Genomic DNA, 57671 nt, shown 5'->3' with positions numbered 1-57671 from the left:
GAAAGTCCACCACTTTCGAAACTTAATCCACTTAGTAATACAGTTGACTCGACAACTTGTTCAACGGCAGGTGTAATTTTTTTTTGTTTAACATCTTCATAAGCAGCTTTCCCCCAAGTGATGAGATTCATATATGTATGATTTGCTAAGAGCAAGGTCATTTCTAATGGTGGAGTCCCAAATGAATTTAGACCATTCGCATTTTTACATTGATTAACTTCGAACATTTTACTTATTGCATCCCCAATTCCAGCTGCAAAAAATCGTGCGGGTGCATGTACAATCGTATCTAAGTCTACAATCACAATGTCTGGATTACGTTGGGTTTTTTCTACTGCTTGAACTTTATGGTTTTTATCATAAATAATAATGAGTCGACTGGTTGGCGCATCACTTGATGCTACTGTAGGACAAATAATAATAGGTAAATTTAACTGTTTTGAAATTCCTTTAGTGGTATCCATAGCCTTACCACCCCCGAGTGCAATTAAGGCATCTACATGATGTTCCAGCATATTTTGACTTAAGTATTCAATCGTTTCATATGTGCACTCACCCGAAAATTTAAAAGTAATATATTGAATTTTAGATTGATCTAATGCATCTGTTACCTTGGTTAAAATTTTCCCTTCAGTGATCGGATCATAAATAATACAAATGTGTTTAAAGCGATATTTTTGACTCACTTCACCAAGATGTAAAAGTGCATGCTGTCCTTGAATATATTCACCTGGAAATCCCATAATTTTTAACATATTTAATCCTTTATTGGTTTGATAAAAATAAAAATGCCAATCCTGAAATGAATTGGCATTTTTTGATTATATTGTCTGTGATTAGCGAATAATTTTTTCTAATTCACTGTCGGGTAACCCAAGGCTTTTATAGTGTGCTCGAGTTGCTTCTAATTTTGTAAATACATCTTCATATCCCACAGCATTTCCATATGGATCTACGTAGGTATAACCCCCATGTACGATAAATAAGGTGATCATTTCACTCACATCTTCAGGAACAAACAATGTATGTGTTTCACCTGGTGGCTCATAAGCAAAAGACTTCTCTTCTGCAATCCAATCATGTTCTAAATAATACCAACGACCTTTAAGAACAAAGGCATGCACAGCTCCAGTATGACGATGACGTGAAAGCACACCGCTTTTTCGCACACGTAATAAATTAATGTAATAACCAGTACTTGTGTTAAAAAGTAGGGGTTTAAAGCTGACCGCCTCGGACGTTGGAACCCATAAATGATCATCTTTCAAATATTCATCAAGTACGCCAGGAATGACAAGATCTGGAGACATATAGGGAACTTGAGGTAATTGAAATGGCATTAATTCTTTATTTGCTGAAAAATCGGGGTTTCTTTGCTCAAGCATAGCATTCTCCTTGAAATAACATCTTTGACTTGTGTGAGAAAGATCTTATCAAAAGCATTCGATATGAAGATTGCGCCTAATTCAAACTATATGTGAATGAGAGGCACGGCTAATCGAATAAAAAAATGTAATATGGAAAAGAACTCCAATGAGAATAGGCAAAATTTTATGGATAATTATCGACAATTAATGGCATTTATATGGGCATTTGAACATGGAAGTTTTTCAGCGGCGGCCCGTGCTAATGATCTCACCCCATCTGCAATGAGTAAATTAATTACTCGACTTGAAAATCGGTTAGGTGTCCGTTTGGTTATACGAGGAGCTAGAAAGGTGACTTTAACTGAAGAGGGTGCGGCATATTTAAAAAGTGCTAAAAATGTTGTTGCAGCAATGCAAGAAGCTGATTCTTTAGCGGAAGCTTTTCCAACCCGAATTAGTGGTGTTCTTAAAATCAGAACCATGCCAACATTTGCACAGCATCAGATATTACCTTGGCTGCCAGAGTTTTTAGCGTCTTATCCATCATTAAGTGTAGATTTTGAACTAAATGCGATATATCAAGATGATTTTGATAGAGGGGTTGATCTTGCAATATATGGCGGAATACTTCCGTCTTCTTCACGAATTGCAACCAGAATTGGAGACAGTGAGTGGATAACATGTGCATCACCTAAATATCTACAAAAATATGGAATACCAAGTAGTCCTCAAGACTTACTGAAACATCGCTGTTTTCATTTTAGTTTTTCAAGTAGTTGGAATAATTGGGATTTTGTTAAAAATGATGAAAGTTTAATCATTCCTGTAAAGCCGATAGCTTCTTTTTCTCAAGGTACTTTTCTTCGAGACTTAGCATTAAGAGGAGAAGGTATTGTAAGGCTAGCAGATTATCATATCGGTGAAGATATTAAACAAGGAAGGCTGATTCCTATTTTGAGAGATTTTAGTTCTGGAATTACTGAGCCACAGTATTTAATTTATGCAAATAGAAAATTACAGAGCCCTAGAATTAGATGCTTTATTCAGTTTATTCAACAAAAGGTTAAGGAAAACCCTTGGAAAATTCAGTATTAAATTAAAATAAATGGTCGCTATATGAGCTTCTTAAATTATGGTTAAGACTTTTAGAACATTATCCCATGAACTGAATAGCGCTCATTAATATATTTATCGTGAAACTTTTCGCTTAAAAATTAATGAGAAAATTTTAAAAATAAATTACTTTTTATGCTTATCAATGAAGCAATTAATAATGCTATCGATGCGACATATAAAGCACTATTAAACGAATGTGTAATAGCAAATAATGTATTTGTAACCAATGGTCCCATAATTTGTCCAATACTAAAAAAAATAGTCATGATGGCCAACAAATTACGTTTTGTTTGTTTTGCAATAGATTGCGCAACAGGCATGGTAATGGTCACTGTTCCCATGAATGTACCGCCAACTAAAAAGGCACTAAGCAGATATCCAAATGTTGAAGTTGAGACGTTAGGTAAAATCACCCCAAAAGCTTGAATGATCAAATTTGCAGAAAGCGCAATACGTGTACCGTAGTGTTGATGGAGTTTGTGCCAAATAAAACATGATGGAATTGCACTTAAACCAAATATTGCCCAAACATGGGCAGAATCTAGATTAGGTAAAGCATGTTTGACTAAAAGAGGTAAGTATGTGGCAGTGATAATATAGCCAAACCCAGCTAAGCCATAAATGATGATGATCGGTAAAGATTGAGTGATTGTAGATTTAAAAATGATTGGTTTTATAGTGATTTTTTCATGATCAATAGCTGTTTTTATAATTAAATGACGTACGGTGAATAACCCTATGAATACACTGAATAGGGCAAGTAATAGCCATAAGCCTTGACTGGATAGATTGAGGAAAGTCCCTACAACAATTAATTCGGCAGACAAGAAAATACCTAAACCGACACCTGAATATAAAAATGGAGTGAAGTGTATGAGTTTATGATGGCTGAGAAGCCATAATGATGCAGATACCATTGCCAATGCGCTGAAGACACCAGCAATACCACGTATGAGAATAATGGTAATAACAGAATGGGGAGTCGAAAGAATACCTAAACAAAAAATAGTTCCGATTATTGACCATAAGCAAAAATAATGAGCATGATATGCACGGATTTTAACTGAAATTAAAGCACCTAAAAGATAACCTGCATAATTAATAGATGCGGCAATACCACCAGCAGATAAGCTGAGTACTTTTTCTTCTACCATGTGTGGATAAATTGCGGTAAAAGCAAAGCGACCGAAACCCATTCCAATTGCCATAATGAAAGTGGCACTGATTGCAAGTTGTAAAGGAGAGGGTATTTGTTTCATATCTATCTACCATGCAGATATTAAAAATGATTGATTATTTAGATGCTAGGCTTCGATCTTACAAAACTACTCGCTATATTCAATGTGTTGAGTGGGGCTAGATTTACCAAAAACTTTAGTGTCAAAAAGGCTTGCACCATAAGTCATAAAACTGAACAGCATAAGTATGAATAGTAATTTAGAGATGTGTATAAAATGGCTCATCTGATTTCCCCTTGTTCATGTGTAATTGAATTTAAACAAGTCATCATAATCATGTAAAATGATTTGATTAGATACCAACTATCTCTAAAAGTGATTCAGATGCAAATTAAGTCGTTAGAAGTATTCCTCATGGTGGTGAAATTAGGAAGTTTTTCAGAGGCAGCAAAATATTTACATACCGTACAATCAAATGTCACCAGTCATATAAAAAAGTTAGAAACAGAGTTGGGTGTGGAAATCTTACATCGACAAACACCTATACTACCTACGCGTGCAGGTTTGCAACTTTATGATTATGCTGAAAAAATTGTGAGTCTTCAAAAAGAAGTTGTGGCGACGTTTAGTCATACTCAAATGAGCAAAAGTTTTCCGTTAAATGTGGGAAGCATGGAAACGACAGCGGCAGTGAGACTGCCAATATTATTCCAACATTTACAGCAGATGGAACCAATTTTCCCATTCTCATTAACTACAGGGACCAGTCGAGATTTAATTGATCAAGTCAGAACATCACAATTAGATTGTGCTTTTATTGCGAGCAGTGTGCCAATTGAGGGGTTATTTAACTATCACGTGTGGACTGAGCAATTAGTTTTAATCTCATCTCAGCATGTTCCACACCCCTTAACGAAAGAGTTTTTAAGTCAGAAAAAGTTTATTGCATTTAAACAAGGATGCAGTTATCGGAAAACTATAGATTTATTTTTATCTTTAAATGACTTACCAGCAACAAATATACTTGAAATGGGCAGTCTAGATGGCATTGTGAGTTGCGTGAGCTTAGATGTGGGGGTGGCAATTTTACCCATCAGTTATGTTCAACAATCGCATTTTTATGAACGTGTTATTGTTCATGAATTAGATCACCGCATTCCTGAAATCAAAACGTATTTAATTGCAGATGTTCCAGCAAACTGGGGAACCAATATGACGCATTTCCTTGAAAACCTAAAATTAATGATGCACGATCTTCATTCAGAACCAAGCCAGCAAAACCCCATTGAAGTTACTTAAAAATATAGTAACTTCAATGGGTGGAAGATATCGGGGGGCATGGTTAATTTTGACCATTATTTCCCCATCTTAAATAAGCCTCACGTTGACCTAATAACTCATAATAACGTTTGACATGTGAGTATTGTGGCTTCGCAAATGGTGTTAAATACCAACGCTGTACCGATAGTCCAATCCCAATATCAGCCAGACTAAAATGCTCACCAGTAATATAGGCACCAGTTTTAGCCAGTTGATGGTCTATAATACCCATGAGTTTATTCCACGATTGAATACTTTTTTCAACCAAGGCAGGATCCTGATGGTCAGGTGAATGACGAATAATATTCATCAAAGCATATGTCCAACTATTATTGAGCTCTATGCCTTGCCAATCAATCCATTGATCTATAATGGCGCGCTTTTTTGCATCGACTGGATAAAGTTCTTGACCGTGATATTGATTGGCTAAATATCGAATAATTGAGTTCGATTGCCATAAGACAAACTCATGGTCAATCAGTACTGGAATTGTGGCATTTGGATTTAACTGTATAAACTGAGCTGTTTGGGGAGATTGAAAGCCACGCCCCCAGTCTTCACGCGTATAGGAAAGATTGAGTTCATCGCAAACCCAAAGTACTTTTCTTACATTTATCGAATCTGCTCTTCCAAGAATTTGAAGCATTAGAGAATTCCTTAATTCAATGTGTAAACTGAGTTCAACTGGAATATACATAATATGAAAGATGAATATGTAAAGTAAGTATATAAATATATTTATTTGACTAAATTAAGTTTATAGCGATGCAGAGGATGTGAAAAACATGGTGATTTTTTAGAATTAAAACTGATCAATATTAAAGTAAATTCTTTTTATTGATGAATGGTCAAGAGGCCATCCCATGAGAAATAATCTTGCGATAGGTGAGTACTGTTTGTGATCCATGCTTCATGAGAAATTTTACATGAACCGAGTGCTATTTTTTGATCACCAAATTTATCTTTAATACGTTCAATTGCAATTTGTAAATTTTCATTTTTTGTCATTACATCAACATCTGTGAATAGGTCGGGAATGTAGCTTACTTTGTTTTCTATTCCCGTTAAAATGATGCCACATTTTTTGAACGCTACGCCCTCTTGATAAAGCTGATGTATATGCGCCATTACTGTCTTATTGATGACAGCCATAGAATCCGTTGGTTCAGATAAATCAATATGGATGACTTTTTGATAGAAAGGTCGCTGCGTATCAAAAGGACTTGAGGATGCAAAAATTATCATACAATTACATAAGCTTTGATCATCTCTTAAGCGCTTGACTGCAGATTGTAGATAATCACTCATGGCTTCAGATAAAGCGTCAATATGAGTAACACGTTGCCCGAAAGAGCGAGAGGAAATAATTTGTTTTTTAGCAGATGGGCTATGTTCAATTTCAATACAAGAGATTCCTTGTAATTCTGCAACTGTTTTGGCGAGTACAATTGAAAAAACTTTTTTTATGGCTTGAGCATTGGCTTGAGTCAGATCGAAGGCTGTATGAATTCCCATACGATGTAGTTTCTGACTGTGTTGTTTGCCAATGCCCCAAATTTCTTTTATATCAATTAAACTGGAAAAATAATCCCGATATTTAGGTTCCATTGTGGCTAAATTACATACCCCATTAAAGCGTTTGCCATTCTTTGCCATATGGTTTGCGAGTTTAGCTTCAGTTTTACTACGCCCAATTCCAATACAGACAGGTAAACCAATCCATTTGAAGATTTTATCGCGCATATTCTGTGCATATAGGGTTAAATCAAATTGATATTGATAGGCGGTTAAATCTAAGAAGCATTCATCAATAGAATAAATTTCTTGTTCATGCGGTGAAACATAGTCAGAAAGAATTGCATGAAATCGCTTCGACATTTCGGTATACAGCTTATAGTTACTCGACAATATTTCAACGGCATGTTGTTCTACAATATCTTTAATTTGAAATAGGGGAATCCCCATTTGGATTCCTAACGCTTTTGCCTCTTGAGATCGCGAAACAATACAACCATCATTATTAGACAAGACAATGACAGGTTTATGATTGAGCTTTGGATTAAATACACGCTCACAACTGACGTAGCAATTATTGACATCAATTAAGGCGTAAATTTTATTTTGATATGTCATCTTAAATTTTTAATCACTCGGGTAACGACTCCCCAAATGATAAACTCTTGTCCATCTTTAAGGTGAATATCTGAAAAATCAGAATTTTCTGCTTTGAGCCAAATTGTATTGGTATCTTTCATGAGTCGTTTAACCGTAAACTCATTATCAATTAAGGCAATAATGATATCGCGATGTTTTGCATCTAAACTGCGGTCAACAATCAGTTCATCATTAATATCTAATCCTGCATTTACCATAGAAAGCGAGTTTACTTTGACGATAAATGTCGCATTGGCATTACGAATAAGATGTTCGTTAAGATCTAGTTTTGCATCAATATAATCTTGGCTTGGTGCTGGAAAACCCGCTGCAACACGTTCAGTTGCTAAAGGAATTTGTAGATGAGTGACCGGATCAATTTGTCGAATATCCGTAATTTCAGTTGAAATTTTTGTTTGAAGTAAATATTTCTTTACGTCTATAATTCGAGATTCAGGAACACGTAATACCTTTGTTGGCTCGTTATATTTAAATTTTCTACCCGCACCCTCACGTTTACCACCATGCGTTGCCATTGCTAAAACTCGAAAAAATTACATAATCAAAATTCTATAATGAAACTGTTTAAAATTCAAACATCGTCTTTAATTTTAGATCGTGTTATTTCAATGAAACTGAACGTCATTATGTAAAATTATAAAGGCAAGGAGAAATTATAAAATGAAATGTAAATTTTAAAAGGCCTATAAGTTAAATACTTATAGGCCTTTTATTAATGGTTTTGTTTGATTTTTATCAATATTGTTATTATTATGTGATTCATTATACATATATGTTAATTTAAGTCAATATTATTATTTTTTTATATTTTTTTGTGATTATTTTATATAAAGTATTAAATTTAATTTTTACTGAGCATAAGCATCATTTTTCTGAAAAAGTATATTTAAATATGTAAAAAATAGAAAAATCATATAGTTATTTATCAGTTTAAAATTTTGTATTTCATTGGTTTAATATTTGAGAAAGATTATTTTGGTTCATGAAATAAAAATAAGTTTTAAACTATAATCTATAATATTTATAATAAGATAGCTTGAAATTGATAGTTGAAACACAACGTGTTAAATTTTGATTTCTAATGCCAATGAACTTAAACCCTAAAGGTTTATAATTGTATAAAATTAAATCAATTTTATGAATATAAACGTATTGCTGTGTCTTCGGACTGAAATATTCACGTCATAAAATGTAATGAAAAATTATGATGTTTAATGTTCGAAATAAACACAAATTTCGCATAGAATATTGCACGAAGAAAAGCGAATATGTATGAATTTCAAGCGAAATAGCAATATGGAAAGATATTTCGTTGACTGAGATGCATTGAGGGACGATACTCTCAATGTTTTATTTAAGCAAACTGGTTTGAAAGGGCTGAGTCATAAGCTTAGTCCTCAGAAAACTCTATCCAAAGCAAGGGGCTATATATGGCTGGTGGAAAGTCAACAATCATTTACACACTGACCGATGAGGCGCCACTTTTAGCGACTTACTCGTTGCTACCGATCATAGAAACCTTTACTAAGCCAGCTGACGTTGAGATTGTTAAAACTGACATCTCTGTCGCTGCACGAGTGCTCGCAGAATTCACAGAATATTTAAATGATGAGCAAAAGGTTCCTAATAACCTCGCAGAACTAGGTCGTCTTACACAAAATCCAGATACTAATATTATTAAACTCCCAAATATTAGTGCTTCTGTTGGGCAATTAGTAGCTTGTATTAAAGAGCTTCAATCGAAAGGCTATTCAATTCCAGATTATCCAGAAAATCCAACGACTGACGAAGAAAAAGCAATTAAAGTTCGTTATGGTAAGTGTTTAGGTTCTGCAGTAAACCCTGTATTACGTGAAGGTAACTCAGACCGCCGTGCACCTGCGGCAGTGAAAAACTATGCGAAGAAGCACCCTCATTCAATGAGTGAATGGAAACAGTGGTCACAAACGCATGTTTCACATATGGAAGAAGGTGATTTCTATCATGGTGAAAAATCACTGACACTTGATCGTGCACGTGACGTAAAAATGGAGCTGATTACCAATCGTGGTGAGACGATTGTACTGAAGTCAAAAGTTGCTCTTCAAGATGGTGAAATCATTGATTCAATGTTTATGAGTAAGAAAGCACTTTGTGATTTCTACGAAAAACAATTGGAAGATTGCCGTGAAGCAGGAATTTTATTTTCACTTCACGTGAAAGCAACAATGATGAAAGTTTCACATCCGATTGTATTCGGTCACTGTGTAAAAATTTATTATAAAGATGCATTTGAAAAACACGGTAAGTTATTCGATGAGCTTGGCATTAACGTAAACAACGGTATGTCAGTGCTTTATGAAAAAATTGAAACTTTACCTGAATCACAACGTGATGAAATCATCCGTGATTTACATGCATGTCAAGAACATCGTCCAGCGCTTGCGATGGTTGATTCAGCAAAAGGTATCACAAACTTCCATTCTCCAAATGATATTATTGTTGATGCATCTATGCCTGCAATGATCCGTGCAGGTGGTAAAATGTGGGGTGCAGACGGTAAACAGTATGATTGTAAAGCTGTGATGCCAGAATCTACATTTGCGCGTATTTACCAAGAAATGATCAATTTCTGTAAGTGGAATGGTAATTTTGATCCACGTACCATGGGTACCGTGCCTAACGTTGGCTTAATGGCGCAAAAAGCTGAAGAGTACGGCTCTCACGATAAAACTTTCGAAATTTCTGAAGCGGGTGTTGCGAACATCACAGATTTAGAAACTGGCGAAGTATTGATGTCCCAAAATGTGGAAGAAGGCGATATCTGGCGTATGTGTCAGGTGAAAGATGCACCTATCCGTGATTGGGTTAAGCTTGCAGTAACACGTGCACGTAATTCAGGTATGCCTGCAATTTTCTGGTTAGACCCATATCGTCCACATGAGAATGAGCTAATTAAGAAAGTTGAAAAATACTTAAAAGATTATGATACGACTGGTTTAGACATTCAAATCATGTCGCAAGTTCGCGCAATGCGTTATACGCTTGAGCGTGTAGCACGTGGTTTGGATACCATTTCTGTAACTGGTAATATCTTGCGTGATTATTTAACAGATTTATTCCCAATTATGGAATTGGGTACTTCTGCGAAAATGTTATCTATCGTGCCATTAATGGCGGGTGGAGGCATGTATGAAACAGGTGCAGGTGGTTCAGCACCGAAACATGTTCAGCAGCTAGTAGAAGAAAACCATTTGCGTTGGGATTCATTGGGTGAGTTCTTAGCATTGGCAGTTTCACTTGAAGAGTTGGGTATTAAAGAAGATAACGCACAGGCTAAATTGCTTGCTAAAACTTTAGACCAAGCAACAGGTAAACTGTTAGATAATGATAAATCACCATCACGTCGTACTGGTGAATTAGATAACCGCGGCAGCCATTTCTATCTTGCTAAATATTGGGCTGAAGCTTTAGCTGCTCAAAATGAAGATGCAGATTTGAAAGCGAAATTTGCTCCTCTTGCGAAATCATTAGATGATAATGAAGACAAAATTGTAGCTGAACTTGCAGCAGTTCAAGGTAAATCTGTAGATATTGGTGGTTACTACGCCATTAATGCTGAGAAAGTAAATGCCGTAATGCGTCCAAGTGCTACTTTGAATGAAGTTCTTGCTACGATTGATGCTTAAGCTTTCATTTTAATATTGAAATGTATCAAAAAAACCAGTGCATATTGCACTGGTTTTTTATTCTGATTTAGAATAAATAGATTGTGAACAAAATATTTAAATCAGTTTTGATCATCCATCGCATTAGAATAAAATTTCACACCAAGCTGAATGCGATCTCGACCATTGCTCATTCTCCAGCGATTGGTATCTCGAAGGGAGTAAACACAGCCACAATATTCTTGTTGATAAAACTCTTCTTTTTTACTGATCTCAAGCATACGTGTCGCACCGCCATGTTTACGCCAATTATAGTCCCAGTACTGAATGCCTGCGTAATGTGATGCAGAACGATGACCACAGTCATTAATCTGCTGCATATTTTTCCAGCGAGAGATGCCTAGCGAACTACTAATTAAACTAAAGTCATTTTCTGCGGCATATAAGGCTGTACGTTCAAAGCGCATATCAAAGCACATGGTGCAACGAATCCCTTTTTCAGGTTCATTTTCCATTCCTTTTGCACGAGCAAACCAATTGTCTGTATCATAGTCAGCATCGATAAAAGGGATATTATGCTTTTCTGCAAAACGAATGTTTTCATCTTTACGAATCAGATATTCTTTCACTGGATGAATATTGGGATTATAAAAAAAGATCGAAAAATTGATGTCAGATTCAATCAGCGTTTCCATGACTTCTCCTGAACATGGTGCACAGCATGAGTGAAGTAGAAGTTTATCATGACCCTGAGGTAAACTTAGCTTTATGCGCTCTAACTTTGACATACAACAGCTTAATCTGAAAATAAAAATATTATTGTAGTTTTTATTCGGGGGAAAATAAGATGAGTTTGATGAAAAATTTTCATTTAAAGTTGAAAATTTCTAATCTTGATGTGGTGATATTTTCATTTTTTGAACATAAAAATAGGCATCTAAGTGCCTATTTCAATAATAAGATATTTTTAAGATTTACTTGTTTTAGTCTGAATTGCTTGAATTTCTTGTAATAAAGACTGTTGTAGTTCAACTGACTTTTTCTGTAAAGCTGTGATTTTTTCTATATCTGGTGGGTTTTTCATGCTCATTTCAGCTAATTCAATGCTGAGATGATTCACTTCTTTCATTTTAGTACGTAGCGCATTACCTTCATTACTTTTTAGAGTGAGCGCATCAAGATCTTTATTAAATCCTTCAACATAGGTGGTCATGTGTTGAATGACTTTTTCTAAAGCAGATTTTTCTCCAGTTTGTGCAGCTTGTGCAAGATCAGTTTGAAATTTTAATGCCTCTTGAGCTTTTGTATTTGAAAGGGTTTGAATTTTTTCTAAATCATTATTCATATCAGCAGTAACATTGTCGCTGTATACAATGCTAACAGTTGAATTTTCTGCAATTGTCGGTTTAACATTTTCAGTTTTTTTATCACAAGCAGTTAATGCAAATGCTGATATACATAATGTTGAAATTAATAATTTTTTCATGGATTTTTCCATTATTACTACAATAAAATGAAGACGGTATAGCTCATGAAATGACAAGATTACAGGTGAGATCTTGTTATTAAAACGATCTATTTGATTTTTGTTAATTTTATCACAAAAAATAAAAATTATGTGAATTTTTGTATGTAAAATAAATAACTAATATCAACAAATCTTAGAATAGATGACGATGTGAAATGCGATAAGTCATATGTTATATTTGAAGTAAGAATGCAAAATGGAGGTCACTTAATTCATACGAATTAAAACTTAAATTAACTAGAATATGAATTGATTCTTAATTAAAGTTTTATTGAATATATCGTTGAAGGTGAGTGATTAAATCAATACAAGGTTAAATGATAATAACTATTGTTCTATAAATATAACTTAATTGATTGATAAGTATTGATAAAAAGAATAGATGTGAGATAGTAGTTATAATAAGAATTATTACCATATTTACTGGTAACAATAAACGTAAATTATGAAGAAATATAGACTTTTAATTTATATTAAAGATTGCATAATGTCTCAAAGGCAAGTGAGTTGCTAGGAGGATAGAATGAAAGCATTAATATTATCAGATGAAATAAACCAATTTCATTGGTCTATGCTTAAGTCTGTTCTTTTAATTTTAAGCATATTACCCTTAAGCCAAGGAATACAATATTTATGGCAGTCTACCGAGGGTAGTAGTCAAATTATGGTTGGTTTTTTTGCATTAAGTTTAATGAGTTCATTATTCATTTTAAGTTTTTGGTCTGCGTTAAAAGCAACCATGGCTAAACTCAATCCTCATGTAATGAGCCAATTTGAATATAAGGTAGTGAATGCATATCGTCATTTGCCCATGCTATTTTTAGCAGGTATGACTTCATATGTCACAACGATCTTTTAATTTTATATATTCAATTAAAAAGCCGAGCAATTAATCTCGGCTTTTTAATTAGAGCTTATATTATCGACGCGATTTAAAAGAAATATCAACTCGTTTAGGTCTAAAAAACCAGCCTAAAATGAGAAGTAAAGCAGAGAAAATTAAAATAGGCCAATCGCTTAATCGTGTATATAAAGTTTGACCTTGCATTGCTGGCAATTCACCACGTAATACAGTTCGCGTATCCATAGGTGCTTGTTTGACAATATGACCTTGTTCATTGATAAATGCAGTCACACCTGTATTTGTTGCCCGAATAAACCAACGCCCATTTTCTTTTGCACGCATTTGTACCATTTGTAAATGTTGTAAAGGACCAGCTGTTCCTGTAAACCATGCATCATTGGAGACAGTCACCAAAAAGTCACTGGCTGATGCATTACGTCGTGTTAAGTTTGGGTATGCAACTTCATAACAAATGGCTGCTGCCAATTGATGACCTTTAATATTGAGTGGTTTTTGATGATCATCACCCGCAGTAAAGCCAGCGGCGGCAGGATCATTTTGTAATGCTGGTAGTACCCAACTTAGTAGGCCAGAAAGCGGAATATATTCACCAAAAGGAACTAAACGCTGTTTTTTATATAAGCCGTTTGAGGAACTGCCATTTGCAATGATACTGTTATAGTATTTTAATTCCTTACTGGCTTGAGATTGTTTAACATCCCAAAAAGGAATGCCTGTTACCCAAGCCGAGCCTGATTGAATGGCTTGTTCATTCATTGCGCTCAAAAATTCAGGAATATCTGTTTGGAACATTGGAATAGACGATTCTGGCCAAACAATTAAGTCTTGTCCCCATTCTTGACGCGTTAACGTTGCGTAAATTTCTAAGGTTTTAATTTGGTATTCCGTTAGCCATTTGAGATCTTGTGGAATATTTCCTTGAATTAAAGATACGCTCAATGGTTTTTCATTTTTCGGTGTTACAAATTGTAAATAGGATGTTCCCCATGCACCTAGAAGAATCAGTGCAATTGGAATACTCCAAAAATATTTCTTCTTGAGGATTTCAACGAGTGCTGAAGCAATTAAGATCACGACAAATGAAACACCAAATACACCTAAAATGGGTGCATAGTGATCTAAAAATCGTTCTGTGAAGGCATAGCCAACAAAGAGCCATGGAAAACCTGTAAATACCCAAGTTTTTGCCCATTCAAAGAAAACCCATAAAGGTGCAAAGGTCAAAGGTGTTTCGGGGAAAAAGCGACGATAAACCCAAGTTTGTACAGCGGTAAATAACCCCATGACGACAGCCATAATGACAATCATGGCTAAACTTAAATAAATATTGGTATCACCGTAGACATGAATAGAGGTAAATAACCAAAATGCCCCAACTACCCATAATCCAAAACCATACGCCCATCCAATAAAAAAGGCATGCTTGGCACTTTTTTTCATCAGTGAGGCATAAAGAAGTGCTGGAGAAAGAATAGCAATCCACCAATAATAATAAGGTGCTAATGCTAAACTAAAAATTGCGCCAGCAATTAAAGAGATAAGCAGGGGATAAACGAACGGAAGTTGTTTTTGTGTGTCAGATGGTTTTAACAATTTATCAAAAAATGTCCTCATTTACGTATAGCTCGAATAAGGTGAATTGTTCGTGCATCTGCTTCTAAAATTGTAAATTGCCAATTGGCTAAATCAATGGTTTGCCCTTGTAGATCACTGACCAGTCCAATTTCTTGAAGTAATAAGCCACCCATAGTCTCAACTTCATCGTCTGGGAATTCGGTATTTAAAAACTCATTAAAAAATTCAATTGGAGTTCGTGCAAGAACTAACCAACTGTTGTTTGTTAATGGTTCTTGATCAGAGGTAATATATTGCACTTCAGCATCAATTTGATCATGCTCATCTTCAATTTCCCCGACAATTTCTTCCAGAATATCTTCTAGTGTCACCAACCCAGACGTCGTTCCATATTCATCAATCACAATCGCAATATGTGTTTGTGTGTTTTTTAACATACGTAAAACTTGATCTGAGCGTGCACTTTCAGGAATGAATAAAGGATGACGCATCAGTGCTTTGATATCTACTTTTGAATTTTGCTCAGTCAGAAATGGTAATAAATCCTTAGCTAATAAGATTCCCACGACATTGTCGGGCTGATCTGCTGAAAATACTGGGAATCGAGAATGTGCAGATTCAATGAGAACATGAAGAATTTCAAATAACTCATCATCTTCTTGTAAACTGACCATCGATGTACGAGGGGTCATGACTTCACGAATTTTTGTTGCAGGAAGGTCTAATACACCTTCAAGCATGGTCACGGTATCTGGTTCTAAAAATCGACGTGAATCTTGTACTAATTTTAATAGTTCGTCGCGTGTTTCTGGAGCAGTGCTTAACCATTTGCGTAAACCACGCATACCCCACGACGGGCTTGACTCCTCGTGCATGATTTTTCCTAAAGACTCTTTATAGATAAAAAATTAGTTTAATCATACCTTAGAAAATATCGTTGTCTATTATTAATGAAGATAAAGCGAGTATTCATTTATCATTTTTTGTATTGTGATCGTTTTATGAAATGGATGAAGTGCGAAATTTTATGTTTATGTTAAAATTAACCAAATTTATTTATAGAGTTTTACGATGTCAGAATCTACGCTTACCCCAACAATTCAATTGAATACTAGAGGTTTACGTTGTCCTGAACCCGTGATGATGTTGCATCAAGCTATTCGTAAATCTAAATCTGGAGAAATTGTAGAAATTTTTGCGACAGATAATTCGACTTCATGGGATATTCCAAAATTTTGTCTGCATTTAGGTCATGAATTATTATTGCAAGAGGAAACTTTGGATGCGAATGGAAATAAAGAATTTCATTATTTGGTGCAAAAAGGATAATCAGCTTAGTACAAGTGAATCGTATTTTAATAAAAATATAATTCACTTGTACTTGTTCGGATGATGCGATCATGAGCGAATTAAATCTGAAAATATTCAAATTGTATTTTACTCAAAAATGATCGCTGACTTAAGCCAATTCAATCGCTATAGCAGTCGCCTCACCACCACCAATACATAAAGCAGCGATACCTTTACGTTTGCCCAAACGTTTTAATGCGTAAATAAGTGAGACAATAATACGTGAACCAGATGAACCTAACGGATGTCCAAGCGCACAAGCCCCCCCATGAATATTGACTTTATTTTCATCTAATTGAAACGCATCAATGGCTGCCATGGTAACCATGGCAAATGCTTCATTAATTTCCCATAAATCAACATCTTGAATTGACCAACCCGTTTGTTTAAGTACTTTTTCAATTGCACCAATAGGGGCGATAGTAAATTCGCTAGGGTGCTGTGAATGGGAGGCGTAAGCTTTGACGTCTGCAAGAATATCTAAATGGTGTTCTTTTGCATAATCTTCTGAACTAATCATCAGTGCAGATGCACCATCTGAAATAGAACTTGAATTCGCAGCGGTAATGGTTCCATCTTTTGTAAATGCAGGGCGTAAACTTGGTATTTTTTCTATTTTGGCATTTGACGGATTTTCATCCTCTGTAATTATGATATCACCTTTACGATTAGATACTGTGACTGGTGTAATTTCAGCATTAAAATATCCTTTTTCAATTGCTTCTTGTGCACGTTGTAAAGAGCGAATCGCAAATTGGTCTTGTTGCTCACGTGTATATGCTTTTTTATCTGCCATCTCTTGTGCTAATACCCCCATAGATAGCCCTGTTTCAGCATCTTCCAGGCCTTCTTGAAACATGTGGTCAATGATTTTTCCATGCCCCATTCTGTAGCCTGTACGGGCTTTATCCAATAAATATGGTGCATTACTCATAGACTCCATACCGCCAGCAATGATGAGTTGAGCACTTCCTGCCTTAATTGCGTCTGCCGCTTGCATCACTGCTTTCATGCCAGAGCCACAAATTTTATTAATAGTGGTCGCACCAACATGATCTGGAATCTGCGCAAGGCGCATCGCTTGACGTGCGGGTGCTTGCTTTAAACCCGCGGGAAGTACACAGCCCATAATGACTTCATCAAGTTGTTCGATGTTTATGTGAGAATGTTGAATAATATTTTGAATGACATTTGCACCTAATTGAGGTGCGCTCAGATTAGAAAAACTACCCTGAAAGCTGGTCATGGCTGTTCGGCTTGCAGCAATAATGACAATTTTTTTCATTTTTAAACTCTAATTTTAAGATAATATGGGAACTCAAGTCGTGTGTATTACTTTGAAATATTTAAGAAAGCAAGGACTTAAACTGTTTTAACGTCAGATATGATCAAGTTAATACCTGTTACAGACTGAATTTCATCACGACTCACACCGCTGGCAAGTTCAATGAGTTGGACGCCTTCTGAGCTAATATCCATTACGCCTAAATCTGTAATAATACGGTTAACAACGCCTTTTCCAGTCAGTGGTAACGTACAGTTTGGTACAATTTTAGCACTGCCGTCTTTGGCGCAGTGTTCCATTAATACCACAACTTTTTGTACACCAGCAACCAAATCCATTGCACCCCCCATACCTTTGACTTTTTTCCCAGGAATCATCCAATTGGCTAAATCACCTGACTCTGAAACTTCCATTGCACCTAAAATAGCAATATTGACATGTCCACCACGAATCATGGCAAAGGATTCTGAGCTAGAAAAAAATGCTGCGCCAGAACGTGCAGTAACTGTTTGTTTCCCTGCATTAATTAGGTCGGCATCTACGGTATCTTGAGTTGGAAATTCATCAATACCCAATAAACCATTTTCAGATTGGAGCCAAACATCAACACCTGCTGGGAGGAAATTCGCCACCAAAGTGGGTAAACCGATGCCTAAATTGACATAAAAACCATCTTCAAGTTCGAGGGCAGCACGCTGTGCCATCTCATTACGTGTCCAAGCCATGCTTTATCCCTCCGCTTTTAATGTCATTTGTTCAATACGTTTTTCAGGGATTGCATTCAAGATAATTCTGTGAATATAAATTCCAGGTAAATGAATTTCATCAGGATCTAGCTCACCAATATCGACAATGTGTTCTACTTCAGCAATGGTGATTTTTCCAGCCATCGCACATTCAGGATTAAAATTTCGAGCAGTTTTACGGAAAATTAAGTTGCCTGCTTTATCTGCCTTATATGCTTTTATTAATGCAACATCTGCGGTGAGTGCGTGTTCTAAAATATAATCTTGACCATTAAACTCACGAATTTCTTTGCCTTCGGCAACGGATGTTCCAACACCAGTTCGGGTGAAAAAGGCAGGAATACCTGCACCGCCTGAACGTAATTTTTCAGCTAATGTTCCTTGAGGCGTAAGCTCGACTTCGAGTTCACCATTGAGAAATTGACGTTCAAATTCTTTATTTTCTCCGACATATGAAGAGATCATTTTTTTAATTTGTTTGGTATGTAAGAGTTTACCTAAACCAAAATTATCTACGCCTGCATTATTAGAAATACAGGTTAGGTTTTTGACACCAGTATTTTTCAAGGCATCAATGAGTGCTTCTGGAATACCACAGAGTCCAAAGCCGCCAACAGCAATGGTTTGATGATCAGCAACAATATCAATTAATGCCTGTTCTGCACTGGCAAAGACTTTATTCATCCTTATTTTCCTCAATCCTTTAACTTGATTCTATATGTAGCATTGCAAGGTTTTTTTTAGAAATTGAATATTTTAAATGTATAACAAGAAAAACTGATTAATCCTTAGAAAATCATATTATGACTAGAGGATGTTAGTGCTTAGATAGATAATATTTCAATATTTAGAAATGATTTGAATAAAGAACGCTCATTTTGTATTAAATCAAAATGTTTAAGCATGTGCATCGGAAATAGGATTATGAATAATAGGACAAGATTACATTAATAAACTCAAATGAAATATTGGATAATTCAAAGTCTTTTTTATAAATTACACCTACTGGTAAAGACATATTGCTGTTGCTAATTTCGATCAAAGCATTTTTTTCAAGATCGATAAATTTTTGAAAATGACGTGGAATAGCACTTACTCCCATACCATAAGAAACAAAATGAGACAAAGAGCTAATCTGATGGCATTCAATTTTTAAATCTAAAATAATATTATGTTCTAAGCAATTTTGTTCAATAACGTGGCGAATAATAGATGGGTTTTGAAGTGTAATAAACGGAAATGTACATAATTCTTGCCATGTGACACTTTTGTGTTTTGCTAATATATGTTGACGAGGTACAAGTGCTAAAAAGTCTTCATTGAATAATGATTGAAAATGAAGTTGATCATTTTGTTTGGGTTCAAAGCAAATACCAATTTCAAAAATACCTTCTTGAACATTTTCTATAATTTTCTCATTCGTAATATCATGAATAGAAAAACTAATATTTGGATGTTTTTTCGAAAATTCATGAATAACTTCTGGAAGAATGGCATGGGTTGCAAAAGGCATTGATGCGATACTTAATGTTCCTCTATGAAGTTTAAAGCGCTGTTTAAGATCTTTTTCCATATCCTCCCAATTTGCTAAGAGTTTTTTGGCATAGGGGATTAAAGATAGTCCTTCTATCGTAATTTCAACTCGTCGGGTATTACGTCTAAAAAGTTTACCTCCCAATTCATCTTCTAGTGTTTTAATACTGAGGCTTAATGCAGATTGACTCAGGCAAAGCTCATTTGCAGCATTGGCATAATTTAATGTACGAGCTAAAACAAGAAAAGCTTTGAGTTGTTTGAGAGTCATGTTTAAACCATACTAAATAGAAAAATAAAAGGTTCGATCAAGTAATCAATGGAGTGAGTCTAATACTAAAAAATAAGATTAATTAAACTAAAATATTAAAAAAGAACATATTTATCTCATCATTATAACAAGCAGCAGACTGCTTTCATAAGCCATTTTTTATTCATTACAATTAGATATCTATAAACCTAGAGTTTTTCTTATTTTATAATGAAAAAGTGTTCATGTTTTATCGAGATGTACCTTTGACATTTTTTAATTATTTTTCATTTTTGACTTAGAACATTATACGGCTATTTCAGGATGAACGAGGATTATATATTTCAATCTTCCTTCAGATGAATATGTAAAAGTAGGTTAATTTCTAAGATCGTTTTGGAGATGGTGCATGTTAAAACCGAGCTAATGACTTAGCTCGGTGGATGAAGGATTTAAAAAATATTGTTTACACTAAGAACTGAACTTATTTAAGTCCCATTGCATCACGCATAATGAAGAATAGGTCAGTTTGGTCAAGTAAACCAGAAATGTTGGCTGCACGAGGGCCATATGCTGCAGTACGTACTTGGGCACCAGTATGTTCTTGGCTGCTACCTGTTGAAGTACCATAGTTAATAGTCATATCTGCATTGTCTTTAGTGCGTAATTTTACAGTACGGCCAGGGCTATTCGCATCATTTGGAATAATCTGGCTCGTATGTGCATGGTCACCTGTTACGATAATTAAAGTGTCAGGATTTTTCTTTGCAAATTCTAAAGCAACTTGAATTGCTTCATCGAAAGCAACAGTTTCACCAATTTGACCACAAGCATCTGAGGCATGGTTGCGTTTGTCAATTGAACCACTCTCAACTTGCAAGAAGAACCCTTTAGGATTTACTTTCAGTAAATCAATAGCTTTGCTTGTCATATCTTTCAATGCTGGAATTGTAGCATCACGTGCAGGGTTTGGATAACAGGTTGTTGCTGCTTCTTTATTGCCGTTAACTTTCGCAGCTGGACCAGCCCAAAGTACAGGTAAATTTCCAGTATGGAATAAACCAAGTACAGGACTATTCTGATTTGCAACCGTAACACCATTAAGCTCAGATGCTGTCGTAATGATATTGTAATTCATTGCTTTAGCTTGTTCTAAAAGCGTTTTTCCTTTGTAAGCTCCAGCAGTTGCTGTTTCTCTTTCGAAAGTTGCGCGGCCACCACCAAATGTGACATCGGCACGTGTTTGTAATAATTGTTCAGTAATTGAACCTAAGCCACCTAAATCTAGAGAGTAAGTTGGACATTTTGCTGCTGTTGCAACAGGACCATAACAGCTACGATATGAAATATGAGAAATTAAAGCAGCAGGTGTTGCATCTTGCAATTCGGTAGTTGTTACATTACCTGTTGCAAATCCTGCTTGCTTCGCAAGTTCAAGAATAGTTGCATGTCGTTTACCAAAGGCATCAATACCAAGGGCATTATTGTAAGTTTTTACTCCAGAGGCCCAAGCTGTTGCAGATGCAGCAGAATCAGTCACATAATCAACTGTTTTATTTTTTTCATCTAATGCGTAAGTGGTATATGCACCTGTAAAAGGGAATACATCTAAGCCTTTAAAGTAACCAGCAGCACCTTCAGCATAGTTACGTGCTGCGGTGATTTCTGACTCACTGGTTCCATCACCAATAAATAAAATAACATGCTTAACTTGTTTGTTACTTAAAGATGCTTTTAAGGCTTCAGTTCGATCTGCTTTTAAGCGAGCAGCTCCACCAAAAGTAGTGATATCACCTTTTGCACCTGGCTCAAGTAAGTCACCATTGGTACGATCAGGCGTGGTTGGATTTGTCGGGGTCGTTGGTGTTGTTGGGGTATTTGGTACTTTGATATTATCATCATCGTTACCACAAGCAATTAAAGTACTAATAAGCAGTGGCAATAAGAGTAATTTAGTTTTCATATAAAATTGGCGAAATATTTATGAATAGAACGATGAGCATATGAGGGAATTGTTTCATTTAAGTTAATGTTTTATTTATGTTTAGTGAATTTTAATCACGATAAAAAATGATTCATATATGTATCTTGGTTTATTTCATTCGTCATTTTTTCATAAAGTGCTTAATTTAATATTTTATAGAGACTACATTTATTGATTATTCAATTCTCACAGATATCTTATAAATCATATTTTTAGACTGTTGTTTAAGTATGAAAATATACTCAATGGGTCTTTGACTGTTCAGAATTAAACACCTAGAGTCGATCATGATATGTCATCAAAAAATTGTTGAGTGAAAATATGGATATAACGACTCAAGAGCATTCTTTGGTTCAAAGGGTTTTGAATCAAAGAATATCAAGATATCAATGGATGGTCATTCTACTCTGTTTTTTAATTGCATTATTCGATGGATTTGATACCCAAGCAGTTGCTTTTACTGCGCCAGCTTTATTGGTACATTTTAATTTAGAAGCAGGCTCATTAGCACCAATTTTGACTGCTGGAATCATTGGGATGACAGTAGGTGCAATGCTGCTAGGAATATTAGGAGATAAATTAGGGCGCAGAAAAACATTATTGTTTTGTGTGGCTATTTTCTCAATTTCGACTTTACTTACAGCCTTTGTGAGTCATATTGATCAAATATTTATTTTAAGAATTATTGCTGGTTTAGGTATGGGAGGTGCAACTCCAGTTTTGCTTGCACTTGCTGCTGAATATTCTCCACAAAAAAATAAGGGAACAGTCACGACCTGTGTTTTATTGGCTTTACCCGCAGGTGCGATGATTGGTGGTTTACTCGCAGCTAAGATTTTACCGATCATGGGTTGGCAAGGAATTTATATCATAGGTGGTGTTTTACCTTTATTTCTCTGGATTGTGTTGTACTTTTTACTCCCAGAATCTTTAGAATATTTAGCTCAATTGAAAACAGAAGCTGCGCAGCAAAAAATTCAGCGTATTTTACAAAAAATTTCACCACAGCAGCAAATTATTGCAGAACAAGATTTTACGATGGTCACGAGTAAAGTCATTGAAAAAGCAAAGCTATCGATGTTATTTCAAAATGGTTTAGCGCGGACAACCGTAGGGGTATGGGGGGTTTACTTTTGTAATTGGATTGCATGGTTCATGCTTTTATCATGGCTACCTACGATTTTAAAACAAGCTGGGTTATCTCCAGATCAGGCTCCTTATGCATCGGTTACTGTGAATGCTGCATTTATTTTATTTGCCTTGCCTTTAGCATATTTTTTACCCAAATTAAATACGGCTAAAATTATTACCTTTATGCTTATTACTGGGCTATTTATTGCTATAGGTTTAGGGATTTTAATTGAAACGCAACAATGGAGTTATATTTTTATATTAATTGCATTGGCTGGTTTTGGAATTGGCGGTCAGCAACTGGCATTAAATTATCTGGTGATTGCGGCCTATCCAACTCAAGTAAGAGCAACTGCAACTGGTTGGGCAATAGGAATGGGAAGAACAGGGGCTATTATTGGTTCTGCAATTGGTGGAATTATTTTAAGTCACTTCGGAATCTCAGGTTATTTCTATGCATTAGGTGTACCGCTGATTGCTGCTTTAATTTGTGTATTTTTAATTAAATCTCAAAAAAATCATGTAGTGCATTCCAGATAAAATGAGAGAATATTAATCAATAAAAGAGGTTATTTTGACCTCTTTTATTTTGTATATTATATGAATAATTTATTAAAGACATTTTGATAAGATCTGCTGAGTGAGATAGGAAGATACTTTTTTATTTTATAATTTATTGAAAATAATCAATAAAATTAAATAAAGTGTTTTTCAAAAATTATATCATGGCTTGAAAATAATGTCTTTTAAGTGAAATCTAAAAAATCAAATATCATTAAAGCGTAATATTATTGTAACCTGATTGTCATATTCTAAACTCAAAATGAAGGCATCCAAGGTATAGCTCCAAATTAAGTGACTATATTTAAATAAATGCTTTATAAAAGAGAGAAAAGAATGCGTCTAAATTATATCGCAATGGCTTTAGCAATTTCTGGAGCAACTGCTGTTACAGCGGCAAATGCAGCTCGTGATACGATTCAAATTGCTGGATCTTCAACTGTTTTACCTTATGCAAGTATTGTTGCAGAAGAATTTGGAAATACATTTCCACAATTTAAAACGCCAGTAGTTGGTTCAGGTGGTTCTTCAGGCGGTTTAAAGCAATTTTGTACAGGTGTTGGCGATAACACGATTGATATTGCAAACTCATCTCGTAAAATTAAAGATACTGAGCTTGCTGCATGTCAAAAAGCAGGTGTGAACCAAGTTTTAGAAGTTAAAATTGGTTATGACGGTATCGTATTTGCTTCAAATGCAAAAAAAGCGGCATATAAATTACGCCCACAACATGTATTTGCTGCTTTAGCTGCTGAATTACCATCAAATGGTAAAATGGTTCCTAACCCATATACACATTGGAATCAAATTGATCCGTCACTTCCAAATGAACCAATTACTTTAGTAATTCCAGCATCAAACCACGGTACGCGTGAAGTGTTCCAAGAGAAAATGGTTGATGCAGGATGTGAAACTTATGATGCAATTAAAGCATTAGACAAAGATGCTCAAAAGAAAGCATGTTCTACATTCCGTAAAGATGGTCGTGTGATTGAAATCTCTGGTGATTACACAGAAACATTAGCACGTTTGAAAACATCTCCAAGTGCTGTTGGTGTTTTTGGTTTAGGTTTCTATGATCAAAACAAAGATAAATTACGTGTTGCAACCGTAAATAACGTAGCACCATCTGAACAAACGATTTTAAATGGATCATATCCAGTATCTCGCCCATTATTCTTCTATGTGAAAGGCGAGCATTTAAAAGCAATTAAAGGTTTACCAGAATATACAGAATTTTTCTTAAGCAAAAAAGTATCTGGTAAAGGTTCAAAATTAGATAAAGCAGGCTTAATCTCTTTATCTGACAAAGAACGTGCACAAGTATTAGCGAACTTTAAAGCTGGTAAAGCTGTGAAGTAAGAGATCCGAACTCGCCAATGATTGAATTTTTTTCATCATTGGCGATTTTGTCTTAACAGCGTTTTTTAGCAAGATCATTGTTAAAAAACAGTGGAGAATGCATGAATCTGCTACTTATAGGTATTTTACTGGCAATTATTGCCATAGCCTATCAAATTGGTTTAACGACAAGCCGTAAAATAGCAGGTAAGGGAAATAATTCTGCGATGTTACATTCACGCCCTGGTTATTACGGTGCGTTAGTGGCTTTGTGGTGTGGTATTCCTGCTTTTTTAATATTAGTCGTCTGGAACTTAATAGAGCCTGTTATTTTAGAACAGGTCATATTCAATCATGTACCAGATGCGATTTTGGCGACATTAGATCAAGCCAGTAAAGGCGTATTAGTGGGGCGAGTTGAAGCAATTGCTTCAGGTTTTGGTGTAAGTGATACACCTGCTGCTTATGAAATTGCAGCTGCACATCAACTTGCAACTTTTACCATGATTGGCTCTTTTGCAAAACTAGCAGTGGTGATTTGTGCAGCCTTGCTAGGATTAGTTTGGGCAAAAAAACGTATAGAAAAACAATATCGTGCTCGAAATCAAGTTGAAAAAGTCATTAATATTGCTTTAGCGCTTTGTTCTGGGGTTGCAATTTTGACCACTATTGGCATTGTGATGTCAATGTTTAGCGAAGCACTTCGGTTTTTCAGTTTTGTTAGTCCACTCGATTTCTTCTTTGGCACCGAATGGAATCCTGGTTTTAGTACATCAGGAAATGCTGAAGGAAGTTATGGTTTACTCCCATTACTTTGGGGCACATTAATGGTCAGTGGCGTAGCACTTTTAGTTGCTGTTCCTGTGGGCTTAATGATTGCCATATATTTAGCGGAATATGCATCTCCAAGGTTTCGTTCTTGGGCAAAACCAGCCATTGAAGTTTTAGCAGGAATTCCCACCATCGTTTATGGTGTTTTTGCATTAATGATCATTGGTCCATTTCTAAAAGCTTTTGGTGCAAGTATTGGCATTGATATTAATGCGACAAGTGCATTGACCGCAGGTTTGGTTATGGGAATCATGATTATTCCTTTTGTCTCATCATTATCAGATGACATTATTACTCAAGTTCCACGTGCATTACGTGATGGTTCATTAGGGCTAGGCGCAACCAAGTCTGAAACAATCCGTCAAGTGGTATTACCTGCAGCATTGCCTGGTATTATTGGGGCATTTTTACTTGCAGCCTCTCGTGCCATTGGTGAAACGATGATTGTGGTTTTAGCAGCAGGAAATAGCCCATTACTTCACGTAAATCCATTAGAAGCAGTTTCGACTGTAACAATCACGATTGTCAATCAATTAACAGGTGATACGGATTTTGCAAGTCCACAAGCTTTGGTGGCATTTGCATTGGGGTTGACCTTATTTGTGATTACATTAGGTCTCAACATTGTGGCACTTTATATTGTGCGTAAATACCGTGAGCAATATGACTAATGACGACGACGAATACAAATTCCTTGGGTCACATTGATCCACAAAATGCAATAGAACTCAGAAATGAGCGGAAACGCAGAATAGAAAGTTCGCTTGCAAAACGCCATAGAAAAGAAAAAACCTTTAAAGTATTTGGGTTTTCAGCAGTCATCACAGGTTTGTTATGTGTAGCTTTGTTATTCGGTAGCATTTTAGCCAAAGGTTTACCTGCATTTTGGCAATATAGTTTTACGGTTCCAGTGTATTTTGATCCAAGTGTTATTCAGGTTGGTGCAAAACCAACACCGATTGCAAACGAGTCCCCAGCTAAATTCGAAGAGCGTATGATTGCATGGCAAACTGAAATGGGAATGGTCGATTGGGATATGCTTTTGAGCAAAGCCATTGTTGCCAAAGATCCGAAGGTTGCGGCTCAAGAAGATGAGTTATCATCACTTTATACGAGCTCTGAAACATATAAACTACGTGATATGGTGATGGCAGATCCATCGCTCATCGGGCAGAAAAAAGATCTTAATGTTTTGGTTGATGCCAATGTAGATGTTTGGTTGTCTGGTAATATTGATCGCTCTTTACCCGACGAACAACAACAATTAAGTCCTGAAATACGCCAACTGGCAGATGAGCTTAAAGCGCAAGGCATTATAGAAAAGACATTTAATACAAATATTTTCTTTAATCCAGATTCACGTAGTTCTCCTGCAACTTCAGGCTTAGCTGGTGCTTTCATGGGCTCAGTATTCATGATGCTCATTGTGATTCTGATTTCAATCCCAATTGGTGTTGCATCTGCGATTTATTTAGAAGAATTTGCGCCTAAAAATATTATTACAGATATTGTTGAAGTCAATATTAATAACCTTGCAGCTGTACCATCTATTGTTTTTGGTTTACTGGGTGCAGCAATCTTTATTGGTTGGATGCATATGCCATTATCGGCACCTCTAGTTGGTGGTTTGGTATTGAGTTTAATGACATTGCCGACGGTGATTATTACGACACGTGCATCACTTAAGGCTGTACCACCTTCTATACGCCAAGCTGCTTTAGGTTTAGGTGCATCTCGATTACAAACAGTATTTCATCATGTTTTACCATTAGCATTACCAGGTATTTTGACAGGTGCGATTATTGGTGTGGCGCAAGCACTTGGTGAAACTGCACCATTACTCTTAATTGGAATGAGTGCCTTTGTTGCGAGTGTACCAGCAACACCTTTGGATCAGTCTACTGCATTGCCTGTACAAATTTTCCTTTGGCAAGGAAACGAATTACGTAATTTCTTTGAAGGCCGTACAGCAGCAGCTATTATTGTCTTACTTGCGTTAATGATTGGCTTAAATAGTTTGGCCATTTGGTTACGTAAAAAATTTGAAGTTCGTTGGTAAAGGGGACAATATATGAATATTGAAACTGCATCAGAAACAGATTCCTTAGAAAAGGATAAGTCCGTGAATTCAGAACAAACGCAATTTATTTCTCCAAACTTGGATAAATCAACATCAACCTCTTTTGTTTCGCAATTTGATACGCAAGCATCGTCTAAAAAAGAAAAACAAACGACCAATATTAAAATAAGTACTTCAGATGTGCATGTATATTATGGTGCATCGGAAGCAATTAAAGGTATTGATCTTAATATTTATGAAAATGAAGTCATTGCCTTTATTGGTCCTTCGGGATGTGGTAAATCGACATTCTTACGGACTTTAAACCGCATGAATGATACGATTGATTCTTGTCGTGTAACAGGTCAAGTATTGTTAGATCAACAAGATATTTATGATCCTAATCTTGACGTTGTATTGTTACGTGCACAAGTAGGAATGGTATTTCAAAAACCGAACCCTTTTCCTAAGTCTATCTTTGATAATGTTGCATATGGACCAAAATTGCATGGTTTAGCACGTGATAAATATGACTTAGAAGAAGTTGTTGAAAGTAGCTTGCGCAAAGCTGGATTATGGGAAGAAGTTAAAGATCGTTTAAATCAACCAGGCACAGGTCTTTCTGGTGGACAGCAACAACGTTTATGTATTGCTAGAACGATTGCAGTAAGCCCTGAAGTGATTTTAATGGATGAGCCATGTTCAGCACTGGATCCTATTGCGACAGCAAAAGTTGAAGAATTAATTTCAGAACTTTCTACGCAATATACCATTGCAATTGTAACGCACTCCATGCAACAAGCTGCGCGTGTTTCTGATCGTACTGCATACTTCCATTTGGGCGATTTAATTGAAGTGAATGCGACTGAAAAAGTATTTACTCAACCAGATCACCAACTGACAGAAGCATATATTACTGGACGCTTTGGTTAAGTTATTTTCTAAGAAAAAGAGTCTTATGGCTCTTTTTTTTGCTTCGTGTTTGATCTTCTAACCATTTTAAAAATCAAGATTTAATTAAAGTTTATGTGAATAGTAGTTATCCTTCGGATTTAAATAGGTGAGTGGTGGTCTGGTTGGTATGGTGCATGTTTTGTAGATTATTGTTTAAATTATAAATGTACCATTGAAAAAACATTGAATAGACCTAATGATATCAAAATAAGCAGAATCATCTGAGAATTTAAATTTTATGCTATTTCATACTTCTAAATTGCCCGCAGAAATTCGTGTTCATCATTTGAATGCACGAATTAACGAACAACGTAAAAAAATAGCACAATCTACAGCAAGCAAATTTGAGCTTTTACAATTAACTCAACAATTAGCGAAAGAAGCACGGTTACGTAAGAAATTAAATCAAAAAATATATGTGCTTGACTTTAAAGGGGATACAGCAGCATCTGCTGTAGAAAACTTAAGGGAAGAAATTACACTTGTACTGGCAACAGCAAAAGCAGGTCGAGATAAAATTATTGTCCGTCTAGAAAGCCCTGGTGGAATGGTTCATAGTTATGGTTTAGCTGCTGCACAATTGGTACGTTTACGTGATGCTGGATTTTATTTAAGTATTTGTGTCGATAAGGTTGCTGCCAGTGGTGGTTATATGATGGCATGTATCGGTTCTGAAATTTTGTCAGCGCCTTTTGCAATTTTAGGTTCGATTGGAGTAGTTGCACAGCTTCCTAATTTTAATCGTCTGTTAAAAGAAAATAAGATTGATTTTGAACTTTATACCGCAGGTCAATATAAACGTACTGTGACCATGTTTGGTGAAAATACACCAGAAGGTAAAGAAAAATTTGAAGAAGAGCTTCAGCAAACGCATCTTTTATTTAAAAATTTTGTAGAGAAATATCGTCCACAATTAAATGTAGAACAAGTGGCTACAGGTGAGCACTGGTATGGAAAAGATGCCAAAGAGTTAAATTTAGTGGATCGCCTACAAACATCTGATGAGCTGTTATTAAGTTTAATTCCAAAGCATGATGTGTATATGATAGAAACACGTAAAAAGCCAACATTGGGTGAGAAGTTAGGATTACAAGCAGTGCAAATTGCTGATCATATTATTCCTGTGGTCGTGGATAAGTTGGTTGAGCGTTTATCTAAAACAAGTTTAAGTCTGATTCAACTGCGTGATCCGAAGTTATAAGCGGTATACATTGAGAATCGATGACATAATGAAGATAGAAATTAAATTAATGCGTATTTAATGCTTGATATACATCTTTTAGTGTTAAAAAATTATTATATTTAAATAAAAAACGAAGCCGAAGCTTCGTTTTTTATTACATTTCAAAATTAGATTTTAGAAATTAATTCTTGAATTTGTTGTGCTTGAACGGATGCATTACCTGTGTACGTTGCAGGAGTCATTTCAGCTAAGCGAGCACGATCACTTGCAGGAACGGCTTCTAACTCATTGCCATTGACAAAATCAACCATCATTTCACGTGTCATTGCTTGACCACGTGTTAATGCTTTTAACTTTTCATATGGTTTTTCAACGTTATAGCGACGCATCACTGTTTGAATTGGTTCAGCAAGTACTTCTTGCGCTTGATCTAAATCTTCCAAAATACGTTGTGCATTTAACTCAAGTTTACCAATACCTTTAGAACATGCTTCAAATGCAATTAAGCTCTGTGCAAAACCAACGCCCATATTACGAAGTACCGTAGAATCAGTTAAATCACGTTGCCAACGAGAAATTGGAAGTTTTTCACCAAGATGCGCAAGAACTGCATTTGCAATCCCTAAATTACCTTCTGAGTTTTCAAAGTCAATTGGGTTAACTTTATGTGGCATGGTTGATGAACCAACTTCACCTTCTTTTAAACGTTGTTTGAAGAAGCCTAAAGAAATATAACCCCAAACGTCACGGTTAAAGTCAATTAAAATTGTATTAAAACGACGTAAGGCATCAAAGAGTTCCGCCATATAGTCATGTGGCTCAATTTGAGTGGTATAAGGGTTAAATGTTAAACCTAAAGATTCAACAAATGCTTGTGAATGAGCAGGCCAATTAATTTCTGGATAAGCTGAATAGTGAGCATTGTAGTTACCTACAGCACCATTAATTTTTCCCAATAATTCGACTTGTTTGAACTGCTTAATTTGACGAGCTAAACGGTAAGCAACATTGGCCATTTCTTTCCCCAACGTTGTTGGGCTTGCAGTTTGACCATGTGTACGAGATAACATTGGTTGTTCTGCATGTTGTTCTGAAAGTGCAACAATTGAATCAATGATTTGCTGCATTGCAGTCACAAGAACATCACGACCATTCTTTAACATTAAAGCATGAGATAAGTTATTGATATCTTCAGATGTACAAGCAAAGTGAATAAACTCTCCTGCATTTTTGAGTTCATCAATATGGGCAATTTGTTCTTTTAGAAAATATTCAACGGCTTTGACATCATGATTCGTTGTGCGTTCAATCTCTTTAATACGATTGGCATACTCTTCTGAGAACTGTTCAACAATCGCATCTAGTGCAGCATTTGTTGCAGCAGAAAAAGCAGGAACTTCAGTAATTTCAGGGTGATTTGCAAGCGCTTGCAACCAACGCACTTCAACGGTTACGCGAGCATGGATTAACCCGAACTCTGAAAGGAAAGGGCGTAAAGCGTCACATTTGCTAGCGTAACGTCCATCTAATGGAGAAAGTGCGGTTAAAGCGTTCATATTGATTCCCTAAACTTTGGAATTAAACGTAAAATAATAAAGATGCTCATCAATTTCAAGGTTCAACCAATTGATATTGTAAACGAGCTAGATTTTGAATATCTTGAAGCAATTTTCGTTTGCTAAATATAAGTCCCCATGAACTGCCACCTAGCTGTCGCCATAAATGCGCAAGTTGTAAGCCAGTAAAGAGAGCAGCACGAATTCTATTGGTATGAGCGGGATCTTTGAAAGCTTCAGCATTTCCTTTGACCATAATACGAGGATTAATCTGCCCAGCGGTATCTACATAGGTTTGCGCTAAATTAGCAATAATACTGGGGTGTAAATAATTATTGTCGAAAAATGAAAGTTGTCGTAGTATTTTTTGTTGAGATTGTTCAATAATTTCTACAAATTTAGGATTGCTATATACCTTCTTTTCAAGCTGTAACAGTGCCATTGCATAGGACATTGGAAGCTTTGTATTATTAAATTTGGGTAGCCTTGATTTAGGTGTATTGGTAAAGGGTTGAGTAATGCAACCTTCTAAGGTTTTTAATCCTAATGAAATATCCGTGACTTGATTAAAAAAATCGAGAGTTTGACTGTTTTTATTCATACTGGGTCGAATATTTAAACAGGCTTTAATGAGTTGTTCAAAATAAAAGTTACCGCTCTCTCCAATACTCTGCCGACCTGTTAATGCGGTCATATGTGTAAGCTGCGTCGCTTGAAATACACCGGCTAAAGCGAGTGCTTTATTTTGACGATCATTGAGTACTTGAGATTGTTGAAACGGTAACTCTGTCATTCCGAATTTATCCTTAAATAAAATCAGGTTTAGGGGCATTTGTATGATGAATTACACCGCCACCTAAACAAACTTCACCATTATAAAAAACAACGCTTTGCCCTGGCGTGACAGCGCGCTGTGGTTCATCAAATTCGACACGTACACCACCTGGTGCATCTATATCGTTAAATAACGTACAAGGTTGATCTGATTGGCGGTAACGTGTTTTTGCAGTACATCGGAAACCAGAATCAGGAATTTCTTGTTCACCCGCAACCCAATCAATCGCATCACTCCAAAGAATGGTACTTTGCATAAGCAGGTGTTCATGTCCTTGACCTACAACAAGACGGTTACCTTCAATATCTTTGTATAAAACGAACCAAGCACCTTCTTCAGCACCTTTCATACCACCAATACCAATACCGCCACGTTGCCCGAGCGTATAGTACATTAAGCCGTGATGATCACCAATCTCTTTTCCATCTTCTAGAACAATTTTTCCTGGTTGTGCAGGTAAGTATTGTTTTAGAAAATCATTAAAGCGACGTTCGCCAATAAAGCAAATACCTGTAGAATCTTTTTTCTTTGCAGTAATTAAATCTAATTCTTCAGCTATTTTTCTTACTTGTGGTTTTTCAATTTCACCGACTGGGAATAGGGTTTTGTCAATTTCACGACCATGTACTGCATGTAGAAAATAAGTTTGGTCTTTATTTTGATCTAAACCACGGAGTAAAGGTGCATATTGCTCACCTTTGGAATTTGTCATGCTTGCACCACGACGGCAATAATGACCTGTCGCAATAAAGTCTGCGCCTAAATGAATGGCATGATCTAAAAATGCACGAAACTTGATTTCTTTATTACATAAAATATCTGGGTTGGGTGTTCGTCCAGCTTTATATTCGGCAAGAAAATGTTCGAATACACGATCCCAATATTCCATAGCAAAATTTGCGGTATGTAACTTAATGCCAATTTTATCGCAAACGGCCTGTGCATCGGCAAGATCTTCCATTGCTGTACAGTATTCTGTACCGTCATCCTCTTCCCAGTTTTTCATGAAAAGTCCTTCAACTTGATAACCTTGTTGAAGAAGCAATGCTGCAGAAACTGAAGAATCTACACCACCAGACATACCGACGATGACACGTTGTTGCATAGGATTAGGCATCCAATTGGGTAAAGAAAGGAGAATTTTGATGCTCATAGATGAGCGATAGTGGAAAATGTTGACCTGACAAAGCATCTTCCACGGCTTTACTTACGAGTGGACTTCGGGCACGAGCAGACTCTTGTAGCTCATCAAGCGTCATCCAAACAGCACCGACAATATCTGTATCTAACTGTGCATTTTTATGATGTAAGATCTCTTTTGCAAGGAAGCAAAAACGATAATACGTCCGATCTGGAAACATGGGCGGTGTATATGTGTAAATACCAAGAAAGGATTGAATTTCAACTTCATAACCTGTTTCTTCAAAGGTTTCACGAATTGCTGCTTGAATCAGGGTCTCGCCACATTCAACATGTCCAGCAGGTTGATTGAACACAGTATGTGTGACACCATCGGTGTATTCTTCAACAAACAGAAATTTTCCATTGTTTTCAACCACAGTTGCAACTGTGACATGAGCAGTCCAAGCGGTCATAAAGTAGCACCATAGGAAGGGAGACACTATTCTACAAAATTTAATGGGTGGTGGCTATGGGTAAAATTTTCTTTGCTGATTGTTTAATAATCACGAACGTTGAACGAATAGTCTTCGAATAGAAAAAATTAGAGAATGTAATGAATATTTTGAGATTAGCGACGGTTGACGATATTGATATAATTTTTGATATCCGAACCAGTGTAAAAGAAAATCATCTTTCAAATGAGCAATTAACTGAAATGGGGATTACACCAACTGCAGTTTTAGAATTAATAAAGGGGAATGCTTGTACGTGGGTGATTGAAAATGAAAATATTGTAGTCGGATTTTCAATTGTAGATTTTGATACAGGTTCTGTATTTGCTACTTTTGTTCATCCTGATCATGAAGGTCATGGTATTGGTAAAAAGTTAATGGCAAAAGCAGAAGCACTTCTGTTTGAAAAATTTAATTTAATTTGGTTGGAAACAGATCAGCAAAGTAGAGCATATCAATTTTATAAAAGTTTGGGTTGGAGGGATGATGCGCTTTATACAAACGGTGATGTAAAAATGGTTAAAGAAAAACTTTAGAGATGATATTGGAAATTAAGTGTTCTTATATTGGTGTCAGAATGTAGTTTAGTGAATATCTTGGTTCAATATTTTTCTGATGATTTATTAAAAAAACTTTATAAATTATCCTTTTATATTTAATAGGATTAAGAAAAATATACTATTTATTATAAAATCAAGATAAATTTGGTGTAAAAATGATACGAGTTTGTACGCATATGCTTACAAGAATAGATGGCGATTGCCTCTGTTGTCTAATGTTGAAAATTCATATGATGATTACATCAGGAACAGGATGTTCCAGAATGTAAAAAGGAGTTTATGTTCTACCGCAAGGATTGTGTGGTACAACAGGATGTTGTATCAAGAACAGGATACGAAAACCCTCGACAGGATGTTGAGGGTTTTTATTTTTAGATATTATATTTTAAAAATAAGTTAATTTTGTAATAAATAATGATGCGCTACTTTCACATAATGTCTTGCTGAGTAAATTAAAAACTCTTTTTCTTTTTGCGTTAAGGCACGTACTTTTTGTACAGGACTACCGACATATAAATAACCGCTTTCTAAAATTTTACGTGGCGGAACCAGAGAACCTGCACCAATCATGACCTCATCTTCAACAATTACATCATCTAAAATAATACTACCAATTCCCACCAAAACACGATTACCCACTTGACAGCCATGTAATTTGACATGATGTCCAATGGTGACATCTTCACCGATGAGAAGCGGGGAACCATTTGGTTTGTCAGTATTTTTGTGGCTTACATGTAGCATCGCATGATCTTGTACATTGCTATTTTTACCAATATGAATATGATTGACATCACCGCGAATGACAGCAAAAGGCCAAACAGAAACATTTTCAGCTAAGCTAACTTCTCCAATGACAATAGATGCATCATCAACATAGCACGTTGTATCAATTTGAGGGTATTGATCTAAATAAGGGCGAATATTTTTTTTCATATGAATAAAATAACGTTTAAAAGTTTTGAGACAGTATAATGTAAAAAACACCTATATTGATTATAGATGCTTTTTAATGTACTCAACCTAATAAAGATTTAGAATAAGTTTGCAAAGAATTGTTTAATATGGTCAATCATGCGGGCAAAAAAGCCAGCTTCTTCGATTGCTTCTAAAGCAACTAAAGGTTTTTCTGCAATCACTTTTCCATCTAAAGTCGCGACATATTTACCAACAACTTGTCCTTTTTTTAGCGGTGCAGTGAGTTTGGGCTGTACGACAAGCTGAGTTTTAATATCATTTGCTTTACCTTTAGGCATGGTGACACTAAAGTTTTCAGCCAAACCAATTTTGACTGTATTCTCTTTACCGTACCAAACTTTTGATGTTGCTAATACTTGGTTGGCACGTTGTACGCTTTTTGTTTCAAAGTTCGCAAAACCCCATGCCAGCAATTCACGCGTTTGAGCTGCGCGTTGGTTCATATTAGGTGCACCAAAAATTACAGAGATTAAGCGCATTGGGCCGCGTTTAGCAGAAGTGGTTAAACAATAACCAGCTTCATTGGTGTGACCTGTTTTTAAACCATCAACACTTGGGTCTGTATAGAGAAGGGCATTACGGTTGCCTTGTTTAATACCATTAAACGTAAACTCTTTCTCAGAGTAAATAGGATAGTACTTTGAGCTATCATGAATGATATGTTCAGCTAAAATAGCCATATCTTTGGCAGTAGAATAATGACCTTCTGCCGGCATACCTGTTGCATTGATAAATTGAGTATTTGTCATCCCAATTCGCTTTGCTTCTTCATTCATGATGTGTACGAAAGTACCTTCATTGCCAGCAATATGCTCTGCCATGGCTATAGAGGCATCATTACCAGACTGAACAATGATTCCACGTAACATTTCAAGAACAGTGGCTGTACCATTCAGGGGAACATACATACATGATTCTGCGCTGGAGCCACGACACCATGCAGACTCATTCATACGAACTTGTTCACCTTCGGTCAGTTCGCCTTTCAATAGTTTTTGCTCGATGATGAAGCTCGTCATCATTTTTGTCATTGAGGCAGGTGCTAGTTTTTCATTTTCATTTTTAGCTGCAAGTATTTGCCCTGTTTCATAATCCATCAAAACATAAGCTTTATTATTGAGTTCTGGTGGAGAAGATAAAACAGTTGCTGCATAGGTGAAGCTTGGTGCGAGTAATAATGCAGCTAGGGCGCTTTTTGGGGTCATTATAGGGGATTCCAGTGGTTTTATAAGCACAATGAATTTTGCATTTTAGGATAAAGCGAGCTTGAGTTCTACGGGGAAAATAAGCTTATTTGAAAAAAAGTATTGTAACTAAATTCAATTAGTTAGTATATGTAACTAACTCTTCACATATGACTTTATTTTTATCAGTTCCAGCATTCTTAGCATCAACTCTTGCTTCATCTAAAATGGGTTTAAATTTTGGGGTTTGTGTTAACTTTTTTAGTGCTTCAACTGGTTGTTTTTCTTCAGGAAGGTACTCTTTAACTAACTTTTCATATCCAGATGAAAATTGTGCTTGATTACTCACTATGCTCGGGCAAACCTCAGAAAGGACATAAATGACAGCCAGTTCTTCAGCTGTAACTTGTTGCATTGGAGTGACTTCAATATTTTTATTATCTGCAAGCGTAACTTGTGTTAAGCATAAACCAAGAAAAAGCGATGAAACCAAATGGAGTTTGCGAAATATCATATATGACCTCAAAACCTCAAAAGAATAAAAATTTCAACTATCATACTATGAGAAATAGGATGAATTAATATTATAAAATAATGAAATGTATAAATAATGTAGATGATACTTACTTGAAATTTAGACAGAATGATTTGTGCGTAACTAGATTCTATCTTTTATTTCGATTTTAAAGAAAAATTTTAATTGCTTGAGTGTTGGAATATTTGAATACACCTTGATTTCAAAAAGGACTTCAATATGATTGAATTATAATGTTTATATCGACGATAACTTGTAATTGATTATAAGCTATAGAATCTATATGAAATTTAAGAAATAGATGTTTGTTTACTAAGAAAGACGAGTGTGAAGTGAATATTTTAATTGCAAATGATGACGGTATTTTAGCGCCAGGCTTACAAGCTTTAACAGATGCTTTAAAACCATTAGGACGAATTGTTGTGGTCGCACCTGAGAGTGAACGTAGTGGTTTTTCTAGTGCCTTGACGTTAGATCGACCGCTGAGAGCGATTCAAATTGCCTCCGATAAATGGTCTGTCAACGGGACTCCAGCAGATTGTGTCTTTCTTGCGTTGAATGGGTTATTTGATTTTGAATTTGATCTGGTTGTTAGTGGAATTAATAGTGGCGCAAATTTAGCTGATGATGTTTTATATTCAGGAACAGTTGGTGCTGCTTTTGAAGGTCGTTTGTTGAAGCAACCAGCGCTTGCTATTTCATTAGCAGGAGATCAAGTAAAATCTTATGTAGATAAAATTCATTATCAGCAGGCTGCACAATGGGTACATGATTTTATTGCATCAGGCTTACCTAAAATTCCATTTCAACATGTTCTTAATATTAATATTCCTGATGTATTCAATATAAAAGGCGTTAAAGTCACCCATTTAGGGGAAAAGAAACTTTTGAAACCAGTTACTGCATGTACTGATATACGGGGTAGAGATGTTCAGTGGATTGGTCTATCTGGTGAAGAAGTTGTGAGCTCTAAAAAAAGTGAGGTAAGTATAGAGTCTGACTTAAAAGCGGTATCTCAGGGTTATGTCAGTATCACTCCAATACAGATGGATAGAACAAACTATGCAATTTTAGAAACATTAAGTCATCAATTGAGGTTATAATGTTATAAATTTGTGAATATAAAGATATTTTATAAAAAAAATATCTAATTGTTGACTAAAATTTGGTTAAAGTATTTAGAGTCATTATTTGTGTGAGGATAATAAATGCAATTTGCGTCATATTTGCAAGGTAATTCAATGCCTTTGAAATTTATAAAAACAACATTAACTTTTGCAGCGATTGTTTCTACTGTAGCAATAACGGGTTGTGCAACGAAGCCTCAAGTGAATAATACTAGTGCTACGCGGTATGCGACAGCCCCTAATTATTATACTGTTCGTTCAGGTGATACTTTAAGTGGTATTGCGAGCCGATATGGAATGAATTATATTAATATTGCAGAAATAAATGATATTGCGCCTCCTTATAAAATATATGTGGGACAATCTTTGCGTTTGCAAAATAACGGGAAAACACAGACTGTAAAAACGCAACCAATTACACAAACGGCTCAAATTGAACGTCAAAAAGTAAACATTCCGACACAAACGACGGTGCAGAGTACTAAAAACACTGCAGTTGTAAGTCCACCAACACCAAGTAAAACATCGACTTTGAAGTGGGTGAGACCAACCAATGGAGCTGTTTTAGAGCGCTTTAATTTAGCCTCGAATGTAAAAGGTGTACGTTTTACTGGAAATGCAGGAGACCCTGTATTTGCAGCAGCAAATGGTCAAGTGGTATATGCAGCAGATGGTTTAAAAGAATATGGTAATTTAATTTTAATTAAACATATCGATGGTTATATCACTGCCTATGCCCACAATAGTAAACTCTTAGTTAATAGTGGGCAAAATGTAAATGCTGGACAAAAGATTGCTGAGATGGGATCTTCGGGAGCAAGCCGTACTATGCTTGAGTTTCAAGTTAGGCAAGATGGTAAGCCAGTTAATCCAGAAAATATTTTATTAATAAATTAAATTTAACGAATACAAACGATAAATTTCACCGTATAATACAATGAGTTGCTTTGGTCGGAAGATAGAGCACTCATAAGTTCAGAGGGAAATTTATGTTAGATCAACTTCGTGCAATGGGCGTATTTGCCTGCGTAGTTGAAAAAAGCTCATTTAGTGGAGCTGCACGCGAACTTGGTATTACAACGAGTGCAGTGAGTCAGCAAATTCGATCGTTGGAAAATGATATGGAAGTTACGCTTCTACATCGTTCAACACGAAAATTAAGTTTGACCGAAGCTGGACAGGCCTTTTTTCACAGTTGCCAGGAAATGTTAGCTGCCGCAGAGCGCGGTAAAATACGTATAAACGAGTTACGTGATGATCTCGTTGGGGACTTACGTATTGCAACAACTCCAGAGCTTGGAGCGAACCACGTCATTCCAGCATTATCGCATTGGATGTCAGCACATCGTGGATTGGCTGTGCATATTGAAGCAGATAATCAATATATTGATTTGATTGAAGGTCGAATTGATATTGCGTTGAGAATGAGTCAAAAAATTGATGATCAAAATCTTACGTTGATTCCTTTAGCGCAAGTTGAGAGAGTTTTGGTTGCAGCACCAAGTTACTTAAATCAATCAATGCCAATATCTCGCCCTGAAGATTTAAAAAATCATGATGTGATTCCAATTCATTTAGTGAAAGATTCTAGATTATTTAAATTTAAACATATGGGTAGTCGTGATTTAATTGAGTTGGAATTAAATTCTCGTTTTACTTCGAATAATGTCATGGTTGCGAAAGCATTTTGTTTAAATGGAAATGGTATTGCAAATTTAACATATTTAGATGTTCAAAAAGAATTAATGAATGGAACTTTGGTTGAAGTCTTACCTGAGTGGAAATTACAACCATTTACTTTATATGCTTTAACTTCTAAACGAGAACAACAACCGATGAAAATTAATCGTTGTTTAGATGCATTAAAACAGTATTTTAGCCAATTACCTGTGGGCAGAGTATATCAAGAAGCTTCATAATAATTTGATTAATCTATAAAAAATAAAAGCCGCAGTTTGCGGCTTTTATTTTATTTATATTTAAAGGAAATCTTTTACGAGTTTTACAATACGTGAAATAAGCTCATCAGCTTGTTCTTGAGTAATATTTAGTATTGGAAGTAAACGAATAACAGATCCAGCAGTGACATTAATAATTAATTGATGTTGTTCACGAGCAACATTGACTAATTCGCCACATGCTTTTGGCAGTTCAAGTCCAATCATTAACCCAAAACCACGAACAATGACATTTTGTTCAGCAAGTTGCTGCTTAAACTGTTCAACAATGTATGTTCCCATAATATTGGCATTTTCAATCAAATTTTCTTTTTGAATTGTATCAATAACTGTATAAACAACACGTGAACCTAAAGCTGTCCCACTATAAGTAGAACCATGATTACCTGCAGTTAACACGCCTACAGCACGCCCTTGGGTCATGACTGCACCAATAGGGAAGCCATTACCTAAACCTTTTGCTGTGGTAATGACATCAGGGACAATTTGTGTATGTTGATATGCAAAATATTGACCAGTACGTCCATTGCCAGTTTGTACTTCATCAAGCATCATCAGCCAATGATGTTGATTACAAATTTGACGGATTTCTTCAAGATAACTAAAACCTTGAGGTGCTGTATTGACACCACCTTCACCCTGAATTGGCTCTACTAGAATTGCAACGATATCTGGATGCTGAATTGCTGCCTCTTCAATTGCTTCAATATCACCAAAAGGAACACGAATAAATCCTTCAACTAAGGGTGCGAAACCTTCTTGAACCTTTGCATTTCCTGTTGCTGAGAGTGTTGCTAAAGTACGACCATGAAACGAGTGCTCTGCAACGATAATTTTAGGGGTTGTAATACCTTGCATATTTCCAAATTTACGTGCAATTTTTATTGCACCTTCATTCGATTCTGCACCACTATTTGAGAAGAAAACTTCTTCCATCCCAGATACTTCTGCCAGTTTTTGCGCTGCAGCTGTTTGCCAAGGAACTTCATATAAATTACTGGTATGAATGAGTGTTGATGCTTGATCAATAATTGCTTCAGTTACTGCAGGGTGAGAATGTCCGAGTCCACATACCGCTATACCAGTGAGGGCATCTAAATATTCTGTACCATCCTCTGTATAAAGATAAGATCCTCGGCCTCGGACAAAGCTGATCGGTTGACGACCAAAAACAGGCATCAAGTGAGAAGGTTGATCAGTTTGCACGGGAGCAAGGGTAATGTTATTCATGACTAACTCTTATCTGTTAGGTAATTGAAAATATGGATGATTGATGTATATATAAAACATCAGGTGTTCTATATAAGCAAAATATCATCGAAATTTAAAGCCCGAATACAAATAAAACTAGAAAAATTATTTTTGAAGTACTGTTTTGTTTACATTAGGGTATAATGCCATGCAGATTAGTTGAGGATTGATCGATGACTGAACAAGCACGCGATACTGAAGCGTTAATTCGTGACCAAATTGCAAAACATGCAGTTCTTCTTTACATGAAAGGAACACCACAATTTCCACAATGTGGTTTTTCTGCACGTGCAGTAGAAGCGCTTAGTCAAATTGGTCGCCCATTTGCATATGTTAATATTTTGGAAAATCAAGATATTAGAGCTAAGTTGCCACAAATTGCAAATTGGCCAACATTTCCACAATTATGGATCAATGGTGAATTGATCGGTGGTAGTGATATTATATTGGAAATGTTCCAAAAAGGTGAATTGCAGCCCTTGGTTGAACAGTATAGTCCAGCACAAGAAGCATAATTCAAAAAAAGCGCCTTAAGTAGGCGCTTTTTTTATGCTATGTTTCAGAAGAGTTTTCACTTGAACTGAGTGTTTCTTCAATAATGATCACATCTTTCTTTTTGTCTTTTTTCTTCTTCTTTTTTTTCTTTTTCTTAGGCTCTTCTTCTAAGACTTCACCATCCTCAATGGCTTGCCAATATTCAAGTTGCTCCATGACTGCTGCATAAATCGAATCTTTACTATAGCGACCTTTTTTATCTAATGTACCGACTGGGCGAGCCATAAGAATTTCTAAGGCTTGATCAATTGTATCTATGGCATGAATATGAAATTGTTCTTGTGTTACAGCCTCGATAACATCTTTACGTAACATAAGATGCTGCATATTTTGGCGAGGAATGATGACACCTTGTTTTCCTGTGAGCCCTTGCAATTTACAGGCGTCAAAGAAACCTTCAATTTTGGCATTGACGCCACCAATTGGTTGAACTTGACCTAACTGATTCATTGAACCTGTGATAGCCCAAGATTGATCAATTGGGAGCTGGCTAATGGCAGAAATTAATGCAGATAACTCGGCAACGGTAGCACTATCACCATCAACTTGACCATAACTTTGTTCAAAGGCAAGTGCAGCAGAGAAGTGTAAAGTTTGTTCACGGCCAAAATGGGCTTTTAAGAAGCTTGACATCAATAGCACGCCTTTCGCATGCAAAGATCCGCCAAGTTCTACACTTCTTTCAATATCTAGAATATCACCGCCGCCTTGGTAAACAGAAGCAGTTAAACGAGAAGGTAAACCAAATTCAACGTCAGCATAGTGAATAACAGAGAGTGCGTTAATTTGCCCTAGGCGATGCCCACGTGTTTCAATTAATTGTGTGCCACGTGATAAGTCTTGCCAATAAAGTTCTCTTAAATAGCCTAAGCGATATTTGCGATGATCAAGCGCCGTACTGATATGTGCTTCAGAAACACTTTTCGCATTGGCTTGAACTGCATGATGATGAGCTTCACGAATTAAATCACCTAAGGTAAGGGCATGTAGAGATAAAGAACTTTGATCTTCCGCTTGACGGCTAGAATCTGTAAGTAAAGATGCTAATGCGCTACGATCAAATGGTAAAAGCTTATCAGACTGAACATAATCTGCAATGAGCTGCATATAGGCTTGTTCATTACTTTCATTACGTTGTAAGGTATCTGTAAAGTCTGCACGAATTTTAAAGATACTGCCTAATTCAGGTTCGAGTTCTAAAATTTCATAATAAATTTCAGGTTCAGCGAGTAATACTACTTTAATATTTAATGGAATTGGTGCAGGTTCAATGGAGATGCTGCCAGTTAAAGTCAGCATGTGTTCAAGCGATGATAACTTTAGTTGACCAGATTTTAATGCACGTTTTAAACCTTGCCATGCATAAGGTTGTTCAAGTAATTGCTCCGCTTCTAGCATTAAAAAACCACCATTGGCACGATGTAAAGCACCAGGGCGAATTAAGGTAAAGTCTGTGGTAATTGTGCCATTTTGTGTCAATTGTTCAACATGACCCAATAAATTATAGTGAGTAGGGAAGTCATCAAAAATTACAGGAGCACCACTATTCGCTTTATGACTCACAATAATGTTGGCTTGGTAACGGGCTGGAACACGGCTAAATACTCCAGGTGTAAAATCATCTTCTTCCTGCTCTAAGACAATTTCAACATTATTAATAATATCTTCAGCATAAGCTTTGAGATAATCTTCGAGTCCTTGCACTTCAGAAAATTTATTCAATAATAGTTCAATACGAGGAATGACGACTTGTTTAGCAATATCACGATTTAAAATTTGGACTTGATCGCGTGCATCATCTTCTAAATCACCCAAGTGTAAACCTAAGCGTTCTAATTTTTTATCCATATAACGCATATTGGCTAAGACTTCTGCACGATCTTTGCTATTGAGTGCATTTAAATCTGCTTGTGTCATTTCTTGAATTTTATTATCGATGAGATGCACAGGAATAAAACAATGTTCTTCATTTTTGGTGATTAATTTTAAGTCTAAATCTTCACCTTCTTTGGTTAACTCAATGAGGGCTTGTTGTTGTTCATCACCTGTTTGTTCACGAATAAGCTCAATACGGTTATGGTAAGATTCGGCTGTGAATCTACGTTCTAGTTGTTTTAAAATGGTTTGCCAAGTTTGATGCAACAAATTTTGAAATTTTGCTGCTTGTCCTGCAGGGAGTTGTAATGCAATGGGTTGTCTCGAATGTTTGAAATTGTTGACATAAACCCAATCATTGGGTGTTGGCATAGATTTGGCGTGTTGGCGAAGCAAACGCTTAATCATGGTGCGTTTACCTAATCCTGCCGTACCTACTGCAAAAATATTGTAGCCTGAATACGGTAAGGCAATTCCAGCTTCAACGGATGCACGTGCTCGATCTTGTCCCAAAAAATCATTTAAGGCTTTAATTTTTCGTGTAGATGCAGGTATTTTTGTTAAGTCTGGAATATGTGTCAGTTGTTCGGATTTTAATTGTGTACGCATCAATGTATTTTGAATATCCGGTTGATCAAAAGATGAAATCAGATTATTTATTTGATTTTTCTGAGTGTGATTTGTTGTATTGGCAGATAAAGAAGAACTTGATTGATCGAGTTTTTGGGTCACAGTAAAATCCAAAACAAAAAAATAACGATAGAGTTTCAAGGTAAACAGGTTTACATGAAAAATTCAAGATAATAGGACAGTTTAATCTGCAATTATTTATATTGTTTTAATAAATACTGTTGAAACTGAGTTGATTAAGCGGTTGAATAGCACATACTGATTTAACTGAAAAATAATTAAAGTAATGACAACAGCCTCAACAGGGTGGAAAGCCGCCTTTACAGCTTTTTTAGACCGCCGTGCACTCATCATGTTATTTTTGGGTTTCTCTGCGGGTATTCCTATTTTATTAATTTTTTCGAGTTTATCGCTATGGTTAGGCGAGGCTGGAATTGAAAAAAGTGCAGTGACCTTTTTTAGTTGGGCTGCTTTAGGTTATTCATTCAAGTTCGTTTGGGCACCTTTAGTTGATGAATTACCAGTACCCTTTTTAACCAAAGCTTTAGGTCGCCGTCGTGCATGGTTGCTAATCGCACAAGTTTTAATCATTTGTGCGATTTGTATTATGGCATTTTCAGACCCATCATTGGGTCAGCAATACCTTTATCAAATGGCAGCAGGCGCTGTTTTACTTGGATTTTCTGCAGCGACTCAAGATATTGTTATAGATGCTTATCGTATTGAGCTTGCCGAAACACAAATGCAAACGATTTTAGCTTCAACCTATAATGCAGGCTATCGCATCGGTATGATTATTGCGGGTGCAGGTGCTCTATTTTTAGCTGCATATTTAGGAACAGCAAAAGGTAATTATATTTATGATGCGTGGAAATATACGTACTTAGCTATGGCAGCAGTCATGGGAATTGGTGTGATTACCACGTTAATTGTACGAGAGCCGCAAGTAGAGCGTGTCGTAAAATCCTATGTGAAATCGGACTATTATCGTTTAGTTTTTGTTTTCTTTTTGGCTATTCTCGGTTTTGTTGCAAGTTATATTTATGCTGATAGCCTAGTTTCTTTTATTAAAAAATCACTTGAAATTACAGACTCTTTTGCATTATTTGGCTTGGAAGCTTTACGTTTTATTGGTGCTGGTGCAGTTGCATTACTGTTAGGTTCAAGCTTGGTTAAACTGGGTGCTGTGAATAAGCAAATGGCTTATGAAACATGGGTTAGCCCAATTGCAGACTTTTTTAGTCGATATGGTCTGAAATTAGCATTAGTCCTGCTTTTATTAATTGGTTTTTATCGTATTTCAGATATTATTTCTGGAGTAATTTCTAATGTTTTCTATCAAGATTTAAACTTTACCAAAGAACAAATTGCAGAAGCTGTGAAAGTTTATGGCGTGCTTTTTAGTTTGTTGGGCGGTTTTTTGGGTGGTTTGCTTGCTCAACGTATGAACATTATGAAATTAATGTTTGTGGGTGCTTTTTTAGCAAGCACTACAAATTTAATATTTATTGGTTTAGTGAAATCGGGACCTCCTTTAGGAGATGTCACGGTTCAGGTTGGGCAACAGAAATATATAGTACAACCTGATGAAGTGGGGCAGTGGCGTATTAATGTTCCCAATCAGGTTTTAGCTCAATCGAACCAGATTAAAGTTCATTCTCAATATGCAGATGATATTACTATACAAAGAGAATTAAGTTTACCGTATTTAGTGGAATCTCAACAGCCACAAATATTGATGTTACCGATTACTTCTGATGACCAAATCTCAGCGAAAGAAATAAAGCAAAGTGTTGTCATTAAAGGACAGCTATCAGGTGTTTCGATCGACCAGTTAAATGCAGATCGCCCGATAACACTAAAGGTTGATCAACAGGAGTTTCCTGCAAGACTCGATGCAAATAATTTATTTAGTGGCGCAATTGATGGGAAAGTTTTACAGGCTGCGAAAGCTAAACAAATTTTTGCTGTGGTCAACTTTAAAGATGATGTAAATGTTTTACAAAGTGAGCGCACGTATCAAGTCATTGATCAAAAGCCTACATTAGATGTAAACATTCAACCCATTTTTCCTGTGAAGTCAACGGCTGGAGAAGTTGAGTTGAGTGGGAAAGTGATTAAAGAATATAGTTCGTTGTGGCTTTATTTTGCAATTGTTGTTGATAATTTAGCGGCTGGGCTGGCTGGTGCAGCATTCATTGCATTTTTATCTAGCTTAACCAGTGTATCATTTACGGCTGTGCAGTATGCAATTTTCAGTTCCTTAATGACTTTAACGCCTAAAATTTTAGGCGGTTATTCAGGTACGATTGTGACTAAAATCGGTTATCCAGATTTCTTTTTAATGACGACACTTATTGGGATCCCAATTCTATTTTTAGTCGTTTGGGTTGCCAAGTTATTGAAAGAACATCAACAGTCTTAAACTTTCATTTAAAAGGTGATAAACAATGCGTATGCTCCATACCATGTTACGTGTAGGCAATTTAGAACAATCATTACAGTTCTATACCGAAGTACTGGGAATGACTTTATTACGTAAACGCGATTATGAAGAAGGCCGTTTTACCCTAGCTTTTGTCGGTTATGGGGATGAAAAAAGTACGGCAGTACTTGAATTAACCCATAATTGGGATACCAATCAATATGATCTAGGCAATGGCTATGGGCATATTGCGATTGCTGTAGATGATGCTTATCAGGCATGTGAAGACATTAAGGCGCGTGGTGGAAAGGTTGTGCGTGAAGCAGGTCCAATGAAAGGTGGGATCACAGTCATTGCCTTTGTTGAAGATCCAGATGGATATAAAATTGAGTTGATTCAACAAGATGAAAATGCACATAATAATTAATTGACATAGTTTAACAAAATAGTGAACATTTCCCGAAAATGTTCGCTTTATTTGAAAAGCCCAGTAAGATATTTATCAAATGATAAACCCATCTTATTGGGTTTTTAATTGAATTTGAAAAGGATGGGGATATGTTAAAGCTCTTAGCACTTGATCGGTTTACAATTTTGATATTTTTAATGGTGCTACTTGCAACATTTATTCCTGTCTATGGACAAGCTGCTGATATTTTTGGTGTGCTTACCATTGCTGCAATTGCAATGCTGTTTTTTTTACATGGTGCAAAACTTTCTAGAGAAGCTGTCGTACAAGGCATCATGCATTGGAAATTGCATGTACTTGTTTTTGCTTTTACGTTTGCATTATTTCCGATTTTAGGATTATTGGCTAAGCCAATTCTAGTTCCTCTGTTAGGACAAGAGTTGTACTGGGGATTCTTGTTTATGTGTTGTTTACCCTCAACCGTACAATCTTCAATTGCTTTTACGTCAGTGGCGAAAGGAAATGTAGCCAGTGCGGTATGTAGTGCATCATTTTCAAATATTATTGGCATGTTTATCACACCTGTATTGGTAAGTTTGCTCATTTTTGGGCAATCACAACATGATTATGATGCGACATCTTCTGTTCTGAATATTTTGTTATTACTTTTAGTTCCATTTATTTTGGGGCAAGTTTTACGTCCTTATGTTTTCCCCAAAATGCAAAAAATTCCAGGCATTGTGAAAGCTTTTGACCAAGGCAGTATTCTAATGGTGGTTTATGGTGCTTTTAGTAGTGCAGTCGTTGCAGGACTTTGGCAAGAAGTAAATGGAATGACTTTATTTTTATTAATTTTAGCATGTTCAATTTTATTAACCATCGTGATGCTTTTAGCATTGTATATTCCCAAATGGATTGGGTTTAATAAAGCAGATCAAAAAGCAGTATTTTTCTGTGCATCTAAAAAGACATTGGCAAGTGGTGTACCTATGGCGCAAATTTTATTCATTGGGCAGCCTTTGGGTATGATTGTATTACCCATTATGATTTTTCACCAAATACAATTAATGGTCTGCGGTATTATTGCTAATTATTGGGCGAACCATACGCGTGTAGAAGATGAAGAATAATTCGCATAATTGAAAATATTCAAGTATAATCTTGTCCAACTTGTTGTGCTTAGCCCTAACGGTATCCGTTTCGGTGAGCCAAAAGAATGGTCTGTTATGGTGTTGATCTGCCGATGTAATGTATTACATTGCCATTTCCTCATTTTGAGAGTGATCAATTGCGATGACAGCAAAACCTTCTTTAATTAATGGAGTAATCGAGCATGCGCGCCGATATTCACCCAAAATATGAAAAATTAGTTGCAACTTGTTCTTGCGGTAATGTAATCGAAACTCGTTCATCACTTGGTAAAGAGACACTTTATCTTGACGTATGTTCAGCTTGCCACCCTTTCTATACTGGTAAGCAAAAGAATGTTGATACAGGTGGTCGTATTGACAAGTTCAAGCAACGTTTTTCTGGTATGTCACGTTCTATCAAACGTTAATACTAGATTCAAAAAAGCGGGTAATTACCCGCTTTTTTATTACATAAAAATGTCTATAAATTTATTCTAAAGCATCCCATTGATCTTGATTTTTAACTTCATTTAATTGTTTCTGAATAAAACGGTTTAAACTGGGTTTTTGTTGTTCATTTAATAATTCAAAATCAAAACATGTAAAACTTTGAGTAATCAAGATGGGTTTGGTTAAATATACTTTTAATTCTTGATCTTTTAAATGTAATAAAATGGTTTGTTTTTCTTTAATAATATTCATACCAGAGACAATTAAATGTGTGGAAACGTCATCTAATTGTGTTGACTGCATGAGTAAGGCTGGGAAATAATCATTCTGTTGATTGGCCTGTAAGTGAATTGCACAAGGTGCGATATCTTGAGCTAAAATTTCTAATCCCATTTCAATTTTTTTATCTGTTGATTGTTTGATCCAGCGAATTACACCGCCTCGCCATGGACTTTGTGAGTTTTCTTGTACCAGAATAAACTCTCCTGTTTTTAAGGTTGCAGGTGTTACGCCAGTCCATTTAATACGATAACCATTGACACTAATATCTAAAACATCAACTTGATAAATTTTTCTTGTTTCACGTTCCAGTGACTTAATATTTTGTTTGAAAGGTGTACTATCTGCATTAATAAAGCGGGTTTCATATTGCGTATTATCATTAAAATTTGTATTTAAGGTCTCTATGAAGTTTTTCCCTTTAGACAGATAGTAGTGAGCAACGCTGACGCCAAAACAAATTTTGATTTGTGTTGAATATTCATAACGCTCATGACGACGTTCTGCTTTGGTGGTTAATAAATTGTGAATGTGAAAGTGTAGAGCAGGCGTTAGAAACTTTTTTTCATTATCTGATAAATTTTCTTTATGCCATCCTTCATTATTACTTAAGTACTCGAGTAAACTTTGAGTTGAAATAAAAATATCCGGTTTAAAGTTATGTTCCTGATGCGCATTGTAAACAGGAGCCAAATCTTTATTTGAATCTATAATATAACGTGAATTGATGGTTTCTTTCGCAGAAATGTGGATGAGTTTAGCCCAGTCAAAAGTGCATAAATAGAGACCTTGGCTTTCTGAAGGGCGAATTTGGTTGTTATTAAATATATCAAGTAAAATTAGCTGTGCGTAAGCTTCATTAATATTTTTTAAAGGGTAGTGTGTTCCTTGTAGAAGGTTAATATTCGTCGAATTAAAGTGATATTGTATTGCACAGCTCATCAGCTGATGAGCAATTAACCATTGACCAGGACGTGGTGTACTATATAAAGTTTGCTGCTGATAAAGTAAACGACCTAGCTGTTGTAAGGCATAATAACTGGCAAAAATTCGAGCGGTTTGGAAATTTTTTTTTAATTGGAAAGCGAATAATGAAATTTTTTGCTCAGTGAGTATGTTATGACTTTGCTGAGCAATATTAATATATATTTTTGCAAATTGAGTTCTTAATAAAAGAGCCAATTCAATGATTTGTTCATTACGATCATTGGTAATGAGTGATTGGTTAAAATAATGCTTTTCAAGATTATTTAAGGTGTTTTCAATTGAGGAGTGAATCACCTGAATTAAATCAAATCTGAGTGTTTCAGAACATTTTAATTCAGAAATTTCAATAATTGCATTACAAAGAGCTTTAGAATAACTACCCAATTGAAGTGTGTTTAAATTATTAATCCACTCCTGCATACTTTTAACTGAACTTTTACAAAAGCTCAATTTATCTAGTAATTGCTCTTGAGGACTTAGTAAAATATTAGAAATTTTCATTGATGTTCTATCCCCAAAGGGTCAATATGTTGAAACTCCATACAATGGTGTTTTATTTTTTTCACCTGCAATTTCTCTGACTAATTTAGGAACCAAATAACCAGGAAGGTTTGCCAATACATCTGTATAGATTTGATCTATTTCCTCCGCTTGGAGATCAAAATGAGCCGCCCCTTTAACTTTGTCTAAGACATGTAAGTAATAAGGCATAATACCTGCATCAAATAATCTATAACTCAAATCAGTGATCGCTTTAACAGAATCATTAACGCCTTTTAATAAAACAGATTGATTGAGTACCGTAATATTTTCTTTTACAAGTGCGTTAATTTTCGTACAGGTAAAATCATCAAGTTCATTGCTATGATTTGAGTGTACCACCAGAATAATTCGGAGCCTACTAGTTTTAAATAATGAAATGAGCTCCTCATCGATTCGATTTGGAATGACAATAGGAACACGAGAATGGATACGTAAGTATTTTAATTGATCGATTGTTTCAAGGCGCTCAATCCATAATTTTAATTTTCGATTAGATAACGTTAAGGGGTCGCCACCACTTAAAATAACCTCATTGATAGCTGCTTGGCTTTCGATGTAATGTTTAATATTGACCCAATCATCGGATTTAGGCAAATTTTCCTGATATGGGAAGTGTCGTCGAAAACAATATCGACAATGCACTGCACAGGCGCCTGTAAGCGTTAATAAAAATCGAGATTGATATTTATGCAAAATACCGGGTAAGTGATTTGCTTGTTCCTCACCCAATGGGTCAGTGACAAAATTTGGATGCTCTAAAAGCTCGAGATGATGTGGAAGAACTTGTAAGAGTAAAGGATCATAAGGATCTGCTTTCACTATTTTTTCTACAAAAGCACGCGGAACCCGTAATTTGAATTGCTCAGACGCTAAAAGACCACCAGACAAAAGTTGTTCGGTTGAAAGTTCTAATCGTTCTAGAAGCTCAGCAGGATCTGTTATAAGATCGCTAAGTTGGGTTTGCCAGTTTTGCTCTTGGTACAAATAGTTTATCATGCTACATGTTTAAAATAGTGCTGAGTGGGGTATGTTGTTATCAACAATGCCCAAATACAGAGAAGGTTAAGTGAATTGAGTGATGAAAAACCTAGACAATGATGCAATCATTCATAGGATAAGATCATTCATTTAAAGTTTACCTTTAAGTGATATAAGTTTAAATGTACTTTGTTTAATTTCAATACAAATACAAAGAGTATTTGAATTAGATATTAAAATTTTACATTGCTTCGTAATGTATTGCTCATTTAGAATGCGACACATGAAAATATAAGCATTATTTTATTGTGTGATTAAAAGTTAATGCTATCGCGTTCTTAGCATTAAATTATCTAAGTTAGTTAGTTTGGAGTGTGCCATTCATGGCCTATTATTCTACGAATGATTTCAAGTCAGGCCTTAAGGTTATGCTTGATGGTAACCCATGTTCAATCATGGAAAATGAATATGTTAAGCCTGGTAAGGGACAAGCATTTAACCGAGTGAAGTTACGTAATCTTCGTTCAGGCAAAGTGTTAGAAAAAACATTTAAATCTGGTGAGTCTTTAGAGGCAGCAGACATTGTAGAAGTCGAAATGGACTATTTATACAATGATGGTGAAATGTGGAATTTCATGGATCCTGTTTCTTTTGAACAGATCGCAGCTGATAAAACAGCAATGGGCGATGCTGCAAAATGGTTAAAAGATGATTCTAATGAAAAATGTACAATTATGTTATTTAATGGTGTGCCATTAAATGTAAATCCACCTAATTTTGTTGTACTTAAAATTGTTGAAACTGACCCAGGTGTACGTGGTGATACCTCTGGTGGTGGTGGTAAACCTGCTAAACTAGAGACAGGTGCAGTGGTACGCGTACCATTATTTGTACAGCAAGAAGAAAGTGTTCGTGTAGATACACGTACTGGTGAATATTTAGAGCGTGCATAATAGTTTAATAATAGACTATTATAGAAAGGGATGATGGTAATCATCCCTTTTTTAATATCAGAATTTTAAAGTAAAAGATAATAAAAAGGGTGAAAGCACATAATTAGAAACAGCAATGCGATGTATTAAAAAAATTATTGCTGGTTAATTTAAATCTAATAAGTTAGAGGAATTGACATGGATTCAGTTCAAACGAAGCCATCAATGGCTTCAAAAATAATATGGCTTTTGGTCGCAATACTTGGAGCAGTCTCTTTTGGCATACTTGCACTTAGTCGTGGTGAACATGTAAATGCTGTTTGGCTCATTTTGGCTGCGGCATGTGTTTATAGTATTGCTTATCGTTTTTATAGTTTATTTATTGCGAATAAAGTTTTTGAACTTAATGAACGTCGTTTAACGCCTGCACATCGGTTAAATGATGGTCTTGATTATGTACCAACCAATAAAAGTGTACTTTTTGGGCATCATTTTGCTGCAATTGCTGGGGCAGGGCCACTTGTCGGACCAATTCTTGCTGCACAAATGGGTTATTTACCGGGCACAATTTGGTTGTTAGTTGGTGTTGTACTGGCAGGTGCTGTTCAAGACTTTTTAGTTTTATTCATTTCCACTCGCCGTGATGGTCGATCTTTAGGAGAAATGGCAAAACAAGAATTAGGAACTTTTGCTGGAATTATTGTGATGCTGGGTGCGTTAGGCGTCATGATTATTATTTTAGCCGTACTTGCACTTGTGGTGGTAAAAGCACTAACCAATAGCCCATGGGGTGTATTCAGTATTGCAGCCACAGTACCCATAGCAATTTTTATGGGGATATATATGCGTTATATCCGACCAGGAAAAATTGCTGAAGTTTCTATCATTGGTTTTGTATTAATGATGGCAGGCATTATTTATGGAGGAGATATTGCTCAACATCCATATTGGGGACCATTCTTTACCTTATCTGGTACGGAGTTAACATGGTGGTTAATTGGATATGGCTTTGTCGCATCGGTTTTACCAGTTTGGTTGTTATTAGCACCACGTGATTATTTGTCTACGTTTCTTAAAATAGGGGTTATCGTTGGACTCGCAGTAGGTATTTTATTTGCAATGCCTGAAATGAAAATGCCAGCAATCACGCCATTTATTGATGGTTCTGGACCTGTATTTGCAGGCTCTTTATTCCCTTTCTTATTTATTACGATTGCTTGTGGTGCTATTTCAGGCTTCCATGCGCTCGTTTCCTCAGGTACGACACCAAAGCTTGTCAATAACGAAAAAGATATTCGTATGATTGGTTATGGTGGAATGTTGATGGAATCATTTGTTGCTATCATGGCTTTAGTCTGTGCAACTGTTTTGGATCCAGGCGTATATTTTGCCATTAACTCACCAGCTGCATTATTAGGAACAACCGTTGAATCTGCATCGGAAGCCGTACGTAATTTAGGTTTTGTGGTTACACCCGAAGCATTGACTCTACTTGCACATGAAGTAGGAGAAAGCTCAATATTATCTCGTACCGGTGGTGCTCCTACCTTTGCAATAGGTATGGCGCACATTATTACAGAGATTTTCAATAGTCGTGAAATGATGGCATTTTGGTATCATTTTGCCATTTTATTTGAAGCATTATTTATTTTAACAGCGGTAGATGCGGGTACACGTGCTTGTCGTTTTATGGTTCAAGATACTGTTGGTATTGTGATTCCCGCTGTAAAAAATTCACGTAATTTTTTTGGAAATATGTTAGGAACAGCAGTTGCTGTCGCGGGATGGGGATTCTTTGTTTATCAAGGTGTGATTGATCCACTGGGTGGAATCAATAGTTTATGGCCATTATTTGGTATTGGTAACCAAATTTTAGCGGCTATGGCATTAATGCTAGGAACTGTTATTTTATTTAAGATGAAGAAACAAAAATATGTTTGGGTCACTATTGTTCCAACGATTTTCCTCTTCATTACATCAATGACAGCAGGTTGGCAAAAGATTTTCCATGAGAATCCAAAAATTGGTTTCTTAGCACAGGCCAATCGATTCTCTGATGCAATTGCCCGTGGTGAGATTTTAAAACCGGCGAAAACATTTGGCGAAATGCAAAACATTGTATTATCGAATCAAATTAATGCCGTGCTGTGCGCATTCTTTATGATTGTTGCAATTGTAATGTTAATTGCGGCGGTTGGCGTAATTCGTCGAGCTTTAGCAAGCCCAACACCAACAGCGCATGAAGCTGAAGCAATTTATGTTGATCCAGAAGAACTTGATCGACCTAAAATAACGCATTAAATGGGGAGTTTTTTATGAACCTTAAATTTGGCAAAAATGGAAAGACAATAATCTATAAGATTATTAAAATGACAATCATGTCTCAGAGGGATTTAATTTTTAATCCTAAAAATTGGTCGAGAATTGCGACGTTATGGCAACGTTTACAGCAAAGTTTTCGCTTAATGGTTGGGGTTCCAGATTACCAAAATTATTTAGAGCACATGAAAAAACATCACCCAGACTTAGAGGCGATGGATGCAAAAACATTTTATCGTTATTGTGTCGATGCACGTTATCCAAGTGCTGATGGTGGTATTAAAAAATGCCCTTGTTAAGTAATTGAATCTTAACTCAACTTCATGAAGGTATTACACAGTGAAAACCAGATCTTTGATCTGGTTTTTTAAATTATACATGTTATAAACTGAGCTTAATTTATGATATTTAAGTGGAGAAAAAGAAAAAAAGACAAAATAAGATTAAAAAGTATGCGTCCATTTAAATTATGTATAAAACTACTTGTCTTAAAATAGAAAATTGAATATCATGCAAATCACTTTAGGCGTATAGCTCAGTTGGTTAGAGCGCTACGTTGACATCGTAGAGGTCTCCAGTTCGAGTCTGGATATGCCTACCATATACATATCAAGGGTTTGCAAGGAATATCATGTACTTGCAAGCCTTTTTTATTGCTTATTTATCATGTTTATTGGTTGGTACAGTTAGAAAGAATGGTAAAAGTGGCAATATTTCATACCAATCTGCGACAAAATGAAATTATCAAAGTCAAGAACAAGATCAAAGTTGAAACAGTTACCAAATATGTTAATAATGGAGGATGCGTTGTTACCTCTATTCATATGCTATTATAAATAGGATTAATGATGTGCGAATTTTTCTTTAGCACACGTTTATAAGCAGTTACCTGCGATTGAAATTGCTATTCAAGAACAATTAAAAAATTCTAGGGTCTGTTGACATTTGTAGGCTAAAAAATAGCGAAGTCGTAAAATTAAATCACCAAACCCAATTTCACTATTCGCTATGCTTCGAATTATGCTGACTGATCAACATGGTCTAAGCTAAAATCTCTCTTCTTTAATTTCGGTATTTATCTCAAACATAATTTAAGATCATTTATTGAGGTAATTCTTTATCGGATTAGAACAGGATGTCCTTGGTGAGATATACCTGAGGTCTTTGGCAAGCCAAACTTTATTTTTAAGAAATTCAATCGTTGGTGTAAAGACAGTAAACTACTAAAATATTTAAATTATTATCTAGTGATGCAGACTTAGAATGGAATTTTATTGATGCTAGCCATGTGAGAGCTCATCAACATGCGACTGTCATCAAAGTGCAATCTATTTCTAAAAGTATCAGTGGGAGTCGCTCTAAAATCCATTTAGCGGTGGATGCAAACGGAAACCCTATCGAATTTATCATCCGTGATGGAACAACTCATGATGTAAAAGTTGTACCTGATCTAATTGATGGCTTAAATTTAGAAGAAATTGAAGTCTTATGTGCTGATCATGGTGATGACTCAGAACTTCTCAGAGAGAAAATCAAAAGTACAACAACGAAAGCCAATATTTCCAAGAAATATAACTCTAAATCCAGTAATGAATATATGGACTGGTATTTATATAAGATCAGACACTGAGTTGAAAATGCATTTGCAAGATTGAAACATTTCAGAGGTATTGCCACACGTTACGATAAGCTAATGCGAAACTATGAAAACTCAGTTGCTTTAGCTTGTATTTTTATCTGGTTACCAGTATGAAATGTCAACAGACCTTAGAGAAAATAAGTGTGGGTATATTGAGTCTTATTTGGTAATGCATGTTCATACAAAAATAACATAAAAGAGATTACTGCAATTCATATATTAGAGTTTTACGCCAATACTCAGGGGAACTTTCATCCTTTATTAAAATTATTTATTTCGTATGAATAATATATTAAATTAAAAAACACGTCACAGATATTAGAATTCGATTATGAGTGGAAATGATTGATTTGTATGCATTAAAGATAAATTTATTGTTTTTTTATTGATTTATTGTGTTATAAAACGTTACAAGTAACTAATTAAAAAAAATTATGAGTAGGTTTGATGAGAAGTTAACGGTAATAGGGTTTAATCAAGACCAATATGAATTAAGTCAATGCAAAATAGAGATTCATAAAAGAACGATTTATACAAAAGATACCAGTATTGAAATTAAGAATGGTTATAGGATAATTTACGAACTTAAAACAGGTTATCTTGAACGTTATCTGGTAATACATATTTGTAAAAAAGCTTCATTGAGGGGAATTACAGCAATACATGTAATGAGATTTTAGTATACAAGTAATATGAAATATAATTTGTTATGTGATTCAAAATATTTAGTTAAATAATTTTATTAAGAAAAATTTGATTTACTAAATAAAAATATAGTTGTTTTTTAGTATGTTATACACTTAAGTATAGTTGAAAAGTGAGTAAGTGAAATCAATGTAAAAGATAAACTTGAACGTTAGAGTAGTAAAAATCTATTTTTCAACTAAGTTCTATAAGCTCACTTTTAGCTAAAGTAGTAGTTG

The 57671-nt window shown here is 35.7% G+C and carries 49 protein-coding genes, 1 tRNA gene and 1 pseudogene (1 of these 51 only partly in view); 25 read left to right on the top strand and 26 right to left on the bottom strand.

Features of this window, described 5'->3' with window-relative positions:
• Window positions 1-755 carry the 5' portion of a glycerol dehydrogenase gene (locus B9T31_RS08180; protein ID WP_086181462.1) on the bottom strand. The gene continues 337 nt to the left of window position 1, outside the view, so 755 of the gene's 1092 nt are visible here — the first part of the coding sequence; the start codon lies at window positions 753-755; its stop codon lies beyond the left edge, outside the window.
• A gap of 81 nt (window positions 756-836) precedes the next feature.
• Window positions 837-1385 carry a 2,4'-dihydroxyacetophenone dioxygenase family protein gene (locus tag B9T31_RS08175; RefSeq protein WP_086181461.1) on the bottom strand — a complete coding sequence of 183 codons (549 nt, stop codon included), beginning with the start codon at window positions 1383-1385 and terminating at the stop codon, window positions 837-839.
• Between the two features lie 168 nt (window positions 1386-1553).
• On the opposite strand from B9T31_RS08175, the gene B9T31_RS08170 reads away from it, so the two are divergent.
• On the top strand, window positions 1554-2462 hold the full coding sequence (locus tag B9T31_RS08170; protein ID WP_086181460.1) for a LysR family transcriptional regulator: 909 nt from the start codon (window positions 1554-1556) through the stop codon (window positions 2460-2462).
• A 119-nt stretch (window positions 2463-2581) separates the two neighbouring features.
• Here the strand turns inward: B9T31_RS08170 and B9T31_RS08165 are convergent, their stop codons facing one another.
• On the bottom strand, window positions 2582-3742 hold the full coding sequence (locus B9T31_RS08165; protein ID WP_228146012.1) for a YbfB/YjiJ family MFS transporter: 1161 nt from the start codon (window positions 3740-3742) through the stop codon (window positions 2582-2584).
• 303 nt (window positions 3743-4045) lie between these two features.
• Between B9T31_RS08165 and B9T31_RS08160 the strand changes: the two genes are divergently transcribed.
• Complete coding sequence (locus tag B9T31_RS08160; protein WP_086181459.1) at window positions 4046-4960, top strand: LysR family transcriptional regulator; 915 nt, start codon at window positions 4046-4048, stop codon at window positions 4958-4960.
• A 43-nt stretch (window positions 4961-5003) separates the two neighbouring features.
• On the opposite strand, the gene B9T31_RS08155 is transcribed toward B9T31_RS08160, so the two are convergent.
• The 3 genes from B9T31_RS08155 to B9T31_RS08145 form a co-directional block, all read right to left on the bottom strand.
• Entirely contained in the window at window positions 5004-5627 is a 624-nt protein-coding gene (locus B9T31_RS08155) for a glutathione S-transferase family protein (protein WP_086181458.1), read from the bottom strand.
• Window positions 5628-5815: 188 nt separating this feature from the next.
• Window positions 5816-7114 carry a Y-family DNA polymerase gene (locus B9T31_RS08150; protein ID WP_086181457.1) on the bottom strand — a complete coding sequence of 433 codons (1299 nt, stop codon included), beginning with the start codon at window positions 7112-7114 and terminating at the stop codon, window positions 5816-5818.
• The gene (locus B9T31_RS08145) at window positions 7111-7671 is read right to left on the bottom strand and encodes a LexA family protein (protein ID WP_086181456.1); all 561 of its coding nucleotides are present in this window, start codon (window positions 7669-7671) and stop codon (window positions 7111-7113) included. The genes B9T31_RS08150 and B9T31_RS08145 overlap by 4 nt, the downstream gene beginning before the upstream one ends.
• A 915-nt stretch (window positions 7672-8586) precedes the next feature.
• Between B9T31_RS08145 and B9T31_RS08140 the strand changes: the two genes are divergently transcribed.
• On the top strand, window positions 8587-10824 hold the full coding sequence (locus tag B9T31_RS08140) for an NADP-dependent isocitrate dehydrogenase (protein WP_086181455.1): 2238 nt from the start codon (window positions 8587-8589) through the stop codon (window positions 10822-10824).
• 101 nt (window positions 10825-10925) lie between these two features.
• On the opposite strand, the gene B9T31_RS08135 is transcribed toward B9T31_RS08140, so the two are convergent.
• Both B9T31_RS08135 and B9T31_RS08130 read right to left on the bottom strand, forming a co-directional pair.
• On the bottom strand, window positions 10926-11591 hold the full coding sequence (locus B9T31_RS08135; RefSeq protein WP_086181454.1) for an epoxyqueuosine reductase QueH: 666 nt from the start codon (window positions 11589-11591) through the stop codon (window positions 10926-10928).
• A gap of 179 nt (window positions 11592-11770) precedes the next feature.
• Window positions 11771-12289 (bottom strand): hypothetical protein, encoded by a 519-nt coding sequence (locus B9T31_RS08130; protein WP_086181453.1) that lies wholly within the window; start codon window positions 12287-12289, stop codon window positions 11771-11773.
• Between the two features lie 565 nt (window positions 12290-12854).
• Between B9T31_RS08130 and B9T31_RS08125 the strand changes: the two genes are divergently transcribed.
• Entirely contained in the window at window positions 12855-13190 is a 336-nt protein-coding gene (locus tag B9T31_RS08125) for a hypothetical protein (protein WP_086181452.1), read from the top strand.
• A gap of 60 nt (window positions 13191-13250) precedes the next feature.
• Here B9T31_RS08125 and lnt read toward each other — a convergent pair whose 3' ends face one another.
• A complete protein-coding gene (lnt, locus tag B9T31_RS08120; protein WP_086181451.1) occupies window positions 13251-14810 on the bottom strand; it encodes an apolipoprotein N-acyltransferase in 1560 nt (519 codons plus the stop codon).
• A complete protein-coding gene (locus B9T31_RS08115) occupies window positions 14807-15646 on the bottom strand; it encodes an HlyC/CorC family transporter (protein ID WP_086181450.1) in 840 nt (279 codons plus the stop codon). Before B9T31_RS08115 ends, lnt begins: the two co-directional genes overlap by 4 nt.
• Window positions 15647-15842: 196 nt before the next feature.
• Between B9T31_RS08115 and tusA the strand changes: the two genes are divergently transcribed.
• Window positions 15843-16100: a sulfurtransferase TusA gene (tusA, locus tag B9T31_RS08110; protein ID WP_086181449.1), complete on the top strand. Its 258-nt coding sequence runs from the start codon at window positions 15843-15845 to the stop codon at window positions 16098-16100.
• A 130-nt stretch (window positions 16101-16230) separates the two neighbouring features.
• Here the strand turns inward: tusA and B9T31_RS08105 are convergent, their stop codons facing one another.
• From B9T31_RS08105 to phoA, 5 genes are all read right to left on the bottom strand, one after another.
• Window positions 16231-17406 (bottom strand): thiolase family protein, encoded by a 1176-nt coding sequence (locus tag B9T31_RS08105; protein WP_086181448.1) that lies wholly within the window; start codon window positions 17404-17406, stop codon window positions 16231-16233.
• Between the two features lie 77 nt (window positions 17407-17483).
• Entirely contained in the window at window positions 17484-18131 is a 648-nt protein-coding gene (locus B9T31_RS08100) for a 3-oxoacid CoA-transferase subunit B (protein ID WP_086181447.1), read from the bottom strand.
• 3 nt (window positions 18132-18134) lie between these two features.
• Complete coding sequence (locus B9T31_RS08095) at window positions 18135-18836, bottom strand: CoA transferase subunit A (protein ID WP_086181446.1); 702 nt, start codon at window positions 18834-18836, stop codon at window positions 18135-18137.
• 238 nt (window positions 18837-19074) lie between these two features.
• Complete coding sequence (locus B9T31_RS08090) at window positions 19075-19956, bottom strand: LysR family transcriptional regulator (RefSeq protein WP_086181445.1); 882 nt, start codon at window positions 19954-19956, stop codon at window positions 19075-19077.
• Window positions 19957-20419: 463 nt separating this feature from the next.
• Complete coding sequence (gene phoA / locus B9T31_RS08085) at window positions 20420-21898, bottom strand: alkaline phosphatase (RefSeq protein WP_086181444.1); 1479 nt, start codon at window positions 21896-21898, stop codon at window positions 20420-20422.
• A 342-nt stretch (window positions 21899-22240) separates the two neighbouring features.
• Here phoA and B9T31_RS08080 point away from each other — a divergent pair, with 342 nt between their 5' ends.
• The 6 genes from B9T31_RS08080 to sohB all read left to right on the top strand — a co-directional run bounded on the left by B9T31_RS08080 (window position 22241) and on the right by sohB (window position 29997).
• On the top strand, window positions 22241-23590 hold the full coding sequence (locus B9T31_RS08080) for an MFS transporter (RefSeq protein WP_086181443.1): 1350 nt from the start codon (window positions 22241-22243) through the stop codon (window positions 23588-23590).
• 357 nt (window positions 23591-23947) lie between these two features.
• Complete coding sequence (locus tag B9T31_RS08075) at window positions 23948-24973, top strand: substrate-binding domain-containing protein (RefSeq protein WP_086181442.1); 1026 nt, start codon at window positions 23948-23950, stop codon at window positions 24971-24973.
• A gap of 101 nt (window positions 24974-25074) precedes the next feature.
• The gene (gene pstC, locus B9T31_RS08070) at window positions 25075-26454 is read left to right on the top strand and encodes a phosphate ABC transporter permease subunit PstC (protein ID WP_086181441.1); all 1380 of its coding nucleotides are present in this window, start codon (window positions 25075-25077) and stop codon (window positions 26452-26454) included.
• A complete protein-coding gene (pstA, locus tag B9T31_RS08065) occupies window positions 26454-27842 on the top strand; it encodes a phosphate ABC transporter permease PstA (RefSeq protein ID WP_086181440.1) in 1389 nt (462 codons plus the stop codon). Before pstC ends, pstA begins: the two co-directional genes overlap by 1 nt.
• A 12-nt stretch (window positions 27843-27854) precedes the next feature.
• Window positions 27855-28775, top strand: a complete 921-nt coding sequence (gene pstB, locus B9T31_RS08060; RefSeq protein WP_086181439.1) for a phosphate ABC transporter ATP-binding protein PstB — start codon at window positions 27855-27857, stop codon at window positions 28773-28775.
• A gap of 259 nt (window positions 28776-29034) precedes the next feature.
• Entirely contained in the window at window positions 29035-29997 is a 963-nt protein-coding gene (gene sohB / locus B9T31_RS08055; RefSeq protein ID WP_086181438.1) for a protease SohB, read from the top strand.
• A gap of 149 nt (window positions 29998-30146) precedes the next feature.
• On the opposite strand, the gene purB is transcribed toward sohB, so the two are convergent.
• From purB to B9T31_RS08035, 4 genes are read right to left on the bottom strand one after another with little or no spacing between them, the layout of a single operon-like run.
• Entirely contained in the window at window positions 30147-31535 is a 1389-nt protein-coding gene (gene purB / locus B9T31_RS08050; RefSeq protein ID WP_086181437.1) for an adenylosuccinate lyase, read from the bottom strand.
• Window positions 31536-31590: 55 nt separating this feature from the next.
• Complete coding sequence (gene hflD, locus B9T31_RS08045; RefSeq protein ID WP_086181436.1) at window positions 31591-32328, bottom strand: high frequency lysogenization protein HflD; 738 nt, start codon at window positions 32326-32328, stop codon at window positions 31591-31593.
• A 13-nt stretch (window positions 32329-32341) separates the two neighbouring features.
• The gene (mnmA, locus tag B9T31_RS08040; protein WP_086181515.1) at window positions 32342-33475 is read right to left on the bottom strand and encodes a tRNA 2-thiouridine(34) synthase MnmA; all 1134 of its coding nucleotides are present in this window, start codon (window positions 33473-33475) and stop codon (window positions 32342-32344) included.
• A 4-nt stretch (window positions 33476-33479) separates the two neighbouring features.
• Window positions 33480-33965: an NUDIX hydrolase gene (locus B9T31_RS08035; RefSeq protein WP_086181435.1), complete on the bottom strand. Its 486-nt coding sequence runs from the start codon at window positions 33963-33965 to the stop codon at window positions 33480-33482.
• Window positions 33966-34105: 140 nt separating this feature from the next.
• On the opposite strand from B9T31_RS08035, the gene B9T31_RS08030 reads away from it, so the two are divergent.
• Window positions 34106-34540, top strand: coding sequence for a GNAT family N-acetyltransferase (locus B9T31_RS08030; protein ID WP_086181434.1), 435 nt, complete (start codon window positions 34106-34108; stop codon window positions 34538-34540).
• 420 nt (window positions 34541-34960) lie between these two features.
• Here B9T31_RS08030 and B9T31_RS08025 read toward each other — a convergent pair whose 3' ends face one another.
• The 3 genes from B9T31_RS08025 to B9T31_RS08015 form a co-directional block, all read right to left on the bottom strand.
• Window positions 34961-35500 (bottom strand): gamma carbonic anhydrase family protein, encoded by a 540-nt coding sequence (locus tag B9T31_RS08025; RefSeq protein WP_086181514.1) that lies wholly within the window; start codon window positions 35498-35500, stop codon window positions 34961-34963.
• Between the two features lie 98 nt (window positions 35501-35598).
• On the bottom strand, window positions 35599-36747 hold the full coding sequence (gene dacC / locus B9T31_RS08020; protein WP_086181433.1) for a D-alanyl-D-alanine carboxypeptidase PBP5/6: 1149 nt from the start codon (window positions 36745-36747) through the stop codon (window positions 35599-35601).
• A gap of 118 nt (window positions 36748-36865) precedes the next feature.
• Window positions 36866-37240 (bottom strand): MCR_0457 family protein, encoded by a 375-nt coding sequence (locus tag B9T31_RS08015; RefSeq protein ID WP_086181432.1) that lies wholly within the window; start codon window positions 37238-37240, stop codon window positions 36866-36868.
• A gap of 353 nt (window positions 37241-37593) precedes the next feature.
• On the opposite strand from B9T31_RS08015, the gene surE reads away from it, so the two are divergent.
• From surE to B9T31_RS08000, 3 genes are all read left to right on the top strand, one after another.
• On the top strand, window positions 37594-38364 hold the full coding sequence (surE, locus tag B9T31_RS08010; protein ID WP_086181431.1) for a 5'/3'-nucleotidase SurE: 771 nt from the start codon (window positions 37594-37596) through the stop codon (window positions 38362-38364).
• A 105-nt stretch (window positions 38365-38469) separates the two neighbouring features.
• Window positions 38470-39285, top strand: a complete 816-nt coding sequence (locus B9T31_RS08005) for a peptidoglycan DD-metalloendopeptidase family protein (protein WP_086181430.1) — start codon at window positions 38470-38472, stop codon at window positions 39283-39285.
• A gap of 92 nt (window positions 39286-39377) precedes the next feature.
• On the top strand, window positions 39378-40307 hold the full coding sequence (locus B9T31_RS08000; protein ID WP_086181429.1) for a LysR family transcriptional regulator: 930 nt from the start codon (window positions 39378-39380) through the stop codon (window positions 40305-40307).
• Window positions 40308-40367: 60 nt separating this feature from the next.
• Here B9T31_RS08000 and B9T31_RS07995 read toward each other — a convergent pair whose 3' ends face one another.
• Entirely contained in the window at window positions 40368-41576 is a 1209-nt protein-coding gene (locus tag B9T31_RS07995; protein ID WP_086181428.1) for an aspartate aminotransferase family protein, read from the bottom strand.
• A 194-nt stretch (window positions 41577-41770) separates the two neighbouring features.
• Here B9T31_RS07995 and grxD point away from each other — a divergent pair, with 194 nt between their 5' ends.
• A complete protein-coding gene (grxD, locus tag B9T31_RS07990) occupies window positions 41771-42112 on the top strand; it encodes a Grx4 family monothiol glutaredoxin (RefSeq protein WP_086181427.1) in 342 nt (113 codons plus the stop codon).
• A gap of 37 nt (window positions 42113-42149) precedes the next feature.
• Here the strand turns inward: grxD and B9T31_RS07985 are convergent, their stop codons facing one another.
• Window positions 42150-44759 carry a Lon protease family protein gene (locus B9T31_RS07985; RefSeq protein ID WP_086181426.1) on the bottom strand — a complete coding sequence of 870 codons (2610 nt, stop codon included), beginning with the start codon at window positions 44757-44759 and terminating at the stop codon, window positions 42150-42152.
• 184 nt (window positions 44760-44943) lie between these two features.
• Between B9T31_RS07985 and B9T31_RS07980 the strand changes: the two genes are divergently transcribed.
• The 4 genes from B9T31_RS07980 to rpmE all read left to right on the top strand — a co-directional run bounded on the left by B9T31_RS07980 (window position 44944) and on the right by rpmE (window position 49049).
• Window positions 44944-47082: an AmpG family muropeptide MFS transporter gene (locus B9T31_RS07980; protein WP_086181425.1), complete on the top strand. Its 2139-nt coding sequence runs from the start codon at window positions 44944-44946 to the stop codon at window positions 47080-47082.
• A gap of 25 nt (window positions 47083-47107) precedes the next feature.
• The gene (gene gloA, locus B9T31_RS07975) at window positions 47108-47509 is read left to right on the top strand and encodes a lactoylglutathione lyase (protein ID WP_086181424.1); all 402 of its coding nucleotides are present in this window, start codon (window positions 47108-47110) and stop codon (window positions 47507-47509) included.
• Window positions 47510-47640: 131 nt separating this feature from the next.
• Entirely contained in the window at window positions 47641-48621 is a 981-nt protein-coding gene (locus tag B9T31_RS07970; protein WP_086181423.1) for a bile acid:sodium symporter family protein, read from the top strand.
• A 203-nt stretch (window positions 48622-48824) separates the two neighbouring features.
• On the top strand, window positions 48825-49049 hold the full coding sequence (gene rpmE / locus B9T31_RS07965; protein WP_086181422.1) for a 50S ribosomal protein L31: 225 nt from the start codon (window positions 48825-48827) through the stop codon (window positions 49047-49049).
• A 61-nt stretch (window positions 49050-49110) separates the two neighbouring features.
• Here the strand turns inward: rpmE and B9T31_RS07960 are convergent, their stop codons facing one another.
• Entirely contained in the window at window positions 49111-50838 is a 1728-nt protein-coding gene (locus B9T31_RS07960) for a GTPase (protein WP_086181421.1), read from the bottom strand.
• A gap of 21 nt (window positions 50839-50859) precedes the next feature.
• Complete coding sequence (gene epmB, locus B9T31_RS07955; RefSeq protein WP_086181420.1) at window positions 50860-51876, bottom strand: EF-P beta-lysylation protein EpmB; 1017 nt, start codon at window positions 51874-51876, stop codon at window positions 50860-50862.
• 365 nt (window positions 51877-52241) lie between these two features.
• Between epmB and efp the strand changes: the two genes are divergently transcribed.
• From efp to B9T31_RS07930, 5 genes and pseudogenes are all read left to right on the top strand, one after another.
• Window positions 52242-52811, top strand: a complete 570-nt coding sequence (efp, locus tag B9T31_RS07950; protein WP_086181419.1) for an elongation factor P — start codon at window positions 52242-52244, stop codon at window positions 52809-52811.
• 177 nt (window positions 52812-52988) lie between these two features.
• Entirely contained in the window at window positions 52989-55091 is a 2103-nt protein-coding gene (locus B9T31_RS07945; protein ID WP_086181418.1) for a carbon starvation CstA family protein, read from the top strand.
• A gap of 14 nt (window positions 55092-55105) precedes the next feature.
• On the top strand, window positions 55106-55408 hold the full coding sequence (locus B9T31_RS07940; RefSeq protein ID WP_086181417.1) for a YbdD/YjiX family protein: 303 nt from the start codon (window positions 55106-55108) through the stop codon (window positions 55406-55408).
• A 225-nt stretch (window positions 55409-55633) separates the two neighbouring features.
• Window positions 55634-55710 (top strand) — tRNA-Val (locus B9T31_RS07935).
• A gap of 407 nt (window positions 55711-56117) precedes the next feature.
• Window positions 56118-56862 (top strand): annotated as a pseudogene (locus tag B9T31_RS07930) (IS5 family transposase).
• Window positions 56863-57671: the final 809 nt, after the last annotated feature.

This window comes from Acinetobacter sp. ANC 4558 (assembly GCF_002135375.1).
Classification (GTDB): Bacteria; Pseudomonadota; Gammaproteobacteria; order Pseudomonadales; family Moraxellaceae; genus Acinetobacter.
The sequence above is the reverse complement of the archived record's forward strand: the minus strand, read 5'-3'. Positions and strand labels throughout refer to the sequence as shown.

Bases quoted from the DNA above. Each gene is read 5' to 3' on its own strand.
- B9T31_RS08000 (WP_086181429.1), top strand. From the start codon at position 39,378: ATGTTAGATCAACTTCGTGCAATGGGCGTATTTGCCTGCGTAGTTGAA.
- B9T31_RS08100 (WP_086181447.1), bottom strand. From the start codon at position 18,131: ATGGCTTGGACACGTAATGAGATGGCACAGCGTGCTGCCCTCGAACTT.
- B9T31_RS08035 (WP_086181435.1), bottom strand. From the start codon at position 33,965: ATGACCGCTTGGACTGCTCATGTCACAGTTGCAACTGTGGTTGAAAAC.
- B9T31_RS08155 (WP_086181458.1), bottom strand. From the start codon at position 5,627: ATGCTTCAAATTCTTGGAAGAGCAGATTCGATAAATGTAAGAAAAGTA.
- B9T31_RS08105 (WP_086181448.1), bottom strand. From the start codon at position 17,406: ATGAAAAAAATTGTCATTATTGCTGCAAGCCGAACAGCCATGACCAGC.
- B9T31_RS08140 (WP_086181455.1), top strand. From the start codon at position 8,587: ATGGCTGGTGGAAAGTCAACAATCATTTACACACTGACCGATGAGGCG.
- tusA (WP_086181449.1), top strand. From the start codon at position 15,843: ATGTCAGAATCTACGCTTACCCCAACAATTCAATTGAATACTAGAGGT.
- B9T31_RS08090 (WP_086181445.1), bottom strand. From the start codon at position 19,956: ATGACTCTCAAACAACTCAAAGCTTTTCTTGTTTTAGCTCGTACATTA.
- B9T31_RS08145 (WP_086181456.1), bottom strand. From the start codon at position 7,671: ATGGCAACGCATGGTGGTAAACGTGAGGGTGCGGGTAGAAAATTTAAA.
- B9T31_RS08025 (WP_086181514.1), bottom strand. From the start codon at position 35,500: ATGAAAAAAAATATTCGCCCTTATTTAGATCAATACCCTCAAATTGAT.
- lnt (WP_086181451.1), bottom strand. From the start codon at position 14,810: ATGAGGACATTTTTTGATAAATTGTTAAAACCATCTGACACACAAAAA.
- pstB (WP_086181439.1), top strand. From the start codon at position 27,855: ATGAATATTGAAACTGCATCAGAAACAGATTCCTTAGAAAAGGATAAG.
- B9T31_RS07995 (WP_086181428.1), bottom strand. From the start codon at position 41,576: ATGAATAACATTACCCTTGCTCCCGTGCAAACTGATCAACCTTCTCAC.
- B9T31_RS08030 (WP_086181434.1), top strand. From the start codon at position 34,106: ATGAATATTTTGAGATTAGCGACGGTTGACGATATTGATATAATTTTT.
- B9T31_RS08130 (WP_086181453.1), bottom strand. From the start codon at position 12,289: ATGAAAAAATTATTAATTTCAACATTATGTATATCAGCATTTGCATTA.
- B9T31_RS08115 (WP_086181450.1), bottom strand. From the start codon at position 15,646: ATGCACGAGGAGTCAAGCCCGTCGTGGGGTATGCGTGGTTTACGCAAA.
- B9T31_RS08160 (WP_086181459.1), top strand. From the start codon at position 4,046: ATGCAAATTAAGTCGTTAGAAGTATTCCTCATGGTGGTGAAATTAGGA.
- dacC (WP_086181433.1), bottom strand. From the start codon at position 36,747: ATGACCCCAAAAAGCGCCCTAGCTGCATTATTACTCGCACCAAGCTTC.
- pstC (WP_086181441.1), top strand. From the start codon at position 25,075: ATGAATCTGCTACTTATAGGTATTTTACTGGCAATTATTGCCATAGCC.
- phoA (WP_086181444.1), bottom strand. From the start codon at position 21,898: ATGAAAACTAAATTACTCTTATTGCCACTGCTTATTAGTACTTTAATT.
- B9T31_RS08075 (WP_086181442.1), top strand. From the start codon at position 23,948: ATGCGTCTAAATTATATCGCAATGGCTTTAGCAATTTCTGGAGCAACT.
- hflD (WP_086181436.1), bottom strand. From the start codon at position 32,328: ATGACAGAGTTACCGTTTCAACAATCTCAAGTACTCAATGATCGTCAA.
- grxD (WP_086181427.1), top strand. From the start codon at position 41,771: ATGACTGAACAAGCACGCGATACTGAAGCGTTAATTCGTGACCAAATT.
- B9T31_RS08170 (WP_086181460.1), top strand. From the start codon at position 1,554: ATGGATAATTATCGACAATTAATGGCATTTATATGGGCATTTGAACAT.
- B9T31_RS08080 (WP_086181443.1), top strand. From the start codon at position 22,241: ATGGATATAACGACTCAAGAGCATTCTTTGGTTCAAAGGGTTTTGAAT.
- mnmA (WP_086181515.1), bottom strand. From the start codon at position 33,475: ATGCAACAACGTGTCATCGTCGGTATGTCTGGTGGTGTAGATTCTTCA.
- B9T31_RS07960 (WP_086181421.1), bottom strand. From the start codon at position 50,838: ATGAAAATTTCTAATATTTTACTAAGTCCTCAAGAGCAATTACTAGAT.
- B9T31_RS07970 (WP_086181423.1), top strand. From the start codon at position 47,641: ATGTTAAAGCTCTTAGCACTTGATCGGTTTACAATTTTGATATTTTTA.
- B9T31_RS08175 (WP_086181461.1), bottom strand. From the start codon at position 1,385: ATGCTTGAGCAAAGAAACCCCGATTTTTCAGCAAATAAAGAATTAATG.
- B9T31_RS08150 (WP_086181457.1), bottom strand. From the start codon at position 7,114: ATGACATATCAAAATAAAATTTACGCCTTAATTGATGTCAATAATTGC.
- pstA (WP_086181440.1), top strand. From the start codon at position 26,454: ATGACGACGACGAATACAAATTCCTTGGGTCACATTGATCCACAAAAT.
- B9T31_RS08125 (WP_086181452.1), top strand. From the start codon at position 12,855: ATGAAAGCATTAATATTATCAGATGAAATAAACCAATTTCATTGGTCT.
- purB (WP_086181437.1), bottom strand. From the start codon at position 31,535: ATGAACGCTTTAACCGCACTTTCTCCATTAGATGGACGTTACGCTAGC.
- B9T31_RS07945 (WP_086181418.1), top strand. From the start codon at position 52,989: ATGGATTCAGTTCAAACGAAGCCATCAATGGCTTCAAAAATAATATGG.
- B9T31_RS08095 (WP_086181446.1), bottom strand. From the start codon at position 18,836: ATGAATAAAGTCTTTGCCAGTGCAGAACAGGCATTAATTGATATTGTT.
- B9T31_RS08005 (WP_086181430.1), top strand. From the start codon at position 38,470: ATGCAATTTGCGTCATATTTGCAAGGTAATTCAATGCCTTTGAAATTT.
- B9T31_RS08165 (WP_228146012.1), bottom strand. From the start codon at position 3,742: ATGAAACAAATACCCTCTCCTTTACAACTTGCAATCAGTGCCACTTTC.
- sohB (WP_086181438.1), top strand. From the start codon at position 29,035: ATGCTATTTCATACTTCTAAATTGCCCGCAGAAATTCGTGTTCATCAT.
- B9T31_RS07980 (WP_086181425.1), top strand. From the start codon at position 44,944: ATGACAACAGCCTCAACAGGGTGGAAAGCCGCCTTTACAGCTTTTTTA.
- epmB (WP_086181420.1), bottom strand. From the start codon at position 51,876: ATGATAAACTATTTGTACCAAGAGCAAAACTGGCAAACCCAACTTAGC.
- gloA (WP_086181424.1), top strand. From the start codon at position 47,108: ATGCGTATGCTCCATACCATGTTACGTGTAGGCAATTTAGAACAATCA.
- B9T31_RS08135 (WP_086181454.1), bottom strand. From the start codon at position 11,591: ATGTCAAAGTTAGAGCGCATAAAGCTAAGTTTACCTCAGGGTCATGAT.
- rpmE (WP_086181422.1), top strand. From the start codon at position 48,825: ATGCGCGCCGATATTCACCCAAAATATGAAAAATTAGTTGCAACTTGT.
- efp (WP_086181419.1), top strand. From the start codon at position 52,242: ATGGCCTATTATTCTACGAATGATTTCAAGTCAGGCCTTAAGGTTATG.
- B9T31_RS07940 (WP_086181417.1), top strand. From the start codon at position 55,106: ATGAACCTTAAATTTGGCAAAAATGGAAAGACAATAATCTATAAGATT.
- B9T31_RS08015 (WP_086181432.1), bottom strand. From the start codon at position 37,240: ATGATATTTCGCAAACTCCATTTGGTTTCATCGCTTTTTCTTGGTTTA.